Here is a 57,671-nt window from a genome sequence, read left to right as displayed (position 1 = left end):
GCGCCAGCGCAGCAGCAGTTCCCAATACCGTGGCAATGACGGTCGCCAGCGGAGCGACGATCAGCGTATTTCTCAGGCCCAGCATCCACTCGGACGACTGGAAAAAATTCTCATACCAACGCAGGGAAAAGCCATCGAGCGGATACACCAGAAAGGAACTGTCGTTGAAGGACAATGGGACAATGACCAGCACCGGCACAATCAGAAACAGCAACACCAGGATGGCCAGCAGCCAGTGCACCATGCGCCAGATGCGTTCGGCAGGCGTGCGAATGGTATTTTCCTGCGTCACTTAGGCCACCCCCAGTCGGGTCGAGCCGCTTAGCCGGCTGTAGACCGCATACAGTATCAATGTCGCCAGCAGCAACATGGCTGCCAATGCGCCGGCCAGGCCCCAGTTGATGGTGCCATTGGTATAGAAGGCAATAAAGTAGCTGATCATCTGATCCTTCGGACCGCCCAGCAGTGCGGGTGTAATGTAATAGCCGATAGCCGTAATGAAGACCAGCAGGCAGCCTGCGCCAATGCCTGGCAGGGTCTGGGGGAAATACACCGCCCAGAAACTGCGCAAGGGATGACAGCCCAGCGACACCGCCGCACGCATATAGGTGGGCGAAATACCTTTCATCACACTGTATAAAGGCAGGATCATGAATGGAAGCATGATATGCACCATGGCAATATAAACGCCCAGCCGGTTGAACACCAGTTGCATCGGGGCATCAATCAGCCCGATTTGCATCAGCAGGCCATTGATCAGCCCACCATTTTGCAATAGCACGATCCACGCTGCCGTGCGCACCAGCAGTGAGGTCCAGAATGGCAGCAATACCAGAATCATTAGTAGATTACTGATACGCGCCGGCAACCGCGCCAGCAGATAGGCCAGCGGATAAGCCAACACCAGCGCCACCAGGGTGACCACAGCCGCCATCCAGAAGGTGCGCAAATAAATGGTTTTGAAGATCCCCTGGTCCGGTGGTGCCGCCGCGATGCTGCCGTCGGGGGCCTGCCTGAGATCCAGGGCGGTCAGAAGATAGTATGGCGTTTGCGCGCGAGCATTGTTTTTTAATATGCCCCAGTAAGCCTGATCGGACCAGCGCGGGTCGATCTCTTCGAACGCTTTCTCGAAACTTGGCGGATCTATCTTGAAGGGTAGTCTGCGCGCTGTTTTGGCAATCAGCGTGCGAAACCCCGCCCGCTCGAAATTGAGCCGCTGCATTAGCGGCCCCATGGCCTGCTCGGCCCGCGCCCGGGCCAGATCGTCGGCCAGGGCACGGTACATATCCTCATTGACCGGCGTACCGGGTTCCCACTTGTGCAGCGTTTTGACGGTGGCCGGCAGAATCGTGACCACCTCGGGATTGGCCACGCTTTTTCCCAGAAAAGAAGCGATTGGCGCCACAAAGGTCAGCAGCAGAAACAGCAGCAGCGGCACAACCAGCCAGAGCGCCTTGCGTGGACCAGCCATTATTTGGCAACCCAGGCGTTATAACGCTGCTCCAGAGAAATACCGTTGTCGATCCAGAAGTTCACATCCAGTGCAATGGCGTTCTTTTCGTTGTCCGGCGCAGTCGGCATATCGGCCAGGTATTTCTTGTCGATCAGCTCGATTGCCTTTTTATTGACGGCGCCATAAGCGATATTTTCAGCATACACTTTCTGGGTTTCTGGCTTGCTGGCAAAGGCGATGAATTTCATTGTCTCCGCCTTGTTGGCGCTGCCTTTGGGAATCGCCCAATAGTCCAGGTCGTACACGCTGCCGTCCCAGACTACTTTCAGATTTTTACCTTCGCGGGCCGCCTGGGAGATCCTGCCATTATAGGCAGAGGTCATAACCACATCGCCGGACACCAGATACTGTGCGGGCTGCGCACCGGATTCCCACCACTGGATATTGGGCTTGAGTTGATCAAGCTTGGCAAAAGCACGGTCCACCCCTTCCGGCGTAGCCAGCACTTTGTACACTTCTTTGGGCGATACGCCATCGGCCATCAGGGCAATTTCAAGTGTGTACTTGGCGCCCTTGCGCAAGCCCCGCTTGCCGGGATATTTTTTCACGTCCCAGAAGTCGGCCCAGCTTTTGGGGGCATTGTCCTTGAATTTGTCGCCATCGTAGGAAAGCGCGACGGACCACACAAACATGCCCACGCCGCAATCCTTGTCGGTCGCCGCCTCGATAAAATCGGCCTTGTTGCCGATCACACCCCAGTCGATGGGTTCGAACAGGCCCTCTTCGCAGCCGCGAACCAGTTCAGGGCTTTCCACTTCCACCGCATCCCAGCTGACGCTGTTGGTATCTACCATGGCCTTGATCTTGGCCTGCTCGCCATTGTATTCAGCAGCCGTTATCTTGGTGCCCGTTGCCTTTTCATACGGCCCATAATAGGCTTTTTCCTGCGCGGTTTTATTATCCCCGCCAAAGGAGACCAGTGTCAGGCTATCGGCCGCATACACACCGCCCATGCCCGACCCCAGACAGGCCATGGCCGCCGTGAATAACACTGCAGCTTTGATTGTTTTCTTTTTCATTTGTCTCTCTCCACATAAAAGGTTGTTATACCGTTGCCGCCTTCTCGATGGGATCCAGAAGCCGCACAAACTCGTGATTCCAGCCCAGATCCACTGTATCGCCTACCGTTATTTTCTGCCGCACTTGAGACACCGGCTGTTTCACCACAAAATCAGGATCGCCGTTGATGACCAGTCGAACACGAACGTGATCTCCCAGATAAATGACTTCCTGAACCCTGCCCTGGCAGCGCACATCCGTGGAATTTTCCGCTGGATTGAGCGCGATTCGTTCGGGACGAATGGAGACCGACACGCGGTCACCCACCTTCATCCCCAATTGTTGGGTGCCCTGGATTTGCATCCCGCTGTCCAAATTGACTGTTGCCTGATGCACGCCTGCCTGCGTAATGGTGCCATGGGTACGGTTGTTCTCGCCGATGAAGCCGGCGACAAATGCGGTATCGGGTGTTTCGTATATATCCTGGGGTGAACCAATTTGCTGGACCATGCCGTCATGAAAGACGGCGACGCGATCCGACATGGTCAATGCCTCGTCCTGATCGTGCGTCACATATACGACCGTGATGCCCAATTCGCCGTGCAGGCGTTTGATTTCCAGTTGCATATGTTCGCGCAACTGTTTGTCCAGCGCCCCCAGCGGTTCATCCATCAGCACCAGTTCTGGCTCAAAAACCAATGCCCGGGCCAGCGCCACGCGCTGCTGCTGCCCGCCCGATAACTGCGCGGGATACCGCTTTTCCATCCCATCCAGTTGCACCATGGCCAGGGCTGTTTTGACTTTCTGTTGCTGGGTGTCGACATCGAATTTGCGCACTTTGAGTGGAAAGGCCACATTTTCCTGAACCGTCATATGCGGAAACAGGGCGTAATTCTGGAAGACCATGCCAATGTTACGTTTGTGAGGCGGCAGGTTATCTATTTGCTCGCCGGCCAGTTCAATGGTGCCGGAGGTGGGCGCCTCGAAACCGGCCAGCATCATGAGCGTGGTGGTTTTACCCGATCCCGACGGCCCCAGCAGCGTCAGAAACTCCCCTTGCCGAATATCCAGGTTCAGGTGCCTGACGACCTGGTTTTTGCCATCGTAACTCTTGCGCACGCTTTTAAAACGCACCAGAGGATTCTTGTTATTCGCAGTTGCTGCAGACATAAGCCTTGCTTCTCCCAGTATCACTCATGCAGCGACAGGCCCCGCCTACGACGACCCCCGCCACCAACCGGCGCATATCATTGTATTGCACAGGGCAAACATATCTGAAATATTTCAAATGTGTTTGCCTGGCTGCGCACCTTCAAGTTTGCAGCCCGGGTGGATCAGGCTCAGGACCTGAGCGACTGCTGAGTGGCATCCAGCGCCTGCGTGACCGCGTCGACCAGGGTATCCACCTGCTCGGCGGTAATGATCAACGGCGGACAAAACGCCAGGGTATCGCCGATATTGCGCGTAATCACGCCCAGTTCCTGCAGCTTGCGGCTTACGGCGGTGCCCAGTTGCCCGGGGCTGGCCAATGCAGTTTTGGCCGCCTTGTCAGTCACAAGCTCTACGCCCGCGATCAGCCCCACTCCGCGCACCTCGCCCACCAGCGGATGATCGCTCAACCCGGCAAGCCGTTGCTGCAGATGTGCTCCTGTCACAGATGCATTTTGTACAAGATTTCTTTCACGAATGATATTCACGTTTTCCTGACCCACGGCAACCGCCACCGGATGGCCTCCGGCTGTAAAACCATGCCCCAGCACGCCCAGCTTGTTGCTTTCATCGGCAATCGGATCAAACATGCGGCTATTGAGCAATATGGCCGACAGCGGCTGGTAGGAAGAAGAAATCTGCTTGGACAGCACCATCACATCGGGTTTGATGTCGTACGTTTCACTGGCAAACATTTTGCCGGTGCGCCCGAACCCGCAAATAACTTCGTCGGCCACCAGCAGCACGTCATATTTGTTCAGCACGGCCTGGATTTTTTCCCAGTAGGTTTTCGGCGGCACAATGACCCCGCCTGCGCCCATGACCGGTTCGGCAAAGAACGCCGCGATGGTGTCGGGGCCTTCTTTCTGGATCAGCGCCTCAAGGTCTGCCGCCATGCGGGTGGCAAATTCCTCTTCGGTTTCGCCGTCCCGCCCTTCGCGCCAATAGTGAGGACATGTCGTATGCAATACGCGCTCAATGGGCAGGTCAAAGCCTTTGTGATTGCCCGGCAAGCCGGTCAGGCTGGCCGATGCGATGGTGACCCCATGATAGCCCTTATGGCGGGCGATAAGTTTTTTCTTATTCGGCTGACCCAGTGCATTGGACCGATACCACAGCAGTTTCATGACAGTGTCATTTGCTTCTGAACCGGAATTGGTAAAGAACACCTTGCTCATGGGCACCGGCGCCAAGTCAATCAGCGTTTTGGCGAAACGAACAGCGGCTTCATGCGTTTTGTGGGTAAACAAATGATAGAACGGCAGGGTCTGCATCTGGCGCATGGCGGCGTCTACCAATCGCTGCTCACTGAAACCGACAGCAACGCTCCACAACCCGGCCATGGCTTCGATGTATTTTTTGCCGTTTTCATCTTCCACATAAATGCCATCACCGCGGGTGATGACCAATGGCCCCTGTGACGCATGCGTGATCGCGTTGGTATAGGGATGCATGTGAAAGGCGATGTCGTCACTGCCCTGCTGTGAAATTGAATTGCTCATTGTGTCTCCAATATCGGTTGCGTCTGGTTCATGTTTATTATCCATGCTATCTGCCCGCTTGGCGAGCACACCGGCTGTTGTCCGGGAAATCACCGAAGGAACTGCCGCAGACCAGGCACCAGCGAGCGCCCAGCAGCGCGCGAGTGGCAGGGTGGCCAGGCCGTTCACGCAAATGCGGGGCCCCCGGTGCGTCCTGGTGGATATGCCTTGATAATAAGCTATGATTATCATGTTCATTATGAAATAACACAAATGGCTCTCTTTTAAGCGCTGCCCTCCTCCAACCAACAGAAGTGAAATATTTCCCATGTCCGATTTAAACTGGTCCTTCCCCTACCGCTCACAAAAAATGCCCGTTTTTGCTCGCAACGCTGTCAGCACTTCGCAACCGCTGGCCGCGCAGGCCGGGCTGTCCATGCTTTACCGTGGTGGCAACGCGGTAGACAGTGCGCTGGCTACCGCGATCGCCCTGACAGTGGTGGAACCGGTCATGAACGGCATTGGCGGCGATCTGTTTGTGCAAATCTGGCATGAAGGCAAACTGTACGGATTGAGCGCGTGTGGCCGCTCTCCCGAAAAATGGACGTATGACCTGTTCAAGGACCAGCCGACGATGCCCGGCAAGGGCTGGGGCACCGTAACCGTGCCAACGCAAGTGGCCGGCTGGCGCGCCCTGTCGGAACGATTCGGCAAGCTGCCCTTTGAAGAACTGTTTGAACCGGCCATCCGTTATGCGGAACAGGGCTTTATGGTTTCGCCGAACATTGCGCGAATCTGGGCTGCGCAGGGCGAGACCTGCAAGGACCAGCCCGGTTTTGCCCAGGCATTTATGCCTGAGGGTCAGTTTCCCAAGGCCGGCCAGTTGTGGACGTTTCCTGAACAGGCCGCGACCCTGAAGGACATTGCCCAAACCCGCGGCGAAAGCTTCTACCGCGGTGCGCTTGCCGAAAAAATCATTGCCTTTGCCGAGCAGACCGGAGGCTATCTGACGGCCGCCGATCTGGACAGCGCTGCGGCAGAATGGGTTGAGCCCATCAGCGCCAACTTCCGCGATCTGACGCTGCACGAGATTCCGCCCAACGGCCAGGGCATTGCCGCCCTGATGGGCGTCGGCATCCTGGATCAATTCGATCTTGAATCCATGGGCGTAGACAGCCCCGATTTTTATCATGTGGGCGTTGAGGCCATGAAACTGGCGTTTGCCGATCTGCACGAACATATTGCCGACCCTGTCCATATGACGCTGACTGCGGCAGATCTGTTGTCGCCTGCCTATCTGAAGGAACGCGCTCGCCTTATCAATATGGACAAAGCGTCGACGCCGGCTGCCGGCATGCCTGCCAGTGGCGGTACGGTTTATCTGACCGCCGCTGACCAGGACGGTACGATGGTATCGTTCATCCAGTCCAATTATCACGGCTTCGGTTCCGGCGTGGTTGTACCGGGCACCGGCATTGCGTTGCATAACCGCGGCTGCGGCTTCAATGTTCGCCAGGGACACGCCAACTGCGTCGGACCCAAGAAAAAACCCATGCACACCATTATCCCCGGCTTTATCACCCGCCAGGGTAAGCCGCTGATGTCATTCGGCGTGATGGGCGGCAGCATGCAGGCACAGGGACATGCGCAAATGGTCGCGCGCCTGGGGGCATTCGCACAAAACCCGCAAGCCATGAGCGATGCACCGCGCTTTCGCGTGGAAAACGGTCCTATTGTGTATCTGGAAGCCCATACGCCTGACGCCGTAGTCCAGAGCCTGAAGGCGCGTGGACACCGGGTTGAAGTAGCGGCCGCCGACAGCCTTGAGTTTGGCTCCGCACAGCTTATTTATAAAGCCGAACATGGCTATTACGCAGCGTCCGACTCCCGCCGCGATGGTCAGGCCGTCGGTTTCTGAAACAGCGATGAACGAGCAAACGGAGTAACGATGCCGGACCCCATTTTTTCCTTGCAGCAAGGCGCTATTCCTCTGCTCATTTCCATTCCCCACATGGGGACCAGGCTGGATCCGCAGATTGCCACGAACTTCACGCAAGTAGCCGGGTTCGTGGATGATACCGACTGGCATCTGGATCGGCTTTACGGATTTGCCAGGGATGGTGGCGCCTCTTTTCTGACGCCAGTCTATTCGCGCTATATTATTGATCTGAACCGCCCGCCCGATGACGAGAATCTGTATCCGGGCCAGGACACCACCGGCTTGTGTCCCGTGGACACCTTTGACAAAGAGCCGCTTTATCTGGCGGGGCGCGAACCGTCAGAGCAGGAAAAAATCCGGCGTCGGCAGTTGTTCTGGGAGCCGTATCACGCGGCGCTGCAAACAGAGCTGCAGCGTATCAAGCAGGAACACGGGTTTGCGGTTTTGTGGGAAGCCCATTCCATCCGTTCCGAGATTAGCCGGTTTTTTCCCGGCAAACTGACAGACTTCAATTTCGGCACTGCCAATAACCAAAGCGCCCATCCAGAACTGTGTGCAGTGCTGGCGCAACAGATCGAACAGGATGGTCAGTTTACCGCTGCGGCCAATGGCCGCTTCAAGGGTGGTTATATCACCCGCCAGTACGGCAACCCGGCCGAGCGCATTCACGCCGTACAGCTGGAATTGACCCAAATTGCCTATATGCAGGAGTCCCGGCCCTTTGCCTACGATGAGGCCAAGGCAGCCAGGGTCACCCCTTTGCTGCAGCAGGCGCTGGAAACCACGCTGCGCTACGCACAAATGTGATTGACCCGTGTTGCCGAATGCGTCACCCATATGACGTATGAAATAACCCGCAACCATCATGCTTTGCTTTCGACAAACGACAAGGGGCCCCCGCAGGGCACCCCTTTCTTGATACTGCGACAAAGAACGATCAGTGCAGTTTATTCACCGTCGTCTGCAGTCTGCGCCAACAGCTTTTTGCCTTTGCGGCTATACCTGCGCAACAGTAAAGGCAATACCACCACCGCCACCGAAGCCACCCACAAGCCAATTGAGATATTGCTCTGGACCAGGATCGTGGCGTCGCCATTGGTAATGGACAGGGCGCGTCGTAGGTTCTGTTCCATCATGTCGCCCAGCACCACCCCAAGCACCAGCGGCGCCATGGGGATTTCCATCTTGCGCAGCCAGTAGCCGATAACGCCGACTATCACAGCCATCATCAGATCAAAACTGCCCGCATTAATCGCATATACACCGATAAAGCTGATGCATAAAATGCCCGGGACCAGCAGCCAGCCAGGAACCGCAAGCACTTTGGAGAACACGCGCACCATCGGTACGTTCATGACAAACAGCATGACGTTGGCAATGAACAGCGACGCGATCAGCCCCCACACCAGCTCCGGCTTGGTGTCGAACAGCACAGGACCGGGGGTAATGTTATACAGCGTGAGCGCACCCATCATCACCGCCGTGGTGCCCGATCCTGGCACCCCCAGGGTCAGCATGGGCACAAAGGAACCGATGGCAGAGCCGGTAGCAGCAGCTTCCGGCGCAACCAGACCCCGCATATCGCCCTTGCCGAACTTGGCATCGGGATCCTTGCCTTCAATAATGCGTTTTTCCTGTGAGTAAGCCACAGCAGCGGCCACGCTGGCGCCAGCTCCCGGCAGTACACCCACAAAAAAACCAACAAAGGCGCTGCGCACGACACTCCACCAGGTAAAGGCCAGCTCCTTCAGATTGAACATTTTGCGGCCAGAGGAGTCGACCTCCATACGCTGCCCGCCCATGACTTTCTCAAGCATTTCAAGCAGTTCGGCCACCGCAAACAACGCAATCACGACAACCACGAACTCGACACCATCTGCCAGATGCACGGAGTCAAACGTATAGCGATAGACGCCGGAGTTGGCATCCACGCCGACCACGGAAATGGCCAGACCAAGCATGGCCGCAAGCGTTCCCTTGACCGGTTTTTTACCCAGCAGGCTGGTCAGGCAGCAGAACGAGAATATCATCAGGACAAAGTACTCGGGCGGGCCAAAAGCCAGGGCCCAGCGCGCCAGTAATGGCGCCAGCAGCATAATGCCGACAACCGAAACCATTGCACCGCAGAAGGCAGACCAGGCAGACAACGACAGCGCGACGTTCGCCAAACCCTGACGCGCCAGCGGATAGCCGTCAAGCGTGGTCATGATCGCGCTGGCCTCGCCCGGCACGTTGAGCAGAATCGATGTGATCCGACCGCCATATTCGGCGCCGACATATACGGCAGCCAGCAGAATCAGGGCGGATTCGGGCGGAAAGTTCATGGCAAACGCCAGCGGGATCAACATGGCCACGCCATTGATGGGCCCCAGGCCAGGGAGCACGCCCACCAGCGTACCCAGGAAAGCGCCAACGGCAGCAATCAGCAGATTACTCCAGGTCAGTGCAACGCCGAAACCGATAGATAAATGATCGAGTAAGCCGCTCATAGCAGGCCCTCCAGAATCCCCGTTGGCAGCACGACATCAAGCGCGCTATCGAACAGGAGAAAAAACAAAACGCCCATGCCAACACCGCCCATCAGGCACTTGATCCAGGCGCCTCTAAACAGGCGACCCACCAGCACGGTCATGAGCACGGTAGCGACAACGAAGCCAAGCCATTGAAACAGGAAGGCATAACCCATGGCGACCAGCACCATCAAGAAAATGCGACCGTTGGCGCCCGGCGGATTGGCCTGGGCAGTAAATTCGTTTTTGTAGATAAGCCACAGGCCGCACAGACCGATAACCAGTGCAATCAGCAAGGGAAAGGCGCGCGGGCCCACAGGCTCGTAGGAAACGGGTGCATGCAGGTTCCAGCCGAAGACGGTCAGGAATATGGCAAGCCCCAGGGATACAATCCCCAATATGCGATCATTCATGGTGGTAGTTCCAGACAGAGATGGTCACGGCGCCGCAGCGCCGGCCGCTGCCCGCCAGGGCTGGCGGCAGCGGGTCAGACGGTGCTGTTATTTTTTCATCAGGCCAAAGGAATCGGCCAGTTCGCGGTACGCGGCAACGCGCTCCTTGACATAGGCATCCAGCTCGGGACCGGTTTTATCAAGGGGGAACAGACCCTGCTGTTCGCGCAGTTTGGCAAAGCCGGGATCGGCGGTCATTTTCTTGAAAGCATCAAGCCAGAAGTTGTAATCTTCGTCAGACACTTTGGGGCCGACATAATAACCGCGAATAATCGGCCACTGAATATCAAAGCCCTGTTCCTTGGCGGTGGGTATGTCCTTGAACTTGCCCTCCAGACGTTTGTCGTTGAATACGGCCAGCACTCTGATGGGCGCGCCGCCTTCGAGCATGGTGAAGGCTTCCGCCGCATCACCCATATAGGCCTGGATATGGCCGCCACGCAGTGCGGTGACAGACTCGCCGCCCCCTTCAAAGGCGACAAAACGCATTTTCTTGTAATCCACCCCCGCAGCCTTGGCAGTAAGCGCCGCTTTCATCCAATCCTGGCTGCCAACGGTGCCGCCGGCGCCAAGCACGATCTTGGTCGGGTCATCCTTGAACGCCTGCATCAGTGATTTCAAGTCTTTATAGGGAGAGTCATTGCGCACAACAGCCACGCCGTAATCGGTGCCGATAGCAGCAAGCCAGCGTACATCGTTTTCGTTGTACTTGCCGAATTTGCCCTGCGCCAGATTGAGCAATGAGCCGCCGGAAAACGCCACGATATTGCCGCCTTCAGACGGTTTTTGCGCAACCACGTTGTTGTACGCGACCGCGCCGATACCACCGGGCATATACACGATGCGCATCGGGGCTTTGAGCGCGCCACTCTGTTTGAGACCTTCCTGCGCCAGACGGCAGGTCAGGTCAAAACCACCACCAGGCTGCGCCGGTGCAATACATTCAGGACGACGGGGTTCGTCGGCAAACGCGGCCGGTGCAATCGCAAGCTGGGCAGCAATGACAGAAGTACCGAAGACTCGGGACAGGAAAGAAGAACGCATGGTTAGTCTCATCTTTATAATTAAATGGTAGGAATTGGCCGGGCCTGCAGCCTGACCAGCCGTTGCCGTCCGGTTCTGCCCATTGCTCTGGCGCACCTGCGCACGCTAGAGCCTGGCAAAAACCTGTCCTGCGCGTTGCGCAACCGCCACAACACACGGGACCACGGGAACTCTGCGTACATTACAGATGGAACCTTTCGATTGCCTTTCAAATGCGGCGGCAATGCCGTTTAAGGCGTCAAATTAAGGGTAAACACTAAGCGCACACGCAAGCCCTTGAGCCGTACACCAGGTTCCAGCACCATCCGGGCCTGATGCATTTGCAGGATGGTGCTGACAATGGCCAGTCCCAGGCCAGCGCCAGGCAAATGCTTGCCCGCCTTGCCCCGCCGGAAACGGATACCGGCTTTCTGCCTGTCTTCTTCGGACATCCCAGCCCCGCTATCTTCGACCACGACCTGGACCGTGGTATCGTCCTGGCGCTCCAGCGAAATCGCTACCGCCCCCTGTCGCGGACAATAACGAATGGCGTTATCCAGCACGTTGCGCAGCGCTTCCTGCAACAGCCAGGCAACCCCGCGCACGTACAGCGGGGTATCGGACGGTATGACTTCCAGATCAATGCGTCGCTCGCGTATGACCGGCCACAAATCCCGGACCAGTTCATTGACCAGTTCACCCAGATTGACCGGGGCGCTGTCCTGCCATACCTGCCATACCTGCGTATCCAGCGAATCGCGCACGCGCGCCAGCGCCAGCATCTGGCTGGTCATGCGAATGGCCCGATCCACCCCTTCATTCATGGACAGCAGCACCTCGCGCACTTCCTGCGGGTCTGATTCGCGCAAGGCGTAATCCAGCTGTGTCTTGAGCACGGCCAACGGCGTTTTCAACTGATGCGAGGCGTCATCCAGGAACTGGCGCTGGCGGTCCGCCTGCTCGGTATAGCGCTGCATGTGCTGATTGATCGCATTGACCAGCGGCTTGACCTCTTTGGGCATCCCCTCTGTGCTCACGGGCCGCAGATCATTGATGGTGCGCGAACGCATCTCGTAGCGCAGGCGCTCCAGCGGCCGTACGGCGAAAATAATGCCAACGATCACAATGATCATCACAACCGCAATGAGCAGCAGATCCCGGCCCACCGAGCGCCATAACATGCGGTTGATAAAGGACTCCCGGTCTCCAATGCCTTCGGCCACCTGGATGATGATGCGCACGCTTTTATCGCCATACAGGGGCGGCACTGCTTCGCGCGCCATGACCACCGAGCGTACCGGCTCGCCCAAATAATCGGTATCGAAAAAATAGGCTTTGCCCGACTCCAGGGCTACCTCCGGCATCGGCAGATCTGCATTGCCGATGACCGACAGGCCGTCGTCGGCGGCGATCTTGAAGAACACGTCATCATTGGCCGTAAGCTCGTAAAACTCCAGCAGGGTGTAAGGCTGCTCCAGCGAGAGCCCACCGCTTTCGGTCGAGATGTTATGGTTCAGTGAATTGAGCGCGCCGACCAGGGAGCGATCGTAGGCCACCGTGATTTGCTTGCGCAGGTCCTTACTGGACAAGCCGAGGGCGGTCAGCATGGTGAGCAAAAGCGCCGGCACCAGCAGCCATAGCAAAATGGATTTGAGGCTGCGCGAAAACAGCTTCATGCCTGTGCCGCCAACGCTTCCAGGCTGTAGCCCACGCCACGCACCGTGACAATTTGCGCGCCACTATCGGCCAGTTTCTTGCGCAGGCGATGCACGATCACTTCAATGGCTTCCAGATTGACTTCCTTGTCGTCGGCCACTACCCGATCCAGAATGGACTGCTTGCTCACCGGTTCGCCGCTACGTTGCATGAGCACGCGCAGTACGGCGGTTTCCCGGGGCGACAGGGCCAGCGGCTGATCGGCCAGATAAAACTGCTGCAGGCCCGCATCCAGCGACAGATTACCCAATAGCAGCCGCGGGCGGCTTTTGCCACGGCTGCGCCGGATCAGCGCTGTCAGGCGCGCTTCCAGCTCGCCCACCTCAAAAGGCTTGGCCAGAAAATCATCGGCGCCCTGATGCAGTAAATCAATGCGCTGGTTCAGTGAGTCGCGCGCAGTCAATACCAGCACGGGCGTGCGATCGTCGCGTGCCCGCATGCGCGCCAGCACACCGGCGCCGTCCAGCCCCGGCAGGCCCAGGTCCAGAATCACCGCATCGTACTCCTCCAGCTCCAGGCGTCGCACCGCCAACAGCCCGTCGTCTGCCCATTCGACTATAAACCCCGCATAGCGCGCCAGGCTTTTGGCAAGCCATTTGGCCAGGGACGGTTCGTCTTCTACAAGTAATATTCTCATTGTTACGATACAGCACAGGCATACAGTACAAGCCATAAGCCCGGGAAGCAGAAGGAGATTGGATGGGGCGATTATGAACCCTGGCGCCGCGAACTGCAACTGACTTGCACGACCTGGCAACTGACGCAGATAAGCGCGAAGAGCGACTTTTTCGGTTTACCCGCAATATGATCAGATGAAAAATATTTCATTACTGCCTGCTGCGCATGCAAAATTGCGCCAGTCCGTTTATTATCGGGATAGGCACAAGAATATAAAAAAAACCAACCCTATGCGGTACTGTCGCGTGCGATGGTGCGGCGCATTTTTATGTAAATACCACAGACACAGAAAGGATAAGTAATGAGCCAGTATGAAGCACTCAGTCTTTACATTGATGGTGAGTTTCTTTCAGGAGACGGTCGTACCACGCAGGATGTCGTCAACCCCGCTACCGGCGAGGTGCTTGGGCAATTGCCGCATGCCAGCGAAGCAGATCTGGATCGCGCCCTCAAAGCAGCCGATCACGCCTTCCAGACCTGGAAACATAGCTCTCCCATGGATCGTTCGGCCATTTTGCGCAAGGCCGCTGAACTGGCTCGTGAACGGGCACAGGATATTGGCCTGAACCTGACACGAGACCAGGGCAAGCCACTGGCCGAGGCCGTAGGCGAGATTGTCAGCTGCGCCGATCATTGCGACTGGCATGCCGAAGAATGCCGCCGCATTTATGGCCGTATCGTGCCGCCACGCAACCCGGCGGTACGCCAGCTTGTCGTGCGCGAACCCATTGGCGTATGCGCTGCCTTCACTCCATGGAACTTTCCATTCAATCAGGCGATCCGCAAGATTTCCGCAGCCATCGGCGCAGGCTGCACCATCATCCTGAAAGGTCCGGAAGACGCGCCCAGTGCCGTGATGGCCATCGCCCGCATTTTCCACGACGCCGGCCTGCCCAAGGGCATCCTGAACATTGTCTGGGGCGATCCGCCAAAAGTATCCGATTACCTGATCCGCTCGCCGATCGTACGCAAAGTGTCGTTCACCGGCTCCGTTCCCGTGGGCAAGCAACTGGCCGCACTGGCTGGCGCCCACATGAAACGCATCACAATGGAACTGGGCGGGCACTCTCCGGTGCTAGTATTTGACGATGCGGATATTCCAAAAGCCGCCAAAATGCTGGCCAAATTCAAGATCCGCAACGCTGGCCAGGTATGCATCTCCCCTACTCGTTTCTACGTACAGGAAAAGGCCTATGACCAGTTTCTGTCGGTATTTGTCGAGACCCTCAAAGGAGTCAAGGTAGGCGATGGCACCGCCAAGGACACGGAAATGGGACCGCTGGCTCACGAGCGTCGTGTCGGCGCCATTTCCTCTTTCGTCGAAGATGCCCGCAAGGGGGGCGCGACCATTGAACTGGGCGGCGATCCGCTGGGCGGCCAGGGATACTTCTTCCCACCGACCGTGGTCACCAATATCAGTGACGAGTCCCGCCTGATGACCGAAGAGCCGTTTGGCCCGATCGCGCCGGTGGTGCGTTTTTCCGATACGGACGAAGTGATCAAGCGCGCCAACAGCCTGCCTTTCGGCCTTTCTTCATATGTGTTCACCACATCATTGCAGACCGCCACCAAGGCATCCAATGAAATCGAAGCGGGCATGGTCAACATCAACCACTTCGGCGTTGCCCTGCCCGAAACGCCGTTTGGCGGCGTCAAGGACAGCGGCATCGGCAGTGAAGGCGGTACCGAAACCTTTGACGGTTATCTGGTAACCAAATTCATTACCCAGGTCTGATGACGCCTGACCGGGCTCTTGCAGCCTGGTCAAAATGATATTGTGTATTGCCGGCGCCCCGAAAGGGGTGCCGGTTTTTTATGGCCGTTGCGGCCCATGCCAATTAACATATGGGAACGAATGTCCGTGCTCACGACCCGGTTATTTGACATACAGCGGTGCTAGAATGACAAAATCGGATTTGACACGGTGCTGGCCATGCCTGCTGCTTTGTTTTCAGGACATGTTGTAAGTGAGCATAGTGTCTATGACAAATATATTATCAACAAACGGAGCAGATCATGAACGCCATCGCGGCATTACTCACGCTACTTTCCGGCCTGGCACTTGCCGTCGGAGGCGGTTGGCTGTTGTCACTTGGAGGCAGCATCTATTATGTGTCTGCGGGTATCGTCCTGCTGATTACGGCATTTCTTCTGTTCAAGCGCCGCCCCTTCGCTCTTGTGCTATACGCTGCCTTCCTGATTGGCACGGCCGTATGGGCGTTTTTCGAATCCGGCTATGACTGGTGGCCGCTGGCTGCCCGTCTGGGTTTTTTCCTGATTCTCGGCCTTATCCTGCTGTTGCCTGGCGTTGCACGCCCGCTGCGCAGCCGTCTTGAGTCCGATCGTCGCATGGCCGCAAACGAGGCCACCAACTCCAAAGCTGTACTTGCTGTTATAACAGTCGTAATTGCGATCGGCACGCTGGGCAGTATCGCCAACCCAACGCATGAAATCGACGGTCAATTGCCCGATGCCGTAGTGAGCGCAGAGCCGGACATGGGCAACAACGCCCACACCGGGGATAACGACTGGCACGCCTATGGCCGCACGGGTTACGGCCAGCGCTATTCGCCGCTGGACCAGATTACACCGGACAATGTGAGCAAGCTGAAACTGGCCTGGTCCTATCAGACAGGCGACGTCAAGCTTGAAGGCGATACCAATGAGTTCACCTACCAGGCAACGCCAATCAAGATAGGCAATACGCTTTACCTGTGCACGCCGCATAACTGGGCGATTGCACTGGACGCCGATACCGGCGAGAAAAAATGGGAATACAAGGCCGATGTGGTGGCCGATGGCCAGCGCCAGCATCAGACCTGCCGCGGCCTGTCCTACTGGGCCGGTGATGGCGCCGCAACGGGCGCTGCAGCGTCGACAGCAGGTGAGACCGCAACGGCAACCGCCGACAATGGCCAGGCCGATGCGACAAGCCCGACACCCGCCCCCGCTGTGCCTGTGACAACAGCCGATTCCGGCGCCGCTTGCAGCACCCGTCTGTTTCTGCCAACCGCCACAGCCAAGCTGATTGCGCTGGATCCGCAAACAGGCGAAGTCTGCAAGGATTTTGCCGATAACGGTGAACTTGATTTGACCCACAACATGCCCTTCAAGCAGCACGGGTATTATTATTCCACCTCCCCACCGGTGGTTGCCGATGGCAAAATCGTGGTGGCTGGCGCAGTCAATGACAACTATGATATCAACTCGCCCTCCGGCGTGATCCGGGCCTATGACGCTCGCACCGGCAAGCTGTTGTGGAACTGGGATTCGGGCAACCCCGACGATACTGCACCATTTGATCCGAACAATCCGGATCAGAAATACACGGTAAGCTCGCCCAACAGCTGGTCTGTCGGCAGTGTCGATGAAAAACTGGGTCTGGTGTATTTCCCCATGGGTAACCGCACACCGGATCAACTCGGCCAGTACCGCAACGAGCATGAGGAAAAATATGCATCGTCGGTGGTCGCACTGGATCTGAACAACGGCCAGGCCAAATGGGTTCACCAGTTCATTCACCACGATCTATGGGATATGGACTCGCCCGCCCAGCCCAGCCTGATGGACATCAACACCGCCGAGGGTGTCGTGCCGTCAATGGTTGTGCCCACCAAACAGGGTGATATATTCGTTCTGGACCGTCGTACCGGCGAGGCCGTGTTGCCGGTACGCGAAGTCAAGGCGCCACAAGGCACGATCGAAGGTGAACACAGCGCGCCGACACAACCGGAGTCGGCATTGAACTTCAAGCCCGATCCCCTGACCGAAGGCAAAATGTGGGGTGGTACGCCGTTTGATCAGCTGTGGTGCCGCATCCAGTTCAAGTCCCTGCGCTACGAAGGCCAGTACACGCCGCCCTCACTGCAGGGAACGATTGTATATCCGGGCAACTTCGGCGCCTTTAACTGGGGCGGAATCGCTGTCGATCCAAAACGCCAGGTCATGTTCGGCATGCCCCTGCAACTGGCGTTCGTATCCCAGCTTGTGCCCAAGGAAGAACTGGGTAAAGATGTGCAGATGAACGTGGGCGAACAGGGCGTTAACAGTAATGAGGGTGCGTCGTATGCAGTCAATATGCATCCGTTCCTGTCGCCTCTGGGTGTACCTTGCCAGCAACCACCGTGGGGCTTTGTGGCCGGGGTAGACCTGCGCACCGGCCAGACGGCATGGCAACACAAAAACGGCACGATTGCCGACCTGTCACCGCTGCCGTTGCCCATTACAATGGGTGTGCCGGGCATTGGCGGCCCGATGATCACCGGTTCGGGCGTGGTCTTCATGGGCGCTGCCGTAGATGATTATCTACGGGCCTATGATCTGACGACCGGCAAGGTATTGTGGAACGCCCGGCTGCCAGCTGGCGGACAGGCAACCCCCATGACTTATCTGAACAGCAAAAATGAGCAGATGGTCGTGCTGGTTGCCGGCGGCCATGGTTCGGTCGGCACCAAACTGGGCGATTACGTCATGGCCTACAAACTGGCCCAGTAACCAGCCAGTGCAACAGGGACTCTGCCGCAGCAGGTACGGCTGGCGACAGAGTCCCTTTCCATACTCACTGACACATACTGTCTGTGCCGACACGCCATTCCTGCTCCACTTCTTTCCTGCCCCGCTTCTCTCCTGTTCCGCTTCTTTCCTGTTCCGCTTCTTTCCTGTTCCGACTCGTCCCAAACCGCTCCCCTGTTCTCGGATCCGAGAGAATCTGTTACGGGCGCAGCCTGCAAGTCGATACAAAGAAACTTGGCGACAACACCCACAACCGATACGCAGCCGTGTCTTGCGGTGATCACCGATCAAGGTAAGCGTTCTGCGTTGCAGGTTCGTGCTGCTGGCTCCATCTTGTACGCCAACAGCGCGTTATTCATGGCCCAGCCGGCGCGAGATGCGCTCTGCGGTATCGAGCAGCATCGGGCGTATGGCCTCTGCCGAGGGGGCCTGCAAGGCATCAATACGAGCGATGTGTGGCACATTGATGGCGGCAATGACCTGTCCGTGCTCGTTGCGCACGGGCGCAGCAATATTGGTCACGCCCTGGATCTGTCGGCTTTTCATGACCGAATACCCCGCTTTCCTGACCTTGGCCAGTTGCCGGCGTAATTGCTCCTCGGGCAGGATGAGTTCGCCATCTGTCGGCACGTGGGTCTGCAGCATGCGCGCGCGTTCCTCGTCATCACAGAAGGCCAGCAGCACCTGCCCCGACGAAGTATCGCCCAACCCCATTTCGGTCCCCAGTTTAAGGCTGAGTGACCATCTGGCCGGGCTGTCCACCTGGGCGATGATCACCAGTCTGCCCTGGCGGTAAATGCTCAGATGACAGGACTGCTGGCTGTGCACGGCCAGCTCCTGCAACAGTGGAACGGCGCATTCGGTCAACTGGCGAACCGGATAATGCCGATGGGCCAGATGAAACAGCCGCAGTGTCAGCGTGTAGCGATCGCTTGCATCTGCGGCAATATAGCCGAGTTTTTCCAGCACAATCACCATGCGGAAAATTTCACTGACCGAGCGCGCGAGCCTGGCGCTCAGTTCATTCATGGTGCAGCCATGGGTGCTCTCGCTCAGCACTTCAAGAATGGCCATCCCTTTTTCCAGCGCGGGCGCCGAATAACGCGATGGGTTGGCGGCGGACGTATTTCCAGTCATAAAATAAGTGTTTTACTAATAAAAGTGATGCCTGAGTATACGAGGTTTTGCCAAGGACCGGCCGGGCATTGGGGTAAATCCTCAGAGACAGAAAGACGGCGATGATTGAAGCGCTCCAACTATTCCGGTAAGATAACTTTGTTTATATATCAAAACAACTTTTATTAATGAAAACGCAAGGAGGATCCCCCATGGGACAACGTCTGGCAGGAAAAACCGTACTTATCACCGCAGCAGGCCAGGGCATAGGCAGGGCGACAGCGGAACTGTTCGTCAGGGAAGGCGCCAAAGTATATGCCACCGATATCAACGAAGCACTGCTGGCTGAACTCAAGGGTTGTGAAACGCGCAAGCTGGACGTAACCAAACCCGAGCAGATTGCAGCCCTGCACAAGGAAATCGGCGGCGTGGATGCCCTGTTCAATTGCGCCGGGTATGTGCATGATGGCAATATTCTGGGATGTGAACCCAAAGACTGGGATTTTTCCTTTGATCTGAACGTGACTTCCATGTATCACATGATTCGCACCTTCCTGCCCGACATGCTGGAGAAAAAACAGGGATCCATCATCAATATGGCCTCTGCTGCGTCAAGCGTCAAAGGCGTGCCCAACCGTTTTGCGTACGGCACGACCAAGGCGGCGGTTATCGGGCTGACCAAGGCGGTGGCAGCCGACTACGTCGGCCAGGGCATCCGTTGCAATGCAATCTGCCCGGGCACCGTGGAATCGCCGTCACTCAAGGACCGGATTGCCGGTCAGGCCAAAAAATATGGCACGTCTGAAGATGAGATGCGCGCCAACTTTGTATCGCGCCAGCCTATTGGCCGCGTCGGCCGTCCTGAAGAGATCGCTTATCTTGCCTTGTATCTGGCGTCCGATGAATCCATTTACACCACCGGCACCACGCAGATTATTGATGGCGGCTGGTCGCTGTAATTGCGCATGCCGGTTTTTCTGAACCGGCATGCATTAGAACGGTCCTCATCCGAAAAGAACCATGTTTTGCCTGCCAGTCAGACACGGGGACGCTGGCAATCGTCGTACGTCGCATAAAAATACGGCAACGCTGCTTTGCATGCAATAAGGCAGTTGGCATCTGTTAAGAAACAATAAAGCGTGCTCACCTGGCAGTTGGCACGCTTTATTGCTGTAATTTTCAGGCCATCGGCTTTATTGTTCAGGCCATTGTTCCCAACAGAGACAGACAAAAAAATCCCCGCCTGATCGGATCCTGTTGTTTTTAACTACAGACCCGGGCGGGGATTATTCTTTCAGAACGCGGTGTTAATCTTCTTCGACGAAGGTTTGGTCGCGTTTCTTGCGGATCGACGGGATGGCCACGATCACAACCAGAATGGCTGCTGCGATAAGCAGTGACATGGACAGCGGCCGTGTGACAAAGGTAGTGAAATCACCTCGTGACAGCAGCAGGGCACGACGGAAGTTCTCTTCCATCATCGGGCCCAATACCAGTCCCAGCAACAGCGGCGCACCCTCGCATTTGAGTTTGCTCCAGAAATAGCCGATGATACCGAAGATAGCCATCACATAGATATCGAACACGTTATAGTTCAACGAGTACACACCTATCGAGCAGAACAGCACAATGGCCGGAAATAGCATGCGGTAGGGCACTTTGAGCAGCTTGACCCACAGACCGATCAGTGGCAGATTCAGAATCACCAGCATCATGTTACCGATCCACATGGACACGATCAGACCCCAGAACAGATCGGGGTTGCTGCTCATTACCTGAGGACCAGGCTGAATATTGTGAATGGTCATCGCACCCACCATCAACGCTGTTACGGCGTTACCTGGAATACCCAGTGTGAGCAGGGGAATGAACGAAGTTTGTGCAGCGGCGTTGTTGGCAGACTCAGGGCCGGCCAGACCGGCGGGATGGCCCTTGCCGAAGCGTTCCGGATTCTTGGAAAGCTTTTTCTCCATGGTATAGGAGGCAAAGGACGACAACACAGCACCGCCCCCGGGCAGGATACCCAGCGAGGAGCCCAGCAACGTACCGCGCAGAACGGCGGGCGCCGCTTCCCTGAATTCCTGTTTGTTTGGATACAGGCTGCCGATCTTGTCAGTAATATTGACGCGGTTTTCCTTTTGCGCCAGATTGTTCATGATTTCGGCCAGGCCGAAAACACCCATGGCAACCACGGCAAAGTCAATGCCATCCTGCAGTTCGGGAATGCCGAAGTCAAAGCGGGCAACGCCTGAGTTCACATCGGTACCGACCATACCCATCAGCAGACCCAGCAGAATCATGCAGATGGCTTTGGGCAGGGAGCCTGAAGCCAGCACCACGGCGCCGATCAGACCCAGCACCATCAGCGAGAAATACTCGGCGGGCCCGAACTTGAAGGCCACCTCAGCCAGTGGTGGTGCGAACGCGGCCAGCAGGACTGTTGCAAAGCAACCGGCAAAGAAAGAGCCCAGTGCGGCGATCGAAAGCGCCGCGCCTGCTCGCCCGTTCTTGGCCATCTGGTGGCCATCGAGCACCGTGACCACCGCCGAGGTTTCCCCCGGGAGCGCCACCAGAATAGCCGTGGTCGACCCCCCGTACTGAGAGCCGTAGTAAATACCGGCAAGCATAATCAAACCGGCAACAGGAGGTAGAACGTAGGTAAGCGGCAGCAGCATCGCAATGGTAGGGACAGGGCCGATACCGGGCAACACGCCGATCAATGTTCCGAGAATACAACCGAGCAGCGCATAAAGGAGGTTTTCAGGCGTGAACGCCACCGAAAACCCCAGCGCCAGGTGTTCAAATAGTTCCATAATGTTATTTTCCTTTGAGACGACGTGCCAGCGTCACAACAGCAATGATGAGTGACAGAGGGACGAAGATCTGCGCGAGCAGAGACCATTCGCCGAAAGGGACTGGCAGCAATGGGAAAATCAGGCCGAGCCCCTTGATGAACGCCAGCCAGGTGAACAGCGTGAGGAAAATGGCATTGAAAATCGCGATCTTGAGACTGAATTCATGACTGGCCAGGCTGCTGAAGATGATCAGCAATGGAACGGAAATGTACAGTCCCAAGTGGTTCAGCATGAGCCCGAAAATCGAAATTGAACCGATGATCAGAAAAAGAATGTCCCAGTCGAAATGGCCGATATCCGTGTCTTCTTTAGGCTTGCCTCGCAGCGAGGTCATAAAGACAATAGCGCCAAGGAGAGCCAGGCAGACGCCCAGCCAGAATGGAAAATAACCCGGACCCATACGGGCTGGAGTACCCATGTCATACGCTCCGGAGAACAGGGCAAAGCCCACGCCGATAACGATGAACATGATTCCTGCCCAAAAATCCTGTTGACTTTTGATGTGCATATACTAAACCTTCGTTTTTAATTTACTTTGCGCAAGGAAATGCTGCGGTCACGGTGCAGCCGGGATGCCCAGTCCCAACTGCACTTGACGGTCAGCCTGCTGCGTCAGTCGAGCTTGATATTGCCTTTCTTGACGACGTCCTTGGCCCAATCGAATTGTTGCTGGATTTCCTTGCCGAACTCTTCAGGCGAGTTACCGGAAGCAAATGCGCCCTGTTTCTCCAGCGCTTCAACAACTTTGGGATCTTTCAGTGCTTCTACAGCCACACTGTTGAGTTTATCGATCACTTCCTTGGGTGTGCCGGCAGGGGCCAGAAGGCCATACCAGACAGGCTGATTCAGGTTTTCGTAACCAAGCTCAGCGAAAGTGGGTACATCTTTGAGGGCAGGCAAGCGCTCTTTCCAGGCGATTGCCATAGGCCGCAGGTTGCCACCTTGGATCTGGGGTAATGATGAAGGCAGATTGTCGAACAGGATTTGTATCTGTCCGCCGACAGCGTCGGTTACGGCAGGGCCCGAGCCACGGTAAGGCACGTGCACGATATCGGTTTTGGTGGTTTGCTTGAAGGCTTCTCCGAACAGGTGCAACACGCCGCAGGTGCCTGAAGAACCATAGGAATATTTGCCCGGGTTGGCCTTGACTTCTTCAAGAAAAGCCTTGAAGTCTTTGGAAGGAAACTTGGGGTTAACTTCCAGGATATTGGGTACATTGGCGAAGTTGACCACGGGTGCGAAATCTTTCAGCGCATCGTAGCCCAGTCCGGTAGGTTTGCACGCAGGATTGACCGCCATGGTGGAGACGGTGGCAATGGACAGCGTATAGCCATCTGATTTGGCGCGGGCCGCTTCAGTTGCGCCCAGCGCACCGCCTGCGCCACCTTTGTTTTCGATGACCATGGGTTTGCCCAGGATATCACTCATTTTTGTCGTAACAATACGAGCGACGATATCGGTAGAGCCGCCTGGTGCAAAGGGCACAATGACGCGGATAGGTTTACTTGGATAATCCGCAGCCTGTGCAGAGCCCACGGCTACGGCACTCAGGCAAAGGGCGGATGTAACAACTGAAAAAAGGGTACGCTTTTTCATTGACATTCCTTAGTTATAGAATTCTCGGAGATGGCATCATTACAGATGAGATCCTGGCGGATTTAATTTAAACACCGTGGCCGATTGCGCGCACTTGGCTTCAATTAAAACAAGATAGTATTAAGGAACATGCACTAGAAGCAAGCCCTAATATTTGAACCTAGGGTAATTGCGGAGACATTGATGCCATGTAACCGTGCAGTAGTGTGATGCCTTGGTGCCTTTGTTTAAGCAGGCATTCAGCAATACGACATAGGTGATATTACAACTGGTATGGACACGCTTTCCGCGATTGCCTGCAATTGCACATCAAATACCTTCAGGCTTACACATATGTGAAACAATCGAACAATGTAAGTCGTGCGAGCCGGTTTCATTTGTCTGATATCCTATCTTGCCATGCTGCCTTATTTTGTCGTGCCCATCTGTCATGCACCATTGGGCATTTTGTACACCATCCTGATCGCGACCGCTCCCTGATTTTTCCGTTCTGTATGAACAACACGAAACGGGCAGCCTTGCAAACTTATGGTTCTGGCCATGCACCCTGGATAAGTCCGTATGTCGCGGGGGGATTATGCGCGCGATGACCCCATCACCCGGGGACCAGTAACCCAGGCCAGCGCAAGTCGAACCGGTCACCTGTATATATCAGCGGCAAATAAAACAGCCCGCTGAAGCGATTTCAGGCGGGCTGCAGGCATTTGCGGTTCTGCCGCAGAGGGTGGCTAGTGCTTCTTGCGATTTGCCGGCAGCAGGGCCAGCAGCTCACCGACAATACCCTTGCGGAAAGCCATGACGCACAGAATAAAAATCAGCCCCATGACAATGGTGACCGACTCGCCCAGCGTCTGAAACCACTGGATGCCGGTAGAGCTGGCCAGCATGCGTCCAATCTCGCCGATTTTGTTCTCGATAAACACCACGATCAGCGCGCCGATCACGGGTCCGGTAAAGGTGCCCACGCCGCCGATCAGGGTCATCAGAACGACCGTGCCCGACATCTGCCACATGGCGTCGGACAGCGTTGCTGAAACAAACACCAGGGTTTTGGTGGCGCCGGCCAGTCCTGCCAGGCCAGCAGACAGTACAAAGGCCAGCAATTTGAACTTGTCGACGTCATAACCGAGTGAAACGGTGCGTGGTTCGTTTTCCTTGATCGCATGCAGCACCTGGCCAAATGGCGACTTTACGGTGCGCCAGCAGATGAAATAACCGATCAGGAAAATGACGATTACCAAATAGTAAAGATTCAGATCGTTGCTCAGGTCTATCATGCCAAACAGCTTGCCGCGCGGTACGCCTTGCAGGCCGTCTTCGCCGCCGGTAAAGGGCGCCTGCAGAAAATAGAAGAAAACCATCTGCGACATGGCAAGTGTAATCATGGTGAAATAGATGCCGCTGCGCCGTATGGCCAGCCAGCCCACGATCAATCCCATCAGGGCTGCGATGATGACGCCAAAAATAATACCCAGTTCCGGCGTCAGGCCCCAGACCTTGATAGCGTGGCCCGCGGCGTAGCCGGCGCCACCAAAGAAGGCAGCATGACCAAAGGAGAGCAGGCCCACATAGCCCAGCAGCAGATTGAACGCGCAGGCAAACAGCGCATAACAGAGGATTTTCATGACGAAAATCGGATAGACACCCAAAGCAGGCAGAAAGGCCAGTGCCAGGGCAAAAACCAGCAAGGCAAGCAGTTGGCGGTTCATTTCACTTTCCCGAAGAGTCCGGCAGGACGCAATAACAAGACAATTGCCATAATAATGAAGACGACCGTACTGGACGCTTCCGGCCAGAATACTTTGGTCAGCCCTTCAATAACGCCCAGTCCGAGACCAGTGACAATAGAGCCCATGATGGACCCCATGCCGCCAATCACCACAACAGCGAACACGACAATAATAAGATTCGATCCCATCAGTGGGGATACCTGCAGCACCGGTGCGGCAAGGACGCCGGCAAAACCGGCCAGGGCAACGCCAAAGCCATAGGTCAGGGTTACCATGAGGGGAACATTGATTCCGAACGCCTCCACCAGTTTCGAGTTTTCAGTGCCGGCGCGCAGCAACGCACCCAGGCGGGTACGCTCAATCACGTACCAGGTCACCAGGCAGACGATGATCGAGGCCACGACGATCCAGCCGCGATAGATGGGCAATACCATGAAACCCAGGTTGACTGCGCCACGCAATGATTCGGGGGTGGGATAGGGTTGTCCGGAGACGCCGTACATGCTGCGGAAAATGCCTTCGATGACCAAAGTCAGGCCGAAAGTAAGCAGCAGACCATATAAATGATCCAGCTTGTACAGATGACGCAGCAGCAGCCGTTCGATAATAATGCCGAGCAGGCCCACAACGAGCGGGGCGACAATCAGCATGACCCAGTAGTTCAGGCCCAGAAACTGCAGGCCCATCCACGCCACGAACGCTCCGAGCATATACAGTGCGCCGTGAGCGAAGTTGATCACATTGAGCAGGCCGAAGATCACGGCAAGGCCAAGCGATAGCACTGCATAAAAAGAGCCGTTGACCAGGCCCAGAAGAATCTGGCCCAGAAAAGCAGCAAGGGGTATGCCAAAAATGGTAATCATATTTCAATGACTGCGTCAGTTTAAATAATATTCATGAATCCGGCAGACGCCCGATTGGTACGCCTGCCAGGATAGGCCTGCAGGATCAGAGCTTGCAGGTTGATTCGCTTTCCGGTCCGAAGGCTTCATCGCCCGGAACTTTTTCCACAACCTTGTAATAATCCCAAGGCGCTTTGGATTCTTCCGGTGTTTTCACCTGCATCAGATACATGTCATGCACTACCAGGCCGTCCTTGCGGGTCACGCCGTTTTTCATGAACATGTTGTTGATCGTGTTGGACTTGAACCACTTGATGATTTCATCGCCGTTATCGGTCTTGGTTTCTGCCACGGCTTTCAGATAGGTACCCACTGCGGCATAGTCACCGGCCTGAATGAAAGACGGCTTGCGTTTGACTTTGTCTTCGAATTTCTTGGACCAGGCACGCGACTCATCATCCTGATTCCAGTACCAGGCGGACGTCAGATACAGGCCCTGTGTGGTTTTCAAACCAAGCGAGTGAACGTCGTTGATGAACACGAGCAGTCCAGCCGGCTTGATGGCGGGGAAAACACCGAATTCGCTGCCGGCTTTCATGGAGTTGATGAAGTCGCCACCGGCATTGGCCAGGCCCATGATCTGTGCGCCCGAAGACTGCGCTTGCAGCATGTAGGAGGAAAAGTCTGTGGTTCCCAGCGGCACCTTGACCGAACCGACCACCTCAGCCTTGTTTGCCTTGAGCACCGTAGTCGTATCGGCTTCAAGCGAGTGACCGAAAGCGTAATCGGCAGTCAGGAAGAACCATTTGGTGCTGCCCTGTTTGACCACGGCGCCACCGGTTACATTGGCCAGCGCCTTGGTGTTGTAGGCATAGTGAATGGTGTAGGGCGTACAGTTGGCACCGGTCAGGGCGGTAGTACCGGGACCAATGGCAATGTAGGGCACTTTCTTGCCGGCGGCAACGGCTGCAGAAGCCAGGGCGGTGGCCGAATTGGTACCACCGACAATCATGTCTACCTTGTTCTGGTCAATCCATTGCCGTACGCGTGCCGAAGCTACGTCGGCCTTGTTCTGGTGATCGGCGGTGAGCAGTTCGATTTTCTTGCCGTCGATCGCGCCGCCGGCCTCTTCAATGGCCATCTTGATGGCTTCCACACCGGCCTTGCCATCGATGTCGGAATAGACGCCTGACATATCGGTAATGAAACCAATGCGGATGACGTCATCAGAAATGCCCGCAGCCATGGCCTGGGTGCCCAGCGAGGCCAGAGCAAGCGCACAAAGTTTTTTTGTGAGTCTCATCGTTACTCTCCAATAGATATTGATTAATTGTTGTTGATTGAAACGTTAAACGCCAAGCAGCTCGTTTAACGTATCCTGTTTTGCAGTCAGTTGTGCAGCCGGAAAAGCTTCTACGATTTCACCGTGTTCCATCACATAGAAATGATCTGCCAGAGGCGCGGCAAAGTGAAAATTCTGTTCGACCATGATAATGGTCAGCCCCTTTTGCTTGAGCGTGGTAATCATGCGGGCCAGCGCCTGCACAATGACCGGGGCCAGCCCTTCGGAAATCTCGTCCAGCAACAGGATGTCGGCACCGGTGCGCAGGATGCGCGCCACCGCCAGCATCTGCTGCTCTCCGCCCGACAGGCGTGTGCCGGGTGAATTGCGACGTTCTTTCAGATTCGGGAACATGGCGTAGATTTCATCCAGCGACATGGCGTTGGCCGCGGCCTTGTCGTTTTTCAGCGGCGGTGGCAGCAGCAGATTTTCTTCACAACTCAGGCTGGCAAAAATGCCGCGTTCTTCCGGGCAATATCCAATACCCAGGTGAGCAATTCTGTGGGTCGGCAGGCCGATGGCTTCTGCCCCGTGAATCCGCACGGAACCCTTGCGACTGCCGGTCAGCCCCAACATGGCGCGCATGGTCGTGGTGCGGCCGGCGCCGTTACGGCCCAGCAGCGTCACCACACTGCCTTTTGGCACGGTCATGTTTACGCCGTGCAGAATATGCGACTCGCCATACCAAGCATGCAAATCTTTTATTTCAAGGGCAAGGGCGCTCATGCGTGCGCTCCCTGCAGTGCGGCGTCGGCTGTGCCCATATAAGCTTCCATGACGGCAGGATTGGTTGAAACCGTTGCGTAGTCGCCTTCGGCCAGCACGGTTCCGCGCGCGAGCACCGTAATACAATCGGCAATAGAGGAGACGACATTCATATTGTGTTCGACCATCAGAATGGTGCGACCGGCACTGACTTTCTTGATCAATTGCGTGACGCGGTCCACGTCTTCGTGTCCCATTCCCTGGGTAGGTTCGTCCAGCAGCATTAATTCGGGTTCCATCGCCAGCGTCGTGGCAATTTCCAGCGCGCGCTTGCGACCATAGGGCAGGCTGGAAGTAATATGATCCTGGAAATCGAGCAGATCGACTTCTGCCAGAAGTGCACGGGCACGATCATTGAGTTGGTTCAGCGACGCATCGCTTTTCCAGAAATGAAACGAGGTGCCTTCTTCGCGCTGCAGTCCGATGCGTACATTTTCAAGTACCGTCATGTCCGGAAACACGGCGGAAATCTGAAAGGAACGAATGATCCCCTTGCGTGCAATCTGAGCAGGTTTTTCAGATGTAATATTCTGACTGTTGAAAAAAATCTCGCCCGATGTTGGCGTGATAAATTTTGTCAGCAGGTTGAAGCACGTTGTTTTGCCCGCACCGTTAGGGCCGATAAGCGCATGGATGGACCCTCTTTCCACCCGCAGATCAACAGCATTTACTGCCACAAAACCAAGGAACTCCTTGGTAAGTTTCTTTGTCTCTAATATTAGATCTGTCATATTCTTGTCTTGTGAAACCCGCAAGAAAGCAGGTGGTTCACCCGCTGCCATTTGTAGCGGACAGTATGCTTACGAACACGTCAATTTGCTATTAGTGCTAACCATAGGTGAATGAACTGCGATATGGTTTGCTGTCTGAACACGGCGGCTTCAAAGAAGATTCGACAAAAAGGCCGGTGTTGAAAACATTGTGCTTGATGCGTTATACAACATTTTTTTACAGATGCAACGCCTGATGCAGCTGTTCCGGCCGCAAGCCTGTGCATGAGCAGACCGATACTGACAGCAATGTCGCGCAAAAAATGGCCTGCAGCAATGTGCCAGGGCATAAATGGCGCCACCCGCCGGCCCATGGGTTCGGGTGTGTTTCAATTGTCTGACGGACCGGTCTCGACAATGTCCCGCAGGCGACCGATGGCCCGATCCCAGCCGGCCGCGATGCCGCCCAGAAAGGCATGGGCTTGATCCAGTCGTTGCCGATCCAGCGCATACAATACCTCGCGACCCCGTCGCTCATGCACCACCAGCCTTGCATTTTCAAGGACCAGCAAATGCTTGATGATGGCCTGGCGCGTGACGTGCGCATTCACCGAAAGGCGTGTGGCCGATTGCGCGCCTTGTTCAACCAGCCGCTGCACCAGCGCAAGCCGGGTGCCATCGCCAAGCGCAAAGAACACATCGGCAATGTGCTGATCATCAGCAATGGTTTGATCAATCTCGCTCGACATATTGCTTCACGTTCCGAACCTGCTCCTCCCAGCCGCCTGTGTTCATCAGGAAGGCGCGTGCGCGACGGTGTGCTGGTACGTTGTCGAACCCGGACTCGGTAATCGTAAGCTGCGTGCCGCCTGCAACGGGTTCCAAGCGAAATTCGACCAGGGTGGTGGGCTCGTTGTGGGGATCGGCTTGGGCATCGATACCGAAAGGGATCCAGCGAAAGCTGAAGTATCGCTCTGGCTCTATCGTCTGCACCGTGCAGAACGTCGTAGACTCTTGCGGCAGGTTGACTGGGGCTGGTGCGACGCCAGCCTGGCGTTGATATTGCTTGATCACCGCTTCGTCCAATGGGCCAGTGTATTTGCCCCGAACTGTCCCGGCCTCGATAAAGGGCCCTTCCAGGGCGACCCCGAACCACTGCCCGAATTCCTGTGCATCGGTCAGGGCGCGCCACACCCGCGAGACGGGCGCGGCGAGCGTGACGCTTTTTTCAATCTGGTTTGAAGACATGTGCTCCTCCTGTTCATGTGCAACCAAATGGTTGCACTAAGTGTAAAACAGGAAAATCCAATAGGCAAATGTTTTTTGCTGCACCGATCGGGGCAACACGGGTCTGGCCCATAGGCAATTCGTGTAACTGCTTGCCCGGGCTGCCTTGACCAGCACTAGTCACTGAAGGCTACTTCAAATGTCATCACCGAGGTAAGCGATTGCCCCGGCTCCAGCGGTTGTCCGCCCACCTGAGTCGGGCCGTAGCTGGCGTTCAGATTAAACGCATCGGACGTATTGCTGACCGGCTCGGCGCAGAACCAGTCCTTGCCCGGCGGGCTATAGACCACCAGGAAATCCAGTGGCTGCGTCGCGGTCATGCGCAGGGTTCGTCGCTCGTTGGGCCAGTGGATGTCGGCCACGTGATCCCACGCAGTGAAGGGATGATCGAAAACATGCCGATCGATCGCAATACCCTGTTTGAGCGCATCGGTATCCGGATGCATGGCCAGATTCAGCGGCATGACCTCCTCGTCGCTGATCCAGGCCTGGCCCACGCCTGCTGTCAGAATCGTATTGGGATGACGCACGAAATAGGGATGGTGCCCCATCCCCACCGGCATGACGCGGTGGCCGGTATTGGTCACCGTCAGGTGCACTTTCAGTCTTAGCGGCTCCAGTACGAAACGCTGCTCGGCAACAAACGCGTAGGGCCAGGCATCCGGCGCGTGCGTATAACGTATGACCAGCTCATTTTCCTGCTGTGATTCCACAGTCCAGGGCTTGTTGCGCACAATGCCGTGGATGCTGTGCGGCGAGTCGGGCTTGGCCGAAGGGTAGGTCACGCGCTGGCCTTCAAATTCGAAGGTGCCATTGCGCAGCCGTCCGAACCAGGGCAGCAGCGGAAAGCTGGACATATCGGAGACCAGACCTTCGTCGATTGCCTGCTGTGAAGCATCTCGCAACCATGGGCATATGACGTTATCAATGTGATGCCGATAACCGCAAATCGCCCCCCCAATATGAGGCGCGACAATCAACTCGGCCTGGTCGGCACGCAGGGTAATCAGTTTCGTTTTACTCATTCCGTGTCCTTTTTGTGCAATATATATATGTCAGGTTCAGGCTGCCTGCGCCGCCGCTGCGGCAGACGCCCAATAGCGCTGCAGCCAGCCGAGCCCGTCTCGGGTGCCGCGGGCCGGCCGATACTCGCAGCCGATCCAGCCGTCGTAGCCCAGCGTCTCGAGCTGCCGGAACACATAGGAATAATTCAATTCTCCCGTATCGGGCTCGTGCCGGTCCGGTGCGCTGGCAATCTGCATGTGGCCGAGCTGCCCGGTGCCGAGCGATTGGCCAATATGACGAGTGACATCGCCTTCGGTGCGCTGGCAATGGTAAAGATCCATTTGAATACGCAGGTTATCCATGTTGATCTGCGCCAGCACCTCGCGCGCCTGTGCCTGGCGGGACAGAAAATAACCGGGCATATCGATCGGATTGATCGGTTCGATCATCAAATCCAGACCGGCGCCCTGCAGAAGCGTGGCCGCTTTGGACAGGGTGTCCAGATACTGATCGTGCGCGGCGGCATGCGTCCCCTGGTCGTGCACGATTCCGGCCATGACATGGATGCGCGGCACACCCAGAATCAACGCGTAATCAATGGCTTTTTTCACGCCATCCAGGCATTCGGCCTGACGGCCCGGCAGGCAGGCCAGCCCTTTTTCGCCGGCAGCCGCAACGCCCGCCGGCGCATTGATCAGCACTTGCTGCAAGCCATGATCCTGCAGCCGACGACCGATGGCATCGGCCTCTTCATCATAAGGGAACAGACATTCGACCCCTTTGAAGCCATCCTGCGCCGCCTGGGCGTAGCGGTCCAGGAACGGCACCTCGGTGTACAGCAAGGACAGGTTTGCAGCAAATTTCAGCATTACTGATACCCCATTTGCGCCAGCAGGCTGTCGGGCACCGTGAGGCCCTCTTCTTGCGACCTATTGGCCAGATCATGACGGCGCGCGCCAGGCAGGCGGACGCCGTCATCTTCCAGCATGGCGGCGATCAGGTCTTCCAGGCGATTAAAATACGTCTGCTGGCCGGCCAGGGCTTGCGGATCGATCAGTATGAACACCTGGCCCAGCCTGGGTTCGTTGCCGGTGTCATCGTAAAGCGGATCGGCCTCGTAGCCGAAATTGGCCCCGGTAAGCGCCACGCAGAGCACCTCGACCATCAGGGCCAGCATTGACCCTTTGACGCCACCAGCAGCCTGCATACTGCCTTTGAGGGCTGCCTTGGCATCATTGGTGGGCCGGCCTTCGCTATCGAGCGCCCAGCCATCGGGAATGGGTTTATCATCACCTGCGGCCAGGATGACTTTGCCCCGGGCTACCTGCGACAAAGACAAGTCAATCACCACCGGCTCGGCCTGCTCGCGCGGAAAAGCCGCGGCAATGGGATTGGTTCCAAACAGCGGACGTTTGCCGCCCCACGCCGTGATGGCCGATGGTGAGTTGCTGAAGGCCAGCCCGATCAGTCCGGCATGGGCCACCGGCTCCAGATGGTAGGCCGCCATGCCGAAATGATGGCTGTTGGTCACGCCAGCAATGCAAATACCGGTCTGCTTTGCCTTTTCTATCGCCGTGGTAATGGCCAGTTCGCATGCAGGAAAGGCCAACCCGGTGCGCGCATCAACCAGCAGTGCCGATGGTTTTTCCTGCACAATTTCCGGTTCTGCTCCCCCGTCGGCCCGTCCGGAAGACAGGTGCAGCGCGTAACTGGGTACGCGCGATACACCATGCGTGGCAATGCCGTGCGCATCTGCAAAGACCAGTGCCTTGGCGGTTGTCTCGGCCATGGCCGGATTGGCGCCGGCGGCGGCCAGTGTGTCCTGTGCCAGGGTGATCAGGGAAGAAAGTGAAATTGTGCTCATGCTGCCTCGTCCATATTGTTGTGTGTCATCCGTGGCTGTGCTGCGAGATATTCGCAACACGACCTTTTTCAACCTAATGATAATTCAGGAAGGGCGGGCACTGCCGCAGATCGCCAGGCGCACCGCCAATTTGTCGGCGCATGCATGAAATTGGGTGGGGCGTAGCGACAATAAGCAACCTCGCGCGGGCAGGCTGCTGTTTTGTCGGAAAAATAAGGAGGGTTAATAAAGCGGATCAGGGCGAGCTGCCGACCAGTGGCAGACCAGCGAGCTTGCCACCCTGCCGTGCGGCCCAGGATCAGGCCATTAGGCCTGGCGTGCCTGTGCCAATGCGGTAGCGGCCAGCGCCGTGATCCCTTGCCAGTCGCCCGCCAGCACCAGGTCTGCGGGCGCCAGCCAGGAACCGCCTACGCAGGCGACGTTGGGCAGTGCCAAATAAGTCGCAGCGTTTGCCGCATGAATCCCGCCGGTAGGGCAAAAAACAATATCGGGCAAGGGGCTGTGCAGCGACTTGAGCAATGGCACCCCGCCTACTGCCTCTGCCGGAAAAAGCTTTTGGGCGGCAAAGCCGGCATCAAAGGCGTTCATGGCCTCGGTCGGCGTAGCAACCCCTGGCAAAAACGGGACCCGGTTTGCGGCCAGGGCCGGCAACAGTGCCGCAGGCAGGCCAGGCGACACCGCAAAGCGTGCACCGGCCTGCAGCGCCGCTTCCAGCTGATCTGCGTCCCGTACCGTGCCAACGCCGATCAATGCTTGCGGAAATGCGTTGACCAGTTCGCGCACGCCATCGAGTGCGGCGGGCGTGCGCAGTGTGATTTCAAATGTGTTAATGCCCCCGTCCAGCAGTGCATGGGTGACCTGCAGGGCCTCGTCAACCGACTGAATGACCATGACCGGCATGACCGGGCCTCGCTTGAGAATGGCAAGTGTATCCACGACAGTATTTCCTTTGTGATTAATCTCGCCTGGCACGGGTTCGCTTCGAATAAACGCCGCGTCACGGGAGTGATCTTGAGCCGGGCGTGGGCAGCAACCTGCTGGCAACCACCCGCGCCATTAGTTCAATTGTGATTTACGCATCCCAGGAAACCAGTTTACCTGGATTGAAAATATTGTTCGGATCATAAGCATGCTTGATCAGCCGCATCAATTGCAATGCATCCTCGCCATGTTCTTCTTTCAGAAACTCCATTTTATGAATGCCCACGCCGTGCTCGCCCGAGCAGGTGCCATCCATGCGAATGGCGCGCGATACCAGCCGGCGATTGATGCCTTCAGACATCTCCCATTCTTCGCGGCTATCAGGGTCAATCAGCATTTGCACATGGAAGTTGCCATCGCCCACATGCCCGACGATGGTGTACGGAAAGGGCATGCCCTCGAGCTCCTGGGCCGTTTCACTGACACACTCGGCAAGCCGCGAAATCGGCACACAGACGTCTGTCGCGACCGAACGCGAACCAGGACGCAATTGCAGGCCGGAGTAATGTGAATTATGACGGGCCGTCCACAGGCGTTTTCGATCTTCGGGCCTTTCGGCCCATTCAAAGTCCATGCCGCCGTTATCCTTCGCGATTTCCTGCACGATCTCGGCCTGCTCGCGCACGCCGGTTTCGCTGCCATGAAATTCAAACAACAGTAGCGGTGTTTCCTTGAGCGTGAGCTTGCTGTAGGCATTGACTGCCTTGACCGCCCGCGTATCCATGAATTCGACCCGGGCAATGGCCACGCCCGACTGCATGATTTCAATCACCGACTGCACTGCAGACTCCAGCGTGGGGAAATTGCAGATGGCTGCTGTCACCGCCTCGGGTTGCGGGTATACACGTACGGTAACCTCGACAATAATGCCCAGTGTGCCTTCGCTTCCAACGAACAGGCGGGTCAGGTCGTAACCCGATGAAGACTTGCGGGCCCGGCTGCTGGTACGAAGCACCTTGCCCGCAGCCGTCACCACTTTCATGGAGACCACATTCTCGCGCATGGTGCCGTAGCGCACGGCATTGGTGCCCGAAGCCCGCGTGCTGGTCATGCCCCCGATGGATGCGTGAGCGCCGGGATCGATAGGGAAGAACAGACCCGTGTGCCGGATTTCCTCATTGAGCTGCGTGCGAATAACGCCCGGTTGCACAGTCACGGTGAAGTCTTCGGCATTGATGGCCAGCACTTTGTTCATCTCGGTAAAGTCCAGCGTAACGCCACCCTCGATGGGCAACACGTGCCCTTCCAGCGATGAACCGATGCCAAAAGGAATGACCGGTACTTTGTACTGGTTGCAGATTTTGACAGCGTCGACCACTTCATCGGTGTCGCGCGGAAAGATGACTGCTTCAGGCGGGCACACGGGATACGGAGACTCGTCGGTACCGTGGTGTTCACGCACGGCCATGGAAGTAATGAAACGCTCGCCGAAGCGCTGGCCAAAAGCGGCAATGGCCGCTTCGGGAAGGGTACGAATGGCTTTCTTGTCCAGAACTGTCATAATATGCTCGCTGCCCTGCTGTTGACTAAGTTGTATGACACATGCAAGGCGTCAATAATAAATGAAAAAATGACAGACATGATGCATGCATGTCTGCCTGTAGCGGCGCTGCAGCGCAATGCGACCAGCGTTTGCACAGACTTGGGCGCCATGGACTTGCGCTGCAGCCCGCTGCCATTGGGTTGCTATTTGGTTGCCATCTGGTCGCTATCTCGCCGCCAATATAGCAGACGAAATAGCTACGATAAATGACATTAATGATTATCGCGCGATTCGCCCCGCGTCTGGATGATATCTACATAAGCGGTCGCCGCTTCCAGACATGCGCCATCGCCCTGCTGGCCCACCATGCCGCGGTAAATTTCCTCCCACGGCGTCATGTTCAGCAACTCCGGTTTTACCCAAGCGGCACGCCGTGCCTGCAGTTCCTCTTCGGCAATCAGGACATCGACGCGACAGGTGTTCAGATCTACCCTGACGATATCACCGGTGCGCAGCAAGGCAAGCCCGCCGCCGACCACCGACTCGGGCGAGACGTTCAGAATGGACGGGCTGGCCGAGGTACCGCTCTGGCGACCATCGCCCATGGTGGGCAGCGTATCTATTCCCTTGTTGAGCAGATAAGCCGGGGGCTGCATATTGACCACTTCAGCGCCCCCCGGATAGCCCACCGGACCGCTGTTGCGAATCACAAGTATGGATTTGTCGTCAATCCCCAGCGCCGGATCTTCAATACGATCGTGATAATCTTCCGGCCCTTCAAAAACCACTGCCTTCAGGTCCATCACGTTCGGGTGCGCCGGGTCAGACAGGAAACGGGCGCGGAATTTTTCGTCGATCACACTGGTCTTGATGACCGCATTGTCGAACAGATTACCGGTAAGGACAACGTAGCCTGCGGCTTCTCGCAACGGTGCGTTGTAGGCGCGAATCACTTCGCGATCCGGGGTTGGCACGGCCGCCAGGTTATCGGCCAGCGTTTTGCCGGTCACGGTCATGGCCGTACCATCCACTTTACCGGCATCCAGCAGCTCTTTCATGACGGCCGGCACACCACCGGCACGGTGGAACGCTTCCCCAAGGAAACGCCCCGCAGGCTGGCAGTCTACCAACAATGGAATTTGCGGACCCAGACGCTGCCAGTCTGCCAGCGTGTGATCAACACCCATATGGCGGGCAATCGCTACCATGTGAATCGGGCAGTTGGATGAGCCGCCCAGTGCCGCAGCCGCGACCACCGCATTTTCAAAGGCGGCGCGGGTCATGATATCGGACGGACGCAGATTTTCCCGGACCATATCGACAATGCGGCGACCCGTTTCATAAGCCATCCAGCCCCGCTCCCGATGTGGTCCAGGAATGGCTGCACAACCGGGCAACGACATGCCAAGGGCTTCGGCCAGGGAGTTCATGGACAGCGCTGTGCCCATGGTATTGCAGTGGCCCACCGAGGGAGCGGATGAGGCCACATTGTTCATGAATTCTTCATAACCAATCTCCCCAGCAGACAGGCGCTTGCGCGCATCCCAGACAACAGTGCCGGAGCCCGCCAGCTTGCCTTTCCACCAACCGTCGAGCATGGGGCCGCCCGACAAGACAATGGCAGGAATATTGACGGTGGCTGCCGCCATCAGGCAGGCGGGCGTGGTTTTGTCGCAACCAGTGGTCAGCACTACGCCATCTAGCGGATAGCCATGCAGAATTTCGACCAGGCCCAGATAGGCCAGATTGCGATCAAGGGCCGCGGTCGGACGTTTACCGGTTTCCTGTATGGGATGAACTGGAAACTCCAGTGGAATTCCGCCCATATCACGAATGCCATCACGCACCCGCGTAGCCAGCTCCAGATGATGGCGGTTGCACGGCGATAGATCGGAACCCGTCTGGGCAATGCCGATAATGGGCTTGCCCGACTGCAGCTCTTCCCTGGTAATACCGTAATTCATGTAGCGTTCGATATACAGGGCAGTCATGCCTGGATTGGCCGGGTTGTCAAACCACCGGCGGCTGCGCAAAGGCGTTTTTTCTGACGTAGACATAACGGGTTCCTTCTATTTCAATTGTAATAATACTCAGGCGCCGGAAGCCTTTTTTGCTGCTTCCAGTACACCATCGACTGTTTCGTTGCCAATCTTGGCTTTCAGGCTTTCGACAATCGGCGCAACTTTCTCACGAATCTTCTCTTTTTCCTCGGTAGAGAACTCGGCCACCTTGACATCGTGTTCTTTCAGGTACTTGAGCGCATCTTCATTGCCCTGGCGGCTGGCTTTGCGCTGGAATGCCTGACTGTCTTCGGCTGCCTGCACAATGACATCTTTTTCATCCTGGGACAGCTGGTCAAACCATTTTTTGGATGCCAGGAATACAAACGGCGTGTACACGTGGTTGGACAGCGTCAGGTATGGCTGAACCTCATAGAATTTGCTGGTCTGGATCGTGGACAACGGATTTTCCTGGCCATCTACTGTTTTGGTTTCCAGCGCAGTGAACAATTCCGTAAACGGCATGGGAATGGCGTTGGCGCCCAGGCCCTTGAACACGCTCAGGGCGACCTGGTTCTGCATCACGCGCAGCTTGATGCCATTGATGTCTTCCAATTTGGAAATTTCGCGGCGGGAATTGGTGATATTGCGAAAGCCGTTTTCCCAGTAGTTCAGTCCGATCAGACCCTTGGCCGGCAATTTGTCCAGCAGCTTCTTGCCTTCCGGGCCATCCAGCACCGCGTCTGCCACTTTTTCATTGTCGAACAAAAACGGCAGATCAAATACCCCAAATTCAGGAATCAGGCTGGCAATAGGAGCGGTGGACACAAATGTGATTTCTCCGGAACCGCTGATCAAAGAATTGATCAACTGTTCATCAGGGCCCAGGGCGCCGTTGCCGAAGGTCTTGACCTTCATTTTGCCATCGCTCAGCTTGCTGACCACTTCGGCAAAGTGCGCCGAAGCCTTGCCGGTCGGGCTGTCATCGGCCAGGCCATAGCCAAAACGGATAATACGTGGTTTGATGTCCTTGGCCCATACGGCCGCCGAACCCATGCCTAGCAGCGCTACTGCTGTCAGGCTCACAACGGTCTTTTTCAAAGTCTTCATTTTCATCTCCAGGATATAGGTATAGTTTGCAGATCAATAGAACCAGTTCATCGGTACCGTGACAATCTGCGGGAAAAGCACAAGCAGCAGAATCAGCAGGGCGTAGGCCGTCACGTATGGCCATACACCCTTGATGATATCTTCCATGCGAATGCGGGCGACGCCGCAGACCACATTCAGCACGGTTCCTACGGGCGGCGTCAACAGGCCGGCGCAACCGACCATGATGAAGATCACCCCGAAATAGGTTGGATCGATGCCGGCTTCCTTGATGACAGGCATCAACACCGGCGCCAGAATCAGGATTGTCGGCGTCAGGTCCATGGCCGTTCCAACCAGTATGAGCAGTACCACCAAGGCAAGCATCAGCAAGGTGGGCGAGTCAACCAGCGGGCCCAGCAAAGCGATGAGTTCCTTGGGCAGATCGGCCAGCGTAATCATGTACGACGTAACCAGAGCCGCAGCCACCAGGAACATGACCACACTAGTGGTGGTTGCCGCATTGACCAGCAGTTGCATCAAGTGTCGTATTTTGATTTCGCGATACACAACCATGCCTACAAACAGCGCATAAACAGCCGCCACTGCTGCTGCCTCTGTCGGCGTGAAAATGCCAAAGCGCAAGCCGCCGATAATGATGACTGGCAGCACCAGCGCCCAGCCCGATTCACGCAATGCCTTGGCCCTGACAGACCACGGTTCCTTTGGAAAGGGCTGGAAACTGGTGGAGCGGCGCGCTACGAACGTCCATACCATGACCAGTGTCAGCCCCATCAATAGCCCGGGCACAATGCCGGCCATGAACAGTTTGGTAACCGAAATATTGGCGGCCACCCCGAAAATAATGAATGAAATGGACGGCGGAATGATAGGTGCAATAATCCCACCAGCGGCGATCAGGCCGCAGGACTGTTTCAAATCATAGCCACGATTGCGCAACATGGGCACCAGCATAGCGGCCAGCGCTGCCGAATCGGCAACGGCCGAACCCGAGAGGGCGGCTAGCAACACACTTGCCATAATCGCAACGTAGCCCAGCCCGCCATGCACGTGGCCGACCAGGGAGCTGGCCAGCGTGACCATGCGCCGCGACATGCCGCCGGCATTCATGGCTTCGCCGGCCAGCATGAATAGCGGGACGGCCATCAAGGAGAAATTATCGGCGCCGGCCAGCATGTTCTGCGCCAGAATCTGCACGTCGAAGAAGTCCAGATAAAACATCAGGCCGATGGCCGAGAGCAACAGCGCAAAGGCGATTGGCATGCCAAATGCCATAAAGCCGAGCAGCACGGAAAGAAATATGGTTACGGTCATGTTGGTTTCCTGTTACTCGCGTTAGCCCGCATCATCGACATGGTCGACTGCAGTTCTAAACCGGTATTGATAGCCACGTTCTGCCGGTGTCATGATTGCGATGGCAATATCGCCAATTGCCAGTACAAACATGGCCACCGCACTGAACCACACCATGCCGCTGAACAGGGCCTGCGACCAGCCGGTAACCGGCAATGCAGTATTCATGCCAATCATCATCTGATCCCAGCCGCCTTGCATCAGCAGCCAGAGCACCCACATGATGATGAGCTGACGCAGAATATGGATAATTTTTTGCATCATGATTGGCAGGCGGTGCAGCAGCATGTTGACCCCGAGGTGTTGCTTGGTGCGAAACGCAATCACGGTGCCCAGGAAAATCAGCCACACGAACGACATCCGGGCGACCTCCTCGGAAACGGTAATGCCCGAGTTAAAGCCGTACCTGAGGACTACGTTACCGAACACCAGCAGTACCATCACCAGTACGCAAAGGCCAAGCATATAAGTGAGCGCCTTTTCCATGGCTCGCGTAATCGCTGCCACTGACTGAAAAAATGGACTTTCCAGTATCGTCATTAAAATCTCCTTTTACTAAAATGCCATGCGGCTTCTGGCTGCATGTATCATTTCTTCTGCTTTGTATCCCATGTATGGAACACAATCGCACGGGTTTGTGACGCTATGGTGTCGTCAATAGGTTGCCCGCCCGCCGGACAGATCGAATACGGCCCCCGTACTGAATGCACATTCTTCCGAGGCCAGCCAACAAATCATAGAGGCGGCCTCGTCCACGGCAAGAAAACGCTTCATGGGAATCCGGGACAACATATAGTCAATATGCTCCTGCGACATCGAGTCGAAAATTTCGGTCTTTGCCGCAGCCGGAGTAATGGCGTTCACCAGAATATTGCGTTCTGCCAGTTCCTTGCCCAGCGACTTGGTCAGCCCGATCAGTCCGGCCTTGGAGGCGCTGTAATGCGATGCATTCGGATTGCCCTCTTTACCTGCAATCGAGGCGATATTGACGATGCGGCCATAGCCGTTTTTCAGCATGGCAGGCACCAGCACGCGGCAGGTATAGTACGGGGCCATCAGGTTGGTCTGCACCACCTGCTGCCATACGGCTGGATCAAGTTCCCAAGTCACCCCGTTGCCACCGGTAATGCCGGCGTTGTTCACCAGAATATCGACCTTGCCATGTTGCTGTAATGTATCGGCCGCTGCGTTTTCCACCGCTGCCAGATCGGTCAGGTCCAGCGCATGCGCAGTCACCTTGCCCAGGGTGTCCAGTTGCTTGCGCGATTGCGCCAGCCGATCGGCATCCAGATCCCACAGCGCGACCGACGCGCCCGATTCCAGCATGCGTTTTGCGGCAGCCAGGCCAATACCACGCGCACCGCCCGTAATGACGGCCACCCGGTTCTGTAAACTATTCTGACTCATTGTCTATCCTTGTCGTAAATTAAAGTGTGGCCGGCATGCCGATGCCATAGGTTTGCGCAGATTCCTGCAGCAGTGGCGTAATGGACGGATGCAAGAGAACGCCGTTTTTCTTCTGCTGCTCATACAATGCCAGGCCACGATCCCCGGGCATGCGAACATTGTCGAAGCCTTCGCGAGGCGGGTTATTGCGACAGGCGTCGGCAATCCAGTCCATCTGGCGCAGGAACGCGTCGTTGCCACCGAAGGCGCCCGGATCATACAGGCTGACGAAAACGGTCGCGCCCCAGCCCTTGACGTTGTCGGCCCGACCATGACCTGCCAGGCCGCCGGTCAGCGCTTCAATCAACAGCGCCAGCCCAAAGCCCTTGTGTCCCACAGACAGCCCGCCCAGCGGCAAGATGGTGCCTGGCGGCTCTTGCGACAGCACTGCAGGGTCACGCGTCGGCTTGCCGGCACTGTCAATCAGCCATTCTTCCTCGAATTGTTTACCTTCCTTGGCCAGGCGGCCGCTCATGCCATTTGTGGTAATCGAGGCGGAAATATCAACCAGAAAGGGCGATGCCGATGGTATGCCGATCGCAATCGGATTGGGCGTAAATACAGCGCGGGTGCCACCAAACGGCGCAACGCTCTGGCCCGAAGGATCGGAGCAGCTGAGCACAATCAGCATATTTTCACGAACCGCCCGCAGTAGATAACTGGCCAGGCAGGCAATGTGATGGCTTTGGCGGATCACCGCAGTGGCGGTGCCGTATTGCCGCGCGCGCGGTAGCAGCATATCTATGGCCTGATTCACCAGCCACGGTCCCGGCAAACGCCGCCCATCCAGCAGCAACGACGCCCCTTTGTCGGAGACAATGTCGGCGTTGCCTTGCGTGCTCATCTTTCCCTGTTCGATTTGCTGCAGGTAGGGATTGAGCAGCGCCAGGCCATGGGTGGTATGGCCCAGCAAATCTCCGTCAAGCAACACATCCGATACATTGCGTGCAATGTCGTCCGAAGTGCCTGCAGCTACCAACAGCGCTCGCGCAAATTCGCGCAAGGTCTCGACGTCATATCGCTCGCCGGCCTGGTGCACAGCAGAGTTGGCGGTCTGGTTCATGTCGTGGTTCCTGGTTGCGTCGCCGGATTCCCATTGCCGCCAGCCGGTGGCTTGGGTTTGCCGATGAACAGTTTGATAATGGGAATAGTCCAGATCAGAATGGCCACTACTCCCAATACGGCAGCAATGGGCCGGCTAAAGAACATGAGAAAATCACCGTCAGCCTTGATCATGGATGAAATAAAATTTTCTTCCAGCATGCCGCCCAGCACCACACCCAGCACGGCTGGTGCGACAGGGAAGTCGTTCTCTTCCATGACATAGGCCAGCAGCCCCATAAGCATCATAATGATCACGTCGAACGGGCTATTGTTGATGGAAAAGGTCCCGACAATACCGAAAAGCAATATGATAGGCATCAGCATGGAACGCGGCACCCGCAGAACTTTTCTGGCAATCTTGACCAGCACATAACCCAGCGGCAGCATCAGGATATTGGCAATAATGAACACCAGAAAAATGGAGTACATTTCAACTGCATTATTGGTAAATATCATCGGACCCGGTATGAGGTTTTTCATGTACAGCACACCCACCACGATCGCGGTAATGGAGTCTCCCGGAATCCCGAAAACCAGAGCAGGAATCCAGGCGCCAGCCAGCGCCGAGTTATTCGATGCACCAGCCTCGACAATGCCTTCCACATGCCCTGTGCCGAACTTTTCCGGTTCTTTGGAAAACTTCTTGCTAATGCCATAGGACATCCAGGCGGCAATATCGGCGCCCGCTCCTGGCAATGCGCCCACAATCGTGCCCAGCACGCTGCCGCGCAGAATGGATACCGGATATTTTTTGGTCAATGTCCACATACCGGTAAAGATATTGCCGACCTGTGCCTTGACTTCACCGATACTGTCTTGTGAATTGACGGCATAGCGCAGAACTTCGGCAATAGCGAACATGCCTACCATCATCGGCAGCAATGTGACCCCGTTCATCAGGTCTTCGTTACCGAAGGTAAAGCGCGGATAGGCCGCCGGGTTATTCATGCCCACACAAGCGAGCAGCAGGCCGATCAGCAAGGACACGAACCCCTTGAGCTGGCTGGCCGGCGTGATAACGATGGCGCAGGACAGACCCAATACCACCAGCCAGAAAAACTCATACGAAGAAAAATTCAGCGCAAAATTGGCTAGCATGGGGGCGCAGGTAATCAGCACGATTGTGCCAAACACACCTCCCGCAAAAGAGAACAGGATGCTGGCGCCCAGTGCCTGGTCCGCCATGCCCTTGCGGGTCATGCTGTAAGCCTCGTCCGTGTACGCTGCTGACGACGGCGTACCGGGAATCCGCAACAGACATCCTGGCACGTCGCCAGAGGTAATGGCCATGGCAGTAGAGGTGACCATCATGGCAATGGCAGGAACGGGATCCATGAAAAAAGTCACGGGCACCAGCAGGGCGACGGCCATGGTGGCACTCAGGCCCGGAATGGCGCCCACGAACAGACCGAACATGGCTGCCACCAGAATGACACCCAGCACAAACGGATCGGTCACCTGACCCAGTGCAGCAGTAAAATTGCTCATGAACATAGAGTCACCACGCAAAGGGCTCAAGCAATCCCCATGGCAGCGGGACTTGCAAAATGTTGTAGAAGCACAAGTGGATGATCAACACGCTTATCACGGTCAGAATCAGGCCACGTACGGGTTTGACGCCGAACACCAGGAACAAGAGCATCAGAATAATGCCAGATGAAATAAAGAAGCCTAGCCATTGTGCCGTCAGGAAATAGAAAACGAGTGACGCCGGGATCATGCAGAAGCGCAGAAACGTTACCGTATTCAGGCCGTGCCAGGCCAGCCACTGCTGCTTGTCCCGGCGGCGCCTGCTTTGCACAATCAAGCAGACCGAACAGATGAGCAAACCGATAGCAATAAGGCGGGGAAACAGCCCCGAACCATATTCCTGGCCGGGTGTGGGGGGAAACGACAGCGACATTGCAAAAACGATAATGGCAAAAATGCCAATCATAATGCCGGAAAGGGTATCACTGATCTTCATGGGAATTTTCCACAGGGTCGGCAGTACGGTCCGGTGCACGCAAGGCGCACTGAACCGACCACCCGGTTCATATCAGCTTATTTGGCCATTCCGATGGCTTTGAGAACCTCGCCGAAATCAGCGGTGGATTTGGCCATGTAATCGCCATATTCCTTGCCGCTGGCATAGGCAACACCAAAACCGCGTTTGGACATGAAGTCACGAAATTCCTTGCTCTCGTTGACTTTCTTGAGTGCTGCGTCCAGCTTGGCAGTCACATCATCGGGCAGCCCCTTGGGACCGGCAATGCCACGCCACACGCCCACAGTCCAGTCACTACCGATGGTTTCCTTCAACGTTGGAACATCCGGGTACATGGGTGAGCGCTCTTTGGACATGATGGCCAGCGGCTTGGCCTTGCCGGCGTCGATCATTGAACGCGCTTCCGGCAGAGACGTCGGCACGATATCGATGCCACCGGCAGCCAGCTCGAGCATTGCCGGCGCAGAACCATTGGAAGGCACGAATGGAACCGAGTTGGCTGGCAGGCCGGCATTATTGACCAGGCCGGCGATGGCGATATGCCAGATGCCGCCCTGTCCGGTACCGGAGGCTTTGAGCTTGCCCGGATTGGCCTTGATGTCCTCCATCAGCCCTTTCATGTCTTTGTATTCTGAAGTTGCGCTTACCGTCACACCGGCCGGGTCCTCGTTCATCAGGGCCAGTGGCGTGTAGTCGGCCGTGGTAATGGTGGTCAGGCCCAAATGCTTCATGGTGGCAATTTCCACCGTGAGCATGCCCAGCGTGTAACCATCAGGCTTGGCTTTGGAGATGGCCATATGCCCCACGACGCCATTGCCGCCTGTGCGGTTGACCACATTGACCGGATTGTCCAGTTCTTTTTCGAGCAAAGTCGCGATCATGCGGGCTGTGGCATCTGTGCCGCCACCGGCACCCCAAGGCACGATCATAGTGATGGGGCGCTCCGGGTAAGCAGCGTGAGCCATGCCTGCGCCCACTGCCAACGTCAACCCCAGCAACCCTTTGAGCATATTGCGTTTGTTCATGTCTGTCTCCGTTTACAGGCAACCCCGGCGCAGCCGGGCTCCTGTGATGTGGTGTCCGTACACACGAATTGCGTGACGGCCGGTTCTGTTTTTATACATCTACAACTGCTGTCTGGCATCGCACCAACCTTGTTCCGGCGGTCGGACGCCCGACTTCAACAACGACCTGAATATCGCAAGCAACATTCAGGTTCAAGCAACGCGGCGCCTCCTTCGCGCCGCGCTTGTGCCAGCCTTAGGCCTGCACCACTTTCTGTGTCTGTTCACCCAGGCCTTCGATGCCCAAACGCATGGTCTGACCTGCCTTCAGGTAAACCGCTTCAGGCTTGACACCCATGCCAACGCCGGGGGGCGTACCTGTCGAGATCACATCGCCTGGCTGCAGGCTCATGAAATTACTTAGATACGAAATGATCGTGGCAACATCAAAAATCATTTTGGCGGTGGTGCCGTCCTGATAGCGTTTGCCGTCCACTTCCAGCCACAGATTCAGTGCCTGCGGATCGGACACCTCATCTGCCGTTACCAGCCATGGGCCGATAGGACCAAATGTGTCGCACCCCTTGCCTTTGTCCCAGGTGCCGCCGCGCTCGGTCTGGTATTCCCGTTCCGACACGTCATTGATCACACAATAGCCGGCCACATGCGAGAGTGCTTCTTCCTTGCTGATGTAACGTGCTTCCTTGCCGATCACCACGCCCAGCTCCACTTCCCAGTCGGTTTTCTTCGAACCGCGGGGAATGGCCACGTCGTCATTAGGACCCACAATGGCGCTGGTCCACTTGTTAAAGACCACAGGCTCGGAAGGCTCAGGCAGACCGGACTCAGCCGCATGATCCGAGTAGTTCAGTCCGATACAAACGAATTTACCGATGTTGCCAACGCAGGGGCCAATACGCGGATTGCCTTCGACAACGGGCAGGGTCGAGATATCCAGACCGCGCAGGCGCGCCAGGCCGCTTTCTGTAATGGTGCTGCCATCGACATCGCTGATGACGCCGGACAGATCACGGATACGGCCGTCGCTATCGACAATGCCCGGTTTTTCCTGCTTGCTTTCCCCATAACGGATGAGTTTCATACTGACTCCTGTTGGTTTGTGTGTGCCGGTGTCGTTGCACCAGCTTGCTGATAGTCGTTGTAGTGTTTCTGTACATGATCCAGGTGCCGGTACATGGCTTCGGAAGCCTTGGCCGGATTGCGTTCGGCCAGGGCCCGCACAATATGTTCGTGGTCATCAAAGGTCGATTGCAAGATCGACGGAATGACGGTTGTGATCGTACGGCTCTTGCGGCTGAGCAGGCTGATGCTTTGCGCCACCCGTTGCAGGTAAACATTGCCACAGGCGTTGATGATGGTCTGATGCAGTTCGATATCCAGATGGCGGATGGCTTCGTGGTCATTGTGGGCCAGCGCGGCGCGCGCTTCCTCGACGTTGACGCGCAGGCGTTCGATTTCGGCTTCGGTCAGCCGCTCGCAGGCCAGACGCGTAATGCCGCCTTCGATAATTTTGCGCGCATCGAACAGCTCGTTGATCTGGTCAAAATGCAGGTCAATCAGCAGACTAAGCGGCTCGATCAGGTCTTCCACATTCAGTGAACTGATGAAGTTGCCTTCGCCCTGCTGAATCTTGACCAGACCCAGCAGCGACAGGCCACGGATGGCTTCCCGTACAGCAGGCCTGCCCACATCGAACAATACCGCCAGCTCCCGCTCTGGCGGCAGCTGCTGGCCTGCCACCAGCTGCCCCTTGCGGATCATATCGATCAATCGCTGGGCAACCAGTTCCGACACGGAGCGGGATTTAATGGCTTCGAACTTCACTTGTCTCTTTTCGCTTTTTCTGTTTTTGGCTGGGCCGTTAGTCTGAAATAACCAGGATAAACGGTGGATTTCAAATTAGCGTTTAATGGTAAGACCACTGAATGACATGCCGCAACTGTAGAAAACCCTAATTAGGAAAAAAAACGCCCTGGAATCAGGACGGCCAGTGATTAACGAAGTCGAAAGACAGTTGGCGATGATGCCGGATAGAAAGCAAATATACCGTCGTATTGATTTTTGCGTACAGTAGCAAATAGTTCGACATCACATATTCACGCAACTGATCGACTGACTGGGCAATTTCCTTAAATTGTGCGCTCAGACGTTCAATACCATTGGCAACTTCGACCGAACGTACTGGTCGAGCCGAGAACATACGGCCCATATGCGGAAAACGCTCAAGATTCGGAATGACGGTATCTGTCAGTTCATCCAGAAGCGCGTCAAACGTCTGAGGCGCTTCGGTCTCCAACAGGAAAGCTTCAATTTGTTCAAGGTTACGTTCAAAGTGGGCTGTCAGCCTGATGGTATAGCGAGCTGTTTGCGCCATATGCACCGTCAGCCTGCTGCGGTGCGACGGCGTTTGATTGCCGCCAGGGTAGACTGAGCATCTTTCACTTTTCCAGTGGCGACATCTGCCAGCCCCTTGCTGGCATCATCAATAAGTAACAAGTGAATGCGCTCGCGTTCCAGTTGATGATAGTAATCCAGTCGCTCGGAATCAATGATAGCCACATAGCTTTCGCCATTTTTGGTGATGATTTTCTCAGCGCCCCCTTTGACCTGATCGGCCAGTTCGGACAGGTTTGCCCGGGCCTGGGATAGCGAAATGACATCACCTGAACTGATTCCCATGGTGTTGCTCCCATTTATACAAATTTTTGTACACTATAACGTACATTATACCAGCACGGTAAAAAGGGTGAAATTAGGCGAATCCGTAATGCGGGGAATACTTAAACCCTGCCCAGTTCCGCCAGCCTGGCCCGGTCAGGGTAGCCTTCAGTATCGCCGGCGACCTGTACAGCACAGGCGCCGATGATGGTGGCGCGACGCACGCTGGCCTGCCAGTCCAGCCCTTCGAGCCGGCCACTGATGAGCCCGGCGGCAAACCCGTCTCCGGCGCCCACGGTATCCACGACTTTTTCCACAGGATAGCCAGAGACCCGGAACTGCTGGTTCCCGGCCTGTCCGAACGCGCCGCGGGCGCCCAGCTTGACGACAACCGCCTGCACGCCCAGACCCTGATAAAACGCCGCGATCCCCTCTTCACTGTCGGCGCCGGTGAGTATCCGGCCCTCTTCCAGGCCGGGCAGCACCCAGTCAGCCAGGCCCGCCAGCTCATTGAGGCGCGAGCGCATCAGTTCAGTGGACCCCCACAAGGCCGGACGCAGATTGGGATCAAAGGAAACCGTTCCCCCCGCGCGGCGCATGTGCTGCATGGCGGCGGTGGTCAGCGCATAGGTGCCGGCATTCAGGGCCGGGAAAATGCCGGTGACATGCAAATGTCGGGCCTGGCCCAGCCAGTCCGGATCCAGATCGTCTGCCGTCATGGCGCTGGCGGCAGAGCCCGAGCGATAATACTCAATTGGCGGGTCGCCCTCGATCACTTTGCCCTTGAGCATAAAGCCGGTGCGTTCACGCGGCACCATCAGCACCCGCGAGCAATCGATGGCTTCCTGCTGCATGACATTTTTCAGATACTTGCCCATGGTATCGTCACCCAGCCGGCTGGCCCAGGCGACTTTTGCGCCCAGGCGTGCCAGCGCAATGCCCACATTGGTTTCGGCGCCAGCCGTCATTTTGTGAAAGGTATGCACCTCTTCCAGCGGCCCCGGATCGGCGGCCACCAGCAGCACCATCATTTCCCCAAACAGCGCCACATCAAATGTCGCCATGTCTCTATTCTCCAGTCATTGTCTGTGTTTTCTGACTCTGTACAGGCCCGGACAACACGTGTTGCCGGACGATGCCAAAGCGCTTGTTGTCCCCGAGTGCCCGCCCTTGCCCCGGTTTTATGTACCTGCGCACCCTTTCGGTATCTGGCTCCCAACTTTGCTAACGGCCTGAACGGTCGCAACGTGTTTCCCGTTGGACTGACCGTTTTGGGCCCAGCAACGATCGCGAGGATGCCCCCTGCTCTGTCGCAAAAAGCCGTTCCCGCGCTCAGGACCTTGAGCGCCGACACGCCATTCAATGCGCCTGCGGTCGCGCAGCCTGCCAAGCCTGTACAAAGCGCTGTGCGCGCTCACGCGTTGCCGCCACCTGCTGTCCGGGCCGATACAAATCTGACCCCAACCCGGCACCCACGCAACCGGCGTCCAGATAGCTGGCCAGGTTCCCGGGATTGATGCCGCCGACCGCATACAGCGGCACTTGCGCGGGCAACACGGCCTTGAGCGCCTTGACGTAATCTGGCCCGAACACGCTGGACGGAAACAGCTTGAGCGCCTGGGCGCCTGCCTGCAAGGCGGCAAAGGCCTCGCTGGCCGTGGCAAACCCGGCGCAGACCTGAAAACCGTAGGTGTTGACGGCCTCGGCGATCAACGTCGGATTGGTATTGGGTGTCACCATCAGCCTGCCGCCAGCTGCAGACAGCTGCGCCAGATGTTCCGATGTCAGGACCGTTCCAGCCCCTGTCATCAGGCTCACGCCAAAGGCTTGGCTCACCCGCTGCACACTCACCTGCCAGTCTGGCGAGTTGGTAGGAATTTCAATGGCATCAAAGCCAGCCTCATGCAGCACCTGTACGTGATCGAGCACTTCATCGGGGCCAATGCCGCGCAAAATGGCGATCAGCGGCAACTCAGGTGTCCAGGGAGTCATGTATTTTCCTTATTCCGTTCAAAATGGCCGTATCGGCATCCTGGGTAGTAAACGCAATACCGGCCAGATGCAAGGCGCGATCATAACGCGTAAAGAGCGAACCGCTGCCCACCAGCGTGACCGGCGTATCGGCCGAGACCTCGAAACGTTGGCGCATATCGCGCATTTCAGAGCCGATCAACAGCCCCGAGAGATAGTCATCGACTTGCTGGGCAGGCAGATGCCCCAAAATATACCGCGCCCTGACGCTGAACAGTTCAGTCATCGTATCGCTGGCGGCCAGCCCCGCCATGACGCCGCAATCAAAGGACTCGGGGTGTGGCGCCGCCGCCGGCAAACCACGGCCCAGCAGGGAATGGTGACGCAGTACGTCAAACAGCTCTCCGGTCATAACCGTCGTAAAGCTGTGGATGACATCGTGGTGGACGCGCGCCCATTTGCTGTGCGTGCCTGGCAGTATAAACAGGGCCGAAGCGGTGTCTTGCAGCGCGCCCAGCAACTGGGTTTCTTCGCCACGCATCACATCGGCGCCATCCGGGCCGGGCACGCAAACGCCAGGAATAATGCCAGCCTGGGCCGGCCAGCCCGGATCGACCCGCGTCAGGCTTGTGCCCAGAGCATTGAGCGCTACCGGGCAGGGCAGATAGTTCGCCTGTTGCCAACCCACATTGCTGCCCGCCATGCCGGCAATGTAGACGCGTGAAACATCGGCCTGCGCAATCTGCATTTGTTGCAGCAGGCCCTGCAGCACAGCGGGAAACGACTGGTTCTGCATCCGCGTAATCCCGAAAGGTGATGCCGCATTTTTCACGGCAATGCCGTCCTCAACCAGCCACAGTCGCAGATTGGTTGAACCCCAGTCTGCTGCGAGATAACGCGAAACCATTTTGTCTTCTTCTCCTGTTATTGCGCCCACGCATGTGCTGTTCTGTCGGGCGCCTGCAGCACTATCGGGCGCATGACACCATGTGAGTGGCGGCGATCAGCTTATCACAAATGACTAGAAAACCAGACTACTGCATGCCTTTGTTTCGTTGCGGCATCAATTGCGCTTGATCGCCCTGTGCGGCGCGACGATTACATGCGTCATTGGCCCGTTGCCGCCGACCAACTGACGATTTTGCCCGGATTGAAGATATTGTTGGGATCATAGGCATGCTTGATGTTGCGCATCAGTTGCAGCGCGACCTCGCCGTGTTCCGCTTTCAGAAAATCCATCTTGTGAATGCCCACGCCGTGCTCGCCGGTGCAGGTACCATCCATCTGTATGGCGCGCAGCACCAGGCGGTTGTTGATATCTTCTGCCTGATGCCATTCCTGTTCATCATCCGCATCTATCATCATGACCACATGGAAATTACCATCGCCGACATGGCCGACAATAGACCAGGGAAAGGCCAGGCTTTGCAGATCGGCCGCGGTGTCGCTCACGCAATCGGCCAGGCGGGAAATGGGCACGCACACATCGGTGGTGATGGCGCGCCCACCAGGCCGTTGCTGCAGACAGGCGAAATAGTAATTGTGGCGGGCAGTCCACAGCACAGTGCGCTCCTCGGGTTTTTCGGCCCACTGGAACGCCGTACCACCCTGATCGGCGGTCAGTTCCTGCACGATCATGGCCTGTTCGGCAATGCCTGCGGGAGATCCGTGAAATTCGAACAGCAGCAGCGGCTGTTCCGCCAGCGCGGTTTTACTGTAGGCATTGACAGCGCGCACGGCACGCTCATCCATGAATTCGACGCGGGCAATGGGCACACCGCTTTGCATAATCTCGGTCACGGCCTGCACAGCATGACGCAGCGTCGGAAACGAACACACCGCAGCCGTCACCGCTTCGGGTAGCGGATACACACGCAGGGTAATTTCGACAATCACGCCCAGCGTGCCTTCGCTGCCTACATATAAATGCGTCAGATCATAGCCCGCCGATGATTTGCGGGCGCGACTGCTGGTACGGATCACCTCGCCGGTTGCTGTGACCACTTTGAGCGACAGTACGTTGTCGCGCATGGTCCCGTAGCGGACCGCGTTGGTTCCGGACGCGCGGGTCGCTGTCATGCCGCCGATGGATGCGTGCGCGCCCGGATCGATGGGAAAGAACAGGCCGGTATGGCGGATCTCATCATTTAACTGTGTGCGAATAACCCCCGGCTGCACCGTCACGGTGAAATCTTCCGGCTGGACGGCCAGCACCTGATTCATATCGCGAAAATCGATCGTGATGCCGCCTTCAATGGGAAGCACATGGCCCTCGATGGATGAACCGATGCCAAATGGAATAAGCGGCACATTGTATTGGGTGCACAGTCTGACTGCAGCGACCACATCGTCTGTGTCCCTGGCAAACAATACGCCATCAGGTTGCACTGGCGGGTACGCCGATTCATCACGCGCGTGATGATCGCAAACGGCTGCACCGGTGGTGAAGCGCTCGCCGAAACGGGCAGCAAAAGCGGCGCGCGCCGCCTCGCAAAGGTGCCTGGGCGCAATGCTGGAAACGGGGGTGGCTGGGCTATATGCCATGACGTGTGGCCTTTTTAAAATAGCAAAAAAATATCAATCAAGAATACGTGCCGCGTTCAGTACACCTTGCGGATTGAGTGCGTCACGGATGCGGCGCATTACCTGCTGCTGGGTATCATCACGACTGTAATGAAGAAACGGTTTCTTCAGACGGCCAATGCCATGCTCGGCCGAAATGCTGCCATTGAACCTGCCGGTAAGCGCGTACACCGCCTCTTCCACCGGAACAATATCGGCCGGTTGCAGATGGCCGGTCGTCAGATGCAAATTACCATCGCCAAGATGACCGAAAAGCAGGTTGGAGGCCTGCGGCCAGCGCTGGTTGATCTCGGTCATGGCCTGTTCTATGAAAGCGCCCATATCCTTAAGGGGAATACCGATATCGAACGCCACGAATGGCCGCAGCGACGTGAACAGTTCGCCGATGCCATCGCGGATCGCCCACAGATCTGCGGCGTGTTCCAGGTTTTGCGGCACGATGGCATCCTGCACGGCACCGTTCTCGAGCATGGACTCCAGGAAGGCATCAAAACCGGCATGGAACATGGACGTGTCGGCGCCTTCGGTTTCAAGCAGCACGGTAAGCGGCCATGCGCCGTCAAAGGGAATGGCCCTGCCGGTAACACGGGCAGCCTGGGCCACATAGTCGGCCCACATCACTTCAAAACTGGACAACTCTGGCAGCGCGCTGCGCGCCGCCTTCAACAAGGGTGCGATCTGCGCGAACGAGGCCAGCCCGACCAGGGCCGAGCGCCTTGTCTGCGGACGGGGAAACAGGCGTACAACCACACGCGTGATAATGCCCAGCGTTCCCTCAGTGCCGATGAAAAGCTGCTTCAAATCCAGGCCGGTATTGTTTTTGAGGGTACGATCCAGCATGGTCATGATGGTGCCATCTGGCAGCACGACCTCCAGACCCAGCACCAATTGCCGGGTAGTGCCATAACGCAGGACCCGATTGCCACCAGCATTGGTCGCCACGTTGCCCCCGATCTGACAGGAGCCGCGCGCGCCAAGATCGAGAGGAAAATACCAGCCTTTTTCTTCCACCGCCGCGCACAGGGTCTCCAGTACGACGCCGGCCTGCACCAGCGCTGTACCGCCCGCTTCATCGATATCTTCAATCTGGTTCAGCAGTTCAAGAGAAATGACGACATCGCCCTCGTCGGACGCTGCCCCGCCGGCCAGGCCGGTGCCGCCGCCGGCGATAGTGATTTTCCTGTTGTGCCTGGCGCACAGGGTGACCAGCGCGGCCATCTGCTCTACCGTGGCAGGGCGCGCCACCAGCTGCGGCGCGCCAGCGTGCAAACCGCTGGCGTCGCTGCCGTATCGTACGAGCGAAGCGGCATCAGTCAGCACGTTCAACTCGGCCGGTAATTGGGAGATAAAAGAATCAGACATGAAAAAGGGGTGATCGCGGAAAATGACAGAAGATTTATTCTATACGATTGACACCCCACAACCGTCGCCTGCAGCCATTTGCCGCTTATATGTTGGCCCAGCGGCGCACCAGATTCTAATAAAGGCGGTTTATCGCCAGACACCACGACTTGCGGCGCCGCAGCGGGCGGTTGGCAGCTACAGCTTGCATGGCAAGGACGAGCATATCAGGAAAGCAGTTGCGCGGCTTCGCCCTGTTCCATCAATAGTTTGACGGCAAGTTTATCAAATGACACGAACGTTTCACCTCCCAGCCAATTGCCCTCATAGGCAATGACACCATCTGCGAAATCGCCACCCGCTTCAAGCATTAAAAGCCCGGCCTCGACTGCCGGCCGGTTCATTACAACGTTTCCCGCATTCAGCAAATCACCGATTGTCTGGGCCACCTCTTCTTTGGACAGTTTGGCGCCCCTGCGCAAAATCCAGACCAGTTCACATAGGCAGGGCAATGGAACGGCGATCAATGAGGCGTTTTTCAATACTTTCGCTGCTGCCCTGCCCTGATCTTCGTCATCCTGCAAAACCGCGCGAACAAGTATGTTCATATCGACAGCGATCTTCATTTATCACCTGCCCAACCTGCGGCGGCAATCTCGTTCATTTCCTCGATAGTCATTGGTTTCTTGATTTTGCCCGCATGCCGCCCGATAAAATTTTCAATCGTACCTGCAGGACGCGCCGCTCTGACCCGAAGCTCACCGCCGGGCATCTTGTCAAAGTCGATCCGTTCGCCCGGTTTGATGCCAAGATGCTGCAGTAATTCCCTCTTTAAGGTGACCTGCCCTTTCATCGTTACCGTTAGTGACGTCATGGAAAATCCTTTTGGGTTGAATTTATTAATATAGTAATTGATTTTTACATTACCTTCAATGAAGCACATCGTAGCCTGCCCTGGCGGACCACCTCTGAGCCGGCAACAACGTCAAAGCGTCATTATTTGGCGGCAATGTTGTCCCGGCAAGCTGCTGGACTGCCCATGGCATGGAGGCCTGGGCACTGCGCGCCACCCGCGGGACGCTTACGCCTATATGTTGGCCCAGCGGCGCACCAGGTTGTGATAAATACCCGACAACGACAGCACGCTGCTGTGTTCGCCCAGTTCGGTCGCCAATTGCTGGATGGTATTGTCCATTTCAAACAGCAGGGCCCGCTGGGCATCGTCGCGCACCATGCTCTGAATCCACAAAATGGCCGCCATGCGCTTGCCTCGAGTCACGGGCGTGACCCGGTGCAAACTGGTCGAGGGGTACACCACCATATGGCCTGCAGGTAGTTTGACACGCTGCTCACCGTAGGTGTCCTGGATCAGCAATTCGCCTCCGTCGTACTCGCCGGGATCACTCAGGAACAGTGTCGATGAAACGTCTGCACGGATACGCTCGCCTGTTTGCGGATCCACACGCAGCGAATTGTCCACATGAAATCCGTATTCCTGTTCACCGGCATAGGCATTGAACATGGGACTAAGAATTCTAAGGGGCAGGCTGGCTGAAATGAAACGCGCGTTTTGACTGAGTATCTCCAAAATAGCGTTGCCCAGACTTGCGGCCAGCGGATCGGTGTCGGCCAGTTGCACGTTCCTCTTCTGAGCCGCCGCAAGATAACCGGCCGTACCCCTGCCATCGACCCACTGGCCCTGCTCCAGTTGCTCACGCAACTGCACCACGGTATCTACAGATAACACATCGGGAATGGTCACTAACATAAGGAAGATATAAGGAAGATATAAGGAAGATATAAGGAAGATATCCTGAAAAAAATGCGGCAGGCACACAGAGCGGGTCCCTGCCATCCGCATCAGGGCGTTGTTGCCGCTGCTTTAGAATTTGTAGGATGCAGTCAGCATATACGAACGACCGGGGCCGACGTTGGCAAACAGACCCACGTGCGAAGCGTCATACACTTCATTGTTGCTCAGGTTATTGGCATTGAGCTGGAACGACAGCTTGCTGTTCACGTCATAACGCACCATGGCATCATACCGCCAGTAAGAAGGCAGATAGTAGTCGTTGGCATCATCCACAAACCGCTTGCCCATATAGGTGGCACCCGCCCCCACCGTTACCTGCGGCAACACTTTATAGGTTGTCCAGACACTGGCGCTTTGCCGGGCGATGAACTTCATCTGATTGCCATCGAAGACCTCTTTTCCGCTACGATATTGCTTGATCTTGGGATCCAGCCATGACCATGAAGCCCAGATATCCCATTTGGGTGTAAGGGAGCCGGCCACACCCAACTCAAGGCCTCGAACGCGATTGCTGCCGCTCAAGGTGACATCGCCGGTCAGCGGGTCGGTAGAACGGGCATCGGTCTTGTCTGTCTGGAACAAGGCGCCGGTCAGGGACAGCCGCTGGTCAAACAGATCCCATTTGGTGCCCAGCTCCCAGCTGCGGCTACGTTCGGGCTTCAAGTCGCGCACCTGGGCTGCACCGGCCGCCCCGTCTGCGCCGCCGTTCTGACCCAGGTTCTCTCCCGATGGATTGGAGGAAGTGCTGTAGGTCAGATAGACGCTGCCATAAGGCACCGGTTTATAGACTACGCCTGCCTGGTAGTTCCAGAAGCTGTCCTTGCGGCTGGCGCGACTGTTCTGCACGCGGAACTGGTCATAGCGCAGGCCCAGATTGACTGACCACTGCGGGTTCAGCTCCAGTGTGTCAAACAGATAGACCGAGCGGGTCTTGATGTCGCCATCCTTTTCTTTGGCGCCGTAGACAAGGCGATAGGCATAGTCGCGGCCCGAATTCGGATCGTACAGGGAGTCAAGCTCGCCCTTGCGTGAGGTGATCGGCGTACCTGAAATGGATTTGGAATAGACATCTTCCTTGCCCAACTCCAAACCGACCGTCATGTTGTGTTTTACCGATCCGGTATAAAACGATCCATACAGATCTGTCTGGTTGATTAGCGACTCGGTCGAACGCCAGCGTGCCCGGTCCTTGCGGGTAAACTTTACACCCGGGCCTTCGGTCGCGCACAGGCCGCCAGCCCCAGGTGCGCAATTGTCGAAAGTGGGGCGGCTCATCAGATAATGATTCAGGGTCCGGCTATAGCGCGTCAGGTTCCTGATCGTGAAGTCCTGATTAATGTCGCGTTCGGCAATGGCGGTGGCCGTGTCGAATACGTTTTCACGGAAATCCACGCCGCGCCGACCGTAGAAGTTATCGCGATCAACCTTTGGCGGTGTTCTGCGTCCCGGATTGGCCTCATTCTTGAAAGGCACGCCCTGGTCGGGCAGATCGTTATTTTCGATATGAGAATAGCTCAGGGTCAGCCGTGTCGGGGTATTCAGACCAAAAGCAATAGAGGGTGCAATACCCCAGCGGTCAATATCCACGCCGTCGCGACCCGGTACTTCGCCGCCCATTTTCATGGCATTCAGGCGAATCGCCCCACTGTCTGAAAATTGGTAGTTGCCGTCA

Annotated in this window: 52 protein-coding genes and 1 pseudogene (1 of these 53 running past the window's edge); 5 read left to right on the top strand and 48 right to left on the bottom strand. The window is 56.5% G+C overall.

Annotation, left to right across the window (positions count from 1 at the left end; all coding sequences use genetic code 11):
• The 5 genes from INT32_RS17630 to INT32_RS17610 all read right to left on the bottom strand — a co-directional run.
• On the bottom strand, positions 1-244 hold the 5' portion of the coding sequence (locus tag INT32_RS17630) for an ABC transporter permease (RefSeq protein WP_193090071.1). The gene continues 545 nt to the left of window position 1, outside the view; only the first 244 of its 789 coding nucleotides appear in the window; its start codon is at positions 242-244; its stop codon lies beyond the left edge, outside the window.
• Positions 245-292: 48 nt separating this feature from the next.
• On the bottom strand, positions 293-1,471 hold the full coding sequence (locus INT32_RS17625) for an ABC transporter permease (protein ID WP_226817245.1): 1,179 nt from the start codon (positions 1,469-1,471) through the stop codon (positions 293-295).
• Positions 1,471-2,532: an ABC transporter substrate-binding protein gene (locus INT32_RS17620; RefSeq protein WP_193090027.1), complete on the bottom strand. Its 1,062-nt coding sequence runs from the start codon at positions 2,530-2,532 to the stop codon at positions 1,471-1,473. The genes INT32_RS17625 and INT32_RS17620 overlap by 1 nt, the downstream gene beginning before the upstream one ends.
• 25 nt (positions 2,533-2,557) lie before the next feature.
• Positions 2,558-3,682, bottom strand: a complete 1,125-nt coding sequence (locus INT32_RS17615) for an ABC transporter ATP-binding protein (protein WP_193090026.1) — start codon at positions 3,680-3,682, stop codon at positions 2,558-2,560.
• Positions 3,683-3,852: 170 nt separating this feature from the next.
• A complete protein-coding gene (locus INT32_RS17610) occupies positions 3,853-5,223 on the bottom strand; it encodes an aspartate aminotransferase family protein (RefSeq protein ID WP_193090025.1) in 1,371 nt (456 codons plus the stop codon).
• A 307-nt stretch (positions 5,224-5,530) separates the two neighbouring features.
• On the opposite strand from INT32_RS17610, the gene INT32_RS17605 reads away from it, so the two are divergent.
• Together INT32_RS17605 and hutG are read left to right on the top strand one after the other, a co-directional pair.
• On the top strand, positions 5,531-7,120 hold the full coding sequence (locus INT32_RS17605; protein WP_226817243.1) for a gamma-glutamyltransferase family protein: 1,590 nt from the start codon (positions 5,531-5,533) through the stop codon (positions 7,118-7,120).
• Positions 7,121-7,150: 30 nt separating this feature from the next.
• Positions 7,151-7,948, top strand: a complete 798-nt coding sequence (hutG, locus tag INT32_RS17600; protein WP_193090024.1) for an N-formylglutamate deformylase — start codon at positions 7,151-7,153, stop codon at positions 7,946-7,948.
• 140 nt (positions 7,949-8,088) lie between these two features.
• Here the strand turns inward: hutG and INT32_RS17595 are convergent, their stop codons facing one another.
• The 5 genes from INT32_RS17595 to INT32_RS17575 form a co-directional block, all read right to left on the bottom strand.
• The gene (locus INT32_RS17595; RefSeq protein WP_193090023.1) at positions 8,089-9,630 is read right to left on the bottom strand and encodes a tripartite tricarboxylate transporter permease; all 1,542 of its coding nucleotides are present in this window, start codon (positions 9,628-9,630) and stop codon (positions 8,089-8,091) included.
• The gene (locus INT32_RS17590) at positions 9,627-10,064 is read right to left on the bottom strand and encodes a tripartite tricarboxylate transporter TctB family protein (RefSeq protein ID WP_193090022.1); all 438 of its coding nucleotides are present in this window, start codon (positions 10,062-10,064) and stop codon (positions 9,627-9,629) included. The genes INT32_RS17595 and INT32_RS17590 overlap by 4 nt, the downstream gene beginning before the upstream one ends.
• Positions 10,065-10,151: 87 nt before the next feature.
• On the bottom strand, positions 10,152-11,147 hold the full coding sequence (locus tag INT32_RS17585) for a tripartite tricarboxylate transporter substrate binding protein (protein WP_193090021.1): 996 nt from the start codon (positions 11,145-11,147) through the stop codon (positions 10,152-10,154).
• A 230-nt stretch (positions 11,148-11,377) separates the two neighbouring features.
• Complete coding sequence (locus INT32_RS17580) at positions 11,378-12,802, bottom strand: sensor histidine kinase (RefSeq protein WP_193090020.1); 1,425 nt, start codon at positions 12,800-12,802, stop codon at positions 11,378-11,380.
• The gene (locus tag INT32_RS17575) at positions 12,799-13,479 is read right to left on the bottom strand and encodes a response regulator (protein WP_193090019.1); all 681 of its coding nucleotides are present in this window, start codon (positions 13,477-13,479) and stop codon (positions 12,799-12,801) included. The genes INT32_RS17580 and INT32_RS17575 overlap by 4 nt, the downstream gene beginning before the upstream one ends.
• 342 nt (positions 13,480-13,821) lie before the next feature.
• Between INT32_RS17575 and INT32_RS17570 the strand changes: the two genes are divergently transcribed.
• Positions 13,822-15,255, top strand: a complete 1,434-nt coding sequence (locus tag INT32_RS17570) for an NAD-dependent succinate-semialdehyde dehydrogenase (protein ID WP_193090018.1) — start codon at positions 13,822-13,824, stop codon at positions 15,253-15,255.
• A gap of 281 nt (positions 15,256-15,536) precedes the next feature.
• A complete protein-coding gene (locus INT32_RS17565) occupies positions 15,537-18,014 on the top strand; it encodes a membrane-bound PQQ-dependent dehydrogenase, glucose/quinate/shikimate family (RefSeq protein ID WP_193090017.1) in 2,478 nt (825 codons plus the stop codon).
• Between the two features lie 369 nt (positions 18,015-18,383).
• Here INT32_RS17565 and INT32_RS17560 read toward each other — a convergent pair whose 3' ends face one another.
• Entirely contained in the window at positions 18,384-19,169 is a 786-nt protein-coding gene (locus INT32_RS17560) for an IclR family transcriptional regulator (RefSeq protein ID WP_193090016.1), read from the bottom strand.
• Between the two features lie 191 nt (positions 19,170-19,360).
• On the opposite strand from INT32_RS17560, the gene INT32_RS17555 reads away from it, so the two are divergent.
• The gene (locus tag INT32_RS17555; protein WP_193090015.1) at positions 19,361-20,107 is read left to right on the top strand and encodes an SDR family oxidoreductase; all 747 of its coding nucleotides are present in this window, start codon (positions 19,361-19,363) and stop codon (positions 20,105-20,107) included.
• A 348-nt stretch (positions 20,108-20,455) separates the two neighbouring features.
• Here the strand turns inward: INT32_RS17555 and INT32_RS17550 are convergent, their stop codons facing one another.
• From INT32_RS17550 to INT32_RS17370, 37 genes and pseudogenes are all read right to left on the bottom strand, one after another.
• Positions 20,456-21,961, bottom strand: coding sequence for a tripartite tricarboxylate transporter permease (locus INT32_RS17550; RefSeq protein WP_193090014.1), 1,506 nt, complete (start codon positions 21,959-21,961; stop codon positions 20,456-20,458).
• Between the two features lie 103 nt (positions 21,962-22,064).
• Positions 22,065-22,511 (bottom strand): annotated as a pseudogene (locus tag INT32_RS17545) (tripartite tricarboxylate transporter TctB family protein); the annotation flags it as partial.
• A 104-nt stretch (positions 22,512-22,615) separates the two neighbouring features.
• Positions 22,616-23,605 carry a tripartite tricarboxylate transporter substrate binding protein BugE gene (locus tag INT32_RS17540; protein ID WP_193090012.1) on the bottom strand — a complete coding sequence of 330 codons (990 nt, stop codon included), beginning with the start codon at positions 23,603-23,605 and terminating at the stop codon, positions 22,616-22,618.
• Positions 23,606-24,327: 722 nt separating this feature from the next.
• Entirely contained in the window at positions 24,328-25,308 is a 981-nt protein-coding gene (locus INT32_RS17535; protein ID WP_193090011.1) for a branched-chain amino acid ABC transporter permease, read from the bottom strand.
• Positions 25,305-26,192 (bottom strand): branched-chain amino acid ABC transporter permease, encoded by an 888-nt coding sequence (locus INT32_RS17530; protein WP_193090010.1) that lies wholly within the window; start codon positions 26,190-26,192, stop codon positions 25,305-25,307. The genes INT32_RS17535 and INT32_RS17530 overlap by 4 nt, the downstream gene beginning before the upstream one ends.
• Positions 26,193-26,277: 85 nt before the next feature.
• Complete coding sequence (locus INT32_RS17525) at positions 26,278-27,474, bottom strand: ABC transporter substrate-binding protein (protein WP_193090009.1); 1,197 nt, start codon at positions 27,472-27,474, stop codon at positions 26,278-26,280.
• A 45-nt stretch (positions 27,475-27,519) separates the two neighbouring features.
• On the bottom strand, positions 27,520-28,239 hold the full coding sequence (locus INT32_RS17520; RefSeq protein ID WP_193090008.1) for an ABC transporter ATP-binding protein: 720 nt from the start codon (positions 28,237-28,239) through the stop codon (positions 27,520-27,522).
• On the bottom strand, positions 28,236-29,009 hold the full coding sequence (locus INT32_RS17515; protein ID WP_193090007.1) for an ABC transporter ATP-binding protein: 774 nt from the start codon (positions 29,007-29,009) through the stop codon (positions 28,236-28,238). Before INT32_RS17515 ends, INT32_RS17520 begins: the two co-directional genes overlap by 4 nt.
• 368 nt (positions 29,010-29,377) lie before the next feature.
• Positions 29,378-29,737, bottom strand: coding sequence for a helix-turn-helix transcriptional regulator (locus tag INT32_RS17510; RefSeq protein ID WP_193090006.1), 360 nt, complete (start codon positions 29,735-29,737; stop codon positions 29,378-29,380).
• Positions 29,721-30,236 (bottom strand): SRPBCC family protein, encoded by a 516-nt coding sequence (locus INT32_RS17505; protein WP_193090005.1) that lies wholly within the window; start codon positions 30,234-30,236, stop codon positions 29,721-29,723. The genes INT32_RS17510 and INT32_RS17505 overlap by 17 nt, the downstream gene beginning before the upstream one ends.
• 155 nt (positions 30,237-30,391) lie before the next feature.
• Complete coding sequence (locus tag INT32_RS17500) at positions 30,392-31,300, bottom strand: aldose 1-epimerase (protein ID WP_193090004.1); 909 nt, start codon at positions 31,298-31,300, stop codon at positions 30,392-30,394.
• A 36-nt stretch (positions 31,301-31,336) separates the two neighbouring features.
• Complete coding sequence (gene otnI / locus INT32_RS17495) at positions 31,337-32,149, bottom strand: 2-oxo-tetronate isomerase (RefSeq protein WP_193090003.1); 813 nt, start codon at positions 32,147-32,149, stop codon at positions 31,337-31,339.
• Positions 32,149-33,144, bottom strand: coding sequence for an Ldh family oxidoreductase (locus tag INT32_RS17490; RefSeq protein ID WP_193090002.1), 996 nt, complete (start codon positions 33,142-33,144; stop codon positions 32,149-32,151). Before INT32_RS17490 ends, otnI begins: the two co-directional genes overlap by 1 nt.
• Before the next feature lie 306 nt (positions 33,145-33,450).
• Complete coding sequence (locus INT32_RS17485) at positions 33,451-34,080, bottom strand: bifunctional 4-hydroxy-2-oxoglutarate aldolase/2-dehydro-3-deoxy-phosphogluconate aldolase (RefSeq protein ID WP_193090001.1); 630 nt, start codon at positions 34,078-34,080, stop codon at positions 33,451-33,453.
• Between the two features lie 136 nt (positions 34,081-34,216).
• A complete protein-coding gene (locus tag INT32_RS17480; RefSeq protein WP_193090000.1) occupies positions 34,217-35,626 on the bottom strand; it encodes an FAD-binding oxidoreductase in 1,410 nt (469 codons plus the stop codon).
• A gap of 254 nt (positions 35,627-35,880) precedes the next feature.
• Positions 35,881-37,665: an IlvD/Edd family dehydratase gene (locus INT32_RS17475; protein WP_193089999.1), complete on the bottom strand. Its 1,785-nt coding sequence runs from the start codon at positions 37,663-37,665 to the stop codon at positions 35,881-35,883.
• Between the two features lie 33 nt (positions 37,666-37,698).
• Positions 37,699-38,724, bottom strand: coding sequence for a TRAP transporter substrate-binding protein (locus tag INT32_RS17470; protein ID WP_193089998.1), 1,026 nt, complete (start codon positions 38,722-38,724; stop codon positions 37,699-37,701).
• A 27-nt stretch (positions 38,725-38,751) separates the two neighbouring features.
• On the bottom strand, positions 38,752-40,032 hold the full coding sequence (locus INT32_RS17465; protein WP_193089997.1) for a TRAP transporter large permease subunit: 1,281 nt from the start codon (positions 40,030-40,032) through the stop codon (positions 38,752-38,754).
• Positions 40,033-40,053: 21 nt separating this feature from the next.
• A complete protein-coding gene (locus INT32_RS17460) occupies positions 40,054-40,611 on the bottom strand; it encodes a TRAP transporter small permease (RefSeq protein ID WP_193089996.1) in 558 nt (185 codons plus the stop codon).
• Positions 40,612-40,725: 114 nt separating this feature from the next.
• A complete protein-coding gene (locus tag INT32_RS17455) occupies positions 40,726-41,478 on the bottom strand; it encodes an SDR family NAD(P)-dependent oxidoreductase (RefSeq protein ID WP_193089995.1) in 753 nt (250 codons plus the stop codon).
• Between the two features lie 19 nt (positions 41,479-41,497).
• On the bottom strand, positions 41,498-42,580 hold the full coding sequence (locus tag INT32_RS17450; RefSeq protein ID WP_193089994.1) for an Ldh family oxidoreductase: 1,083 nt from the start codon (positions 42,578-42,580) through the stop codon (positions 41,498-41,500).
• Entirely contained in the window at positions 42,577-44,109 is a 1,533-nt protein-coding gene (locus INT32_RS17445) for a tripartite tricarboxylate transporter permease (RefSeq protein ID WP_193089993.1), read from the bottom strand. The genes INT32_RS17450 and INT32_RS17445 overlap by 4 nt, the downstream gene beginning before the upstream one ends.
• A gap of 10 nt (positions 44,110-44,119) precedes the next feature.
• Entirely contained in the window at positions 44,120-44,587 is a 468-nt protein-coding gene (locus INT32_RS17440) for a tripartite tricarboxylate transporter TctB family protein (protein ID WP_193089992.1), read from the bottom strand.
• A gap of 77 nt (positions 44,588-44,664) precedes the next feature.
• The gene (locus tag INT32_RS17435; protein WP_193089991.1) at positions 44,665-45,633 is read right to left on the bottom strand and encodes a tripartite tricarboxylate transporter substrate binding protein; all 969 of its coding nucleotides are present in this window, start codon (positions 45,631-45,633) and stop codon (positions 44,665-44,667) included.
• Positions 45,634-45,868: 235 nt separating this feature from the next.
• Positions 45,869-46,714, bottom strand: coding sequence for a fumarylacetoacetate hydrolase family protein (locus INT32_RS17430; RefSeq protein WP_193089990.1), 846 nt, complete (start codon positions 46,712-46,714; stop codon positions 45,869-45,871).
• Complete coding sequence (locus INT32_RS17425; RefSeq protein WP_193089989.1) at positions 46,711-47,457, bottom strand: FadR/GntR family transcriptional regulator; 747 nt, start codon at positions 47,455-47,457, stop codon at positions 46,711-46,713. The genes INT32_RS17430 and INT32_RS17425 overlap by 4 nt, the downstream gene beginning before the upstream one ends.
• Positions 47,458-47,611: 154 nt before the next feature.
• Entirely contained in the window at positions 47,612-48,007 is a 396-nt protein-coding gene (locus INT32_RS17420) for a type II toxin-antitoxin system RelE/ParE family toxin (RefSeq protein WP_193089988.1), read from the bottom strand.
• Between the two features lie 8 nt (positions 48,008-48,015).
• A complete protein-coding gene (locus tag INT32_RS17415) occupies positions 48,016-48,312 on the bottom strand; it encodes a type II toxin-antitoxin system Phd/YefM family antitoxin (protein WP_193089987.1) in 297 nt (98 codons plus the stop codon).
• A 101-nt stretch (positions 48,313-48,413) separates the two neighbouring features.
• Positions 48,414-49,355, bottom strand: coding sequence for a sugar kinase (locus INT32_RS17410; protein WP_193089986.1), 942 nt, complete (start codon positions 49,353-49,355; stop codon positions 48,414-48,416).
• A 295-nt stretch (positions 49,356-49,650) separates the two neighbouring features.
• Positions 49,651-50,283, bottom strand: coding sequence for a 2-dehydro-3-deoxy-6-phosphogalactonate aldolase (locus INT32_RS17405; RefSeq protein WP_193089985.1), 633 nt, complete (start codon positions 50,281-50,283; stop codon positions 49,651-49,653).
• A complete protein-coding gene (locus tag INT32_RS17400; protein WP_193089984.1) occupies positions 50,264-51,169 on the bottom strand; it encodes a 2-dehydro-3-deoxygalactonokinase in 906 nt (301 codons plus the stop codon). Before INT32_RS17400 ends, INT32_RS17405 begins: the two co-directional genes overlap by 20 nt.
• A 200-nt stretch (positions 51,170-51,369) precedes the next feature.
• Entirely contained in the window at positions 51,370-52,806 is a 1,437-nt protein-coding gene (locus INT32_RS17395; protein ID WP_193089983.1) for an FAD-binding oxidoreductase, read from the bottom strand.
• 33 nt (positions 52,807-52,839) lie between these two features.
• On the bottom strand, positions 52,840-54,207 hold the full coding sequence (locus INT32_RS17390) for an FAD-binding oxidoreductase (RefSeq protein WP_193089982.1): 1,368 nt from the start codon (positions 54,205-54,207) through the stop codon (positions 52,840-52,842).
• 206 nt (positions 54,208-54,413) lie between these two features.
• Complete coding sequence (locus tag INT32_RS17385; RefSeq protein ID WP_193089981.1) at positions 54,414-54,812, bottom strand: type II toxin-antitoxin system VapC family toxin; 399 nt, start codon at positions 54,810-54,812, stop codon at positions 54,414-54,416.
• Positions 54,809-55,129, bottom strand: coding sequence for an AbrB/MazE/SpoVT family DNA-binding domain-containing protein (locus tag INT32_RS17380; protein WP_226817239.1), 321 nt, complete (start codon positions 55,127-55,129; stop codon positions 54,809-54,811). The genes INT32_RS17385 and INT32_RS17380 overlap by 4 nt, the downstream gene beginning before the upstream one ends.
• A 144-nt stretch (positions 55,130-55,273) precedes the next feature.
• Complete coding sequence (locus INT32_RS17375) at positions 55,274-55,954, bottom strand: Fe2+-dependent dioxygenase (protein ID WP_193089980.1); 681 nt, start codon at positions 55,952-55,954, stop codon at positions 55,274-55,276.
• 114 nt (positions 55,955-56,068) lie between these two features.
• Positions 56,069-57,671 (bottom strand): TonB-dependent siderophore receptor (locus INT32_RS17370; protein WP_193089979.1); only part of this gene is annotated, 1,603 nt, incomplete at its 5' end.

It is taken from the genome of Advenella sp. FME57 (genome assembly GCF_014897675.1).
GTDB lineage: Bacteria > Pseudomonadota > Gammaproteobacteria > Burkholderiales > Burkholderiaceae_B > Advenella.
Note: the sequence above shows the minus strand (reverse complement) of the source record. Positions and strands in the feature narration are given on the sequence as shown.

What these genes read in the sequence shown, in the direction of transcription:
- INT32_RS17420 (WP_193089988.1), bottom strand. Translation starts at nt 48,007, where the DNA reads ATGGCGCAAACAGCTCGCTATACCATCAGGCTGACAGCCCACTTTGAA.
- INT32_RS17500 (WP_193090004.1), bottom strand. Translation starts at nt 31,300, where the DNA reads ATGAGTAAAACGAAACTGATTACCCTGCGTGCCGACCAGGCCGAGTTG.
- INT32_RS17580 (WP_193090020.1), bottom strand. Translation starts at nt 12,802, where the DNA reads ATGAAGCTGTTTTCGCGCAGCCTCAAATCCATTTTGCTATGGCTGCTG.
- INT32_RS17475 (WP_193089999.1), bottom strand. Translation starts at nt 37,665, where the DNA reads ATGTCTACGTCAGAAAAAACGCCTTTGCGCAGCCGCCGGTGGTTTGAC.
- INT32_RS17375 (WP_193089980.1), bottom strand. Translation starts at nt 55,954, where the DNA reads ATGTTAGTGACCATTCCCGATGTGTTATCTGTAGATACCGTGGTGCAG.
- INT32_RS17570 (WP_193090018.1), top strand. Translation starts at nt 13,822, where the DNA reads ATGAGCCAGTATGAAGCACTCAGTCTTTACATTGATGGTGAGTTTCTT.
- INT32_RS17555 (WP_193090015.1), top strand. Translation starts at nt 19,361, where the DNA reads ATGGGACAACGTCTGGCAGGAAAAACCGTACTTATCACCGCAGCAGGC.
- INT32_RS17395 (WP_193089983.1), bottom strand. Translation starts at nt 52,806, where the DNA reads ATGGCATATAGCCCAGCCACCCCCGTTTCCAGCATTGCGCCCAGGCAC.
- INT32_RS17455 (WP_193089995.1), bottom strand. Translation starts at nt 41,478, where the DNA reads ATGAGTCAGAATAGTTTACAGAACCGGGTGGCCGTCATTACGGGCGGT.
- INT32_RS17535 (WP_193090011.1), bottom strand. Translation starts at nt 25,308, where the DNA reads ATGAACCGCCAACTGCTTGCCTTGCTGGTTTTTGCCCTGGCACTGGCC.
- INT32_RS17415 (WP_193089987.1), bottom strand. Translation starts at nt 48,312, where the DNA reads ATGGGAATCAGTTCAGGTGATGTCATTTCGCTATCCCAGGCCCGGGCA.
- INT32_RS17620 (WP_193090027.1), bottom strand. Translation starts at nt 2,532, where the DNA reads ATGAAAAAGAAAACAATCAAAGCTGCAGTGTTATTCACGGCGGCCATG.
- INT32_RS17565 (WP_193090017.1), top strand. Translation starts at nt 15,537, where the DNA reads ATGAACGCCATCGCGGCATTACTCACGCTACTTTCCGGCCTGGCACTT.
- INT32_RS17450 (WP_193089994.1), bottom strand. Translation starts at nt 42,580, where the DNA reads ATGAACCAGACCGCCAACTCTGCTGTGCACCAGGCCGGCGAGCGATAT.
- INT32_RS17445 (WP_193089993.1), bottom strand. Translation starts at nt 44,109, where the DNA reads ATGAGCAATTTTACTGCTGCACTGGGTCAGGTGACCGATCCGTTTGTG.
- INT32_RS17560 (WP_193090016.1), bottom strand. Translation starts at nt 19,169, where the DNA reads ATGACTGGAAATACGTCCGCCGCCAACCCATCGCGTTATTCGGCGCCC.
- INT32_RS17590 (WP_193090022.1), bottom strand. Translation starts at nt 10,064, where the DNA reads ATGAATGATCGCATATTGGGGATTGTATCCCTGGGGCTTGCCATATTC.
- INT32_RS17405 (WP_193089985.1), bottom strand. Translation starts at nt 50,283, where the DNA reads ATGACTCCCTGGACACCTGAGTTGCCGCTGATCGCCATTTTGCGCGGC.
- INT32_RS17515 (WP_193090007.1), bottom strand. Translation starts at nt 29,009, where the DNA reads ATGACAGATCTAATATTAGAGACAAAGAAACTTACCAAGGAGTTCCTT.
- INT32_RS17625 (WP_226817245.1), bottom strand. Translation starts at nt 1,471, where the DNA reads ATGGCTGGTCCACGCAAGGCGCTCTGGCTGGTTGTGCCGCTGCTGCTG.
- INT32_RS17400 (WP_193089984.1), bottom strand. Translation starts at nt 51,169, where the DNA reads ATGGTTTCGCGTTATCTCGCAGCAGACTGGGGTTCAACCAATCTGCGA.
- INT32_RS17480 (WP_193090000.1), bottom strand. Translation starts at nt 35,626, where the DNA reads ATGACAGTTCTGGACAAGAAAGCCATTCGTACCCTTCCCGAAGCGGCC.
- INT32_RS17385 (WP_193089981.1), bottom strand. Translation starts at nt 54,812, where the DNA reads ATGAAGATCGCTGTCGATATGAACATACTTGTTCGCGCGGTTTTGCAG.
- INT32_RS17525 (WP_193090009.1), bottom strand. Translation starts at nt 27,474, where the DNA reads ATGAGACTCACAAAAAAACTTTGTGCGCTTGCTCTGGCCTCGCTGGGC.
- INT32_RS17430 (WP_193089990.1), bottom strand. Translation starts at nt 46,714, where the DNA reads ATGAAACTCATCCGTTATGGGGAAAGCAAGCAGGAAAAACCGGGCATT.
- INT32_RS17550 (WP_193090014.1), bottom strand. Translation starts at nt 21,961, where the DNA reads ATGGAACTATTTGAACACCTGGCGCTGGGGTTTTCGGTGGCGTTCACG.
- INT32_RS17440 (WP_193089992.1), bottom strand. Translation starts at nt 44,587, where the DNA reads ATGAAGATCAGTGATACCCTTTCCGGCATTATGATTGGCATTTTTGCC.
- INT32_RS17520 (WP_193090008.1), bottom strand. Translation starts at nt 28,239, where the DNA reads ATGAGCGCCCTTGCCCTTGAAATAAAAGATTTGCATGCTTGGTATGGC.
- INT32_RS17410 (WP_193089986.1), bottom strand. Translation starts at nt 49,355, where the DNA reads ATGGCGACATTTGATGTGGCGCTGTTTGGGGAAATGATGGTGCTGCTG.
- INT32_RS17505 (WP_193090005.1), bottom strand. Translation starts at nt 30,236, where the DNA reads ATGTCTTCAAACCAGATTGAAAAAAGCGTCACGCTCGCCGCGCCCGTC.
- INT32_RS17380 (WP_226817239.1), bottom strand. Translation starts at nt 55,129, where the DNA reads ATGTGCTTCATTGAAGGTAATGTAAAAATCAATTACTATATTAATAAA.
- INT32_RS17530 (WP_193090010.1), bottom strand. Translation starts at nt 26,192, where the DNA reads ATGATTACCATTTTTGGCATACCCCTTGCTGCTTTTCTGGGCCAGATT.
- INT32_RS17470 (WP_193089998.1), bottom strand. Translation starts at nt 38,724, where the DNA reads ATGAAAATGAAGACTTTGAAAAAGACCGTTGTGAGCCTGACAGCAGTA.
- INT32_RS17390 (WP_193089982.1), bottom strand. Translation starts at nt 54,207, where the DNA reads ATGTCTGATTCTTTTATCTCCCAATTACCGGCCGAGTTGAACGTGCTG.
- INT32_RS17490 (WP_193090002.1), bottom strand. Translation starts at nt 33,144, where the DNA reads ATGAGCACAATTTCACTTTCTTCCCTGATCACCCTGGCACAGGACACA.
- hutG (WP_193090024.1), top strand. Translation starts at nt 7,151, where the DNA reads ATGCCGGACCCCATTTTTTCCTTGCAGCAAGGCGCTATTCCTCTGCTC.
- INT32_RS17460 (WP_193089996.1), bottom strand. Translation starts at nt 40,611, where the DNA reads ATGACGATACTGGAAAGTCCATTTTTTCAGTCAGTGGCAGCGATTACG.
- INT32_RS17575 (WP_193090019.1), bottom strand. Translation starts at nt 13,479, where the DNA reads ATGAGAATATTACTTGTAGAAGACGAACCGTCCCTGGCCAAATGGCTT.
- INT32_RS17610 (WP_193090025.1), bottom strand. Translation starts at nt 5,223, where the DNA reads ATGAGCAATTCAATTTCACAGCAGGGCAGTGACGACATCGCCTTTCAC.
- otnI (WP_193090003.1), bottom strand. Translation starts at nt 32,149, where the DNA reads ATGCTGAAATTTGCTGCAAACCTGTCCTTGCTGTACACCGAGGTGCCG.
- INT32_RS17605 (WP_226817243.1), top strand. Translation starts at nt 5,531, where the DNA reads ATGTCCGATTTAAACTGGTCCTTCCCCTACCGCTCACAAAAAATGCCC.
- INT32_RS17435 (WP_193089991.1), bottom strand. Translation starts at nt 45,633, where the DNA reads ATGAACAAACGCAATATGCTCAAAGGGTTGCTGGGGTTGACGTTGGCA.
- INT32_RS17585 (WP_193090021.1), bottom strand. Translation starts at nt 11,147, where the DNA reads ATGCGTTCTTCTTTCCTGTCCCGAGTCTTCGGTACTTCTGTCATTGCT.
- INT32_RS17465 (WP_193089997.1), bottom strand. Translation starts at nt 40,032, where the DNA reads ATGACCGTAACCATATTTCTTTCCGTGCTGCTCGGCTTTATGGCATTT.
- INT32_RS17595 (WP_193090023.1), bottom strand. Translation starts at nt 9,630, where the DNA reads ATGAGCGGCTTACTCGATCATTTATCTATCGGTTTCGGCGTTGCACTG.
- INT32_RS17510 (WP_193090006.1), bottom strand. Translation starts at nt 29,737, where the DNA reads ATGTCGAGCGAGATTGATCAAACCATTGCTGATGATCAGCACATTGCC.
- INT32_RS17615 (WP_193090026.1), bottom strand. Translation starts at nt 3,682, where the DNA reads ATGTCTGCAGCAACTGCGAATAACAAGAATCCTCTGGTGCGTTTTAAA.
- INT32_RS17540 (WP_193090012.1), bottom strand. Translation starts at nt 23,605, where the DNA reads ATGTCAATGAAAAAGCGTACCCTTTTTTCAGTTGTTACATCCGCCCTT.